We start from the raw sequence: 47,271 nt of genomic DNA, 5'->3' as shown, positions 1-47,271 counted from the left end.
CGGTCGCCCTCACGCAGTTGCGCTTCGCTTCACTCGCCATGACCAGCTTGTGGCGGGACTTGCACCCGCAGGAGTGCGCCCGTGCCGGGCGCACACAATAAAAAAGGCCCGGCAATGCCGGGCCTTTTCCCAACTGCAGCTTGAGGCCAGGTTCAGCGACGGCCGCCGAAGATGCCCAACAGCGCCAGCAGGTTGGCGAACACGTTGTACAGGTCCAGATAAATGGCCAGGGTGGCCGAGATGTAATTCGTCTCGCCACCGTCGAGCACGCGCTTGACGTCAATCAGCATGAAGGCCGAGAAGATGCCGATGGCCGCGACCGAGAACATGATCATCAGCGCCGGCATTTGCAGCCAGATGTTGGCGATGCCTGCAATCAGCAGCATGATCACGCCGACGAACAGGAACTTCGACAGCCCGCTCAGGTCGCGCTTGACCACGGTGGCCAGCGAGGCCATGACCGCGAAGATGATGGCCGTGCCGCCGAAGGCCATGCCGATGAGTTGCACCCCATTGGACATGCCCAGGATGAAGCTGAGCATTTGCGACAGCATCAGCCCCATGAAAAACGTGAAGCCCAGCAGCAGGCCAACGCCGAGATGCGAATTCTTGTTGCGCTCGATGGCGAACATCAAGCCGAAAGCGCCGCCCAGGAACAGCAGCATGCCCATGCCGGGGTTGGTCACCATCCACGTGGCGAGGCCCAGCTTCAGGCCGGCCCAGGCGCCGAACACCGTTGGAATGAGCGAAATGGCCAGCAAGGTGTAGGTGTTGCGCAGCACGCGGTTGCGGTCTACGGCATAGCCGCCAGCGCCTTGGGCGTACAGCGAGGGTTGCGGATTGAAGCGGTCGTTCATTGAAGTTCTCCCAAAAAGCAATGCGGTTTGCCGATGGCAAACAACCGATTAGAGGCTGGTGCTGCGTTCCAGTTCCCCGGTACAACTCGACACAGTCCTGCTGGAAGCAGTGTAGGCGTTATGAACTCTCCCGTCGCTAAACGCATGGCGTTCTCGCGGGGATTTCCCACTTCCCCGACCCGAGCGTGGCGCTGTTTCCAGCGCCGCGACTGACCGTGGTCTCCATGGGCGTGACTTCGGACCGTTCCGGCCCTAGTGATTTCTGGCGCAAGCGCATCGTGCGCTTGCGGTCCTTGTCTTTGTACTGACCAGATAGCACGCGATCAACCCCGCGACTGGCGATGACGCGCCCCGCGTTGTGATCCGCGTTGTCCTTCTTCCCACCGCGTTGGCAGACAAACACGGCTTGTGAAAGCCGGTTGTCTGGGTGAATGTGGCCGCACGTGGCACATTCCTGCGAGGTGTGTTGGGCGGGCACGGACAAGCAGAGCTTGCCCGCACGCAGCGCCTTGTACGTCGAATACTCTTTGACCTTGCCCCATGCGCTGCGCAGGATGGCGGCATTGAGGCCAGACTTGGCTGCTGCGCCGTTGCGCACGTAGCGGCCATCCGCATCCTGCTGTGGCCTGGCGCGGCGCGTCATGTGCTGTACACCCAGGTCCTCGAACACGATGAGCAGCTTGCTCGGGTTGGACACCAGCGCATGGCTGGTCTGATGCGCAAAGTCGCGGCGAACGTTTTTGGCGTACTGGTGCAGCGCCTCGACGCGGCGTGCCGCCTTGCGTCGATTCGCACCGCCCTTGGTTCGCCGCGACAGCTTGCGTTGCCAGCGGCGGCGGGATGTTTCTTTCCTCGCCATGCGTTCTTGCTGCGCCGTCGTGAAGTCGAACGCCTGGCCGGTCGACGCCATCGCGGGAATGGTCACACCACGATCCACGCCGACCGTGCGTTCAAGCAGCTCGTCCTGCGTGAACGTCGCCAGCCAGTTGGCGGTCTCCTGGAACGTTGCTTGCACAACACCATCGTCAAACGATCCTGAGACAAACCAGCGTCCTGCCTCGACGGTGATGTGGATCGACGCTGGTGGTTTGAACGCGCCGCTGGTCTTGAACGCCATCTCACCCACTGGAAACTTCGTCGTGCCGAGGATGAGGCGCTGCGCAACCTCACCCGTGGCGGGGTCGGTCACCGGCTCGAAGCGGAACAATTCGGAGGTGATCCACACCGACTGCGTACCTGTTTTGCGTTGCAGCGTCGGGCGGCCAGCAAGCTGCTTGAAGAATCGTCCATACGCCTGCTTCCAGCGCACCGCGCCGTTGCGCAGGATCGGAGACGGCACCTCGCGCAGCCAGGCCGTCTCTTCGCTGATGAATTGCGCGTATTGCTGATCCTGCGGCGCGTACTGGCCGGTGTGCTGCAGCGACTTGCGTGCGAAGGTGCGAAAGTAACGATCCTCACGCACCTTGGCGTTGACGATGAACCGCTGACAACCGATCCAACGCAGCAGGGTCTGTTCCTGCGCGGCGGTCGGGTAACAACGGAAGCGAAAGCCGGTTTGCATGCTGTGATTTTATCCAGCCTCATGAGGAACGACAAGCGAAAACCGCCCGCTTGACCCCTGCTGGCCAAAGGCCTATAGATTCAGCCCATAAATAGATTGAACTTTGGGGATGAATGCGAGAGCCAGCATTGGCATGGACAAAGACAATGCAAGACGGCTGACGCCAGCCGAACAACATGAGCGGCGCAGGCAGGTCATACGGGCCCACAAGCGCGGGCGCACGCGCACGCAGATTGCCGCCGATGTGGGACAGAGCCACACCGCGGTGAGCAAGACGATTGACCGCTATGAAGCCGGTGGCATGGCTGCGCTGGCTCCCCAGCGCAGAGGCCGTCGCGCAGGGGAGCAGCGGGTGCTCAGTGCGGAGCAGGAAGCGCGCATCCAACAAATCATCTGCGATCACCGCCCTGAGCAACTCAAGATGGACTTTGCCCTGTGGAGCCGAGCTGCTGTGATGCAACTCATCGAGCGCGAATGCGGCATGGCCTTGCAGGTGCGCTCGGTGGGCAAGTACTTGGCGCGCTGGGGGTTCACACCGCAAAAGCCCATTCGCCGCGCCGATGAGCAGTCCCCTGCTGCGGTGCGGGCCTGGCTGGATACGGAGTCCATGTAAGGGCCGACCAAGTAACACGTGCAAGCAAACCGCACTCACACGTCCTGTGGGTACGACGGCTGCGAGAGTCGGTTGAAGGCTGCGGAATTTGAGCGGCCGCTGTCAAGTCCATCACGACCGCCACAACCGGGTCGTGGAAACCGCAAGAATTTTCATGAACTAAAATAAACCAAAGTCTCCGAGAGGGAAGCGCTGATTTATTCGATTCCAGCGCGTCTCACATGCCGCAAGCCATTGATTTACAACGGCCCAAGCCTGACCATGTGATGTGCTTTCCGAATAAATCAGCGGTTCCCTAGAATGATCGATTTTGGCAGGTTTGCGTTATGAGGCAGGAGGTATTATGTTTCTGAGGCGAAAAACGCTCAGGGAATATCCGAGCACATTTACATTGCTGTTGCGGTTGACGGACGCTTTGGTTATTGTCATGGCTGGTACGGCGGCCTATTTTCTGAGGCTCGCGGAATTGAATAATAGCCAAAATGAAGCCGCAACTGTTTTTATTGCCGTCCTTCTCGCCAATTTGATTTTTGCGGAAATAGGCGTTTACAGGTCTTGGCGCGCCGGTAGCATCGCACATGAAGTAGGTCTGCTCTGGCTGGGTTGGGGGCTGACCTTTCTGTTGCTGACGGGTTTGTTATTCGCCTTAAAACTGGGCGCGACATATTCCAGGGTATGGATTGCCCTGTGGTTTACATTGGCAGGTATCGGCTTAGGTGTTACACACATTGCATTGCGCCTGGCTTTGCGTTGGATTCACAAGCGTGGCTACAATGTGGGCACACTTTGCATCATCGGTCACGGGGAAAATGCTACGCGAGCCATTCAAACAGCGTTCACCCAAACCAGTCTAGGTTTCAAGCCTGTTGCCTGGTTCGGCACCAACGAACGTCCTTCGACTGAGAGTGTTCCCACGGTCGGTATATTGCCAGACTTGGAGGCTTTTATGAATGCGAACACTGTTGACGAAGTTTGGGTTGCCATTCCACTTCGTGACGAGGAACATTTGCGTGCGGCATTTCATGCGCTTCGACATACCACTGCCAATATCCGATACATTCCTGATTTGTTCGGCTACGAATTGCTCAATCATTCCGTCACTGAAATTGGCGGTATGCCGATGATGGACCTTTCGGTGTCTCCCATGCAGGGCGTCAATCGCTTGGTTAAACGAGCGGAGGACATGATTCTTGGAAGTATCTTTTTGCTCATCGCCTTTCCCATCATGCTGTTGATTGCGGCCGGGATTAAGCTGACCTCACCGGGGCCGTTGCTCTTCAAACAACGACGTATTGGGTGGTCTGGTAGCGAATTCATCATATACAAATTTAGGACGATGACGGCCATTCAAGAGCCTTGTCAAGGCGAGCTCGTACAAGCGACGAAAGATGACCCACGGGTTACAAAGTTCGGGCGATTTCTCAGACGAACAAGTTTGGACGAGCTACCGCAGCTCATCAATGTGATTCAGGGGAGAATGTCTCTGGTCGGGCCACGCCCACATGCCGTAGAGCATCATCAACAGTATATTGAAATTGTTCCATCTTATGCCGCTAGACATATGGTTAAACCAGGCATCACCGGTTTTGCGCAAATTGCGGGATTTCGCGGTGAAACCGATACCCTCGAAAAAATGGAGAAGCGCATTGAATATGATGTCTTATACATCCAGAAGTGGTCTGTCTGGCTTGACATTAAAATAATTTTCCTCACTTTATTCAAGGGAGTAATTCACTCGAATGCGTATTAAATTTTTTGACAAACTTAACAGGGTTTTTATTTTAAATAATGAGACAAAAAATTAAAGTAGAAAATACCTGTCCATATTAATAATTTTTTTAACTGATGCAGTGCCGCGCCAAATAACTGATGATTGGCAATGAGTGCTAGATAGATGTGGCTTTAAGAAAAATAATTGACAGCTTATGAATCCAGCGCACTGATAAATTTACCTAAATTCATGAATAACGACCAGACAACGAGTGAATGCCCTGTCTTCTTCACAATTGTGTCGGCCAACTATATGGCCTATGCAAAGACTTTGATGATCTCGATCAGAAATTTTTATCCTGATGCAATTCGTTACGTATTTTTGGCTGATGAAACGACACAAGATTTTGAAATCGAAAAAGGATTATTCGAACTCCGTTTTGCGAAGGATTTGAAAATTCCAAATTTTCGCCATCTCGCGTTTCGCTATTCAATATTGGAATTTAACACAGCACTCAAGCCATTCGCAATTAGCCAATTGATGCGTGAACGCGACGCCTCGCCAATTCTTTATATCGACCCCGATATACTTTTTCTTTCTCCATTGTACGAGGTTTTCAGCTTACTGAAGACAGGTGTAACGGCCGTACTTACGCCCCACTTAACGAGCCCTCTTGAAGACGGAAAATATCCAGATGAGTTAGCTATATCACGCGTAGGTAGTTTTAATTTGGGTTTTATTGCCACTGGAGCGAATCACTCAAGGAGAAATTTTATTGACTGGTGGTGCCGTAAGCTAGAGTATGGTGCATATGTAAATCTTGAAGCCGGAATGTTCACTGATCAAAAGTGGATGGATCTTGTGCCGGGAATGTTTCCAAATATTAGTATTCTGAGGCACCCAGGTTATAATTTAGCGTATTGGAACTTACCACATCGATCGGTTTCCATTTCCGACAGCGGTGTGTTGGCGGCGAACGGTGAGAGAGTTTCTTTTATTCATTTTTCTGGGATTGATGTGCAACATCCGGAAATTTTTTCTAAGCATCAGAATCGCTTTGATATAACAAATATTGGGGCGCTACGGCCTGTGTATGAGCAATACATTGATTTTTTGAAAATTAATGGGCATGAAAAATTTAAAGTAATTCCATATTATTATGGGAGACTGACTGATGGTGGTCGCATTACAGACGAGATGCGTGCTATTTTTCGAGTCAAGTATGATATTGGCTGTTCTCATGAGGTCAGTGATCCTTTTGCAATTTCGGCTGAAGCATTCCAAGAGCCCTTGTCACTTTCGACTCGACTTTTTCGTTGGATGCGTAAACAATATCCTCGGATGCAGAAGTTTCGGATTGTACGAATTTTGCTCAATAAATTGAGCCCCAACGCACGCTGGCAACTGCGCAAGTTTATTCTCAGGTCCACTCAATCCCCAGCAATCGCGGTGAAGCGGCAAGCTGATAGCCAAGTGGCAATTGGTTTTGCATCCAATTTAGAGGAGGGTGGAAAAGGGCTGGCGGCTAACTTTATTGGGTATTTGAAGGGTGAATTTGGTGTTGCGGAAAATGCTAGGCTTTTCATAGTTGCTGCCCAGATTGCAGGTGTGGATCTTGCCTTGACTAATATCGACTCTAGTTCAACAGGCCGCCAAAATGATTTTAGATTTGAAGGCGCAATCGTTAATGCCGCTAATTTTCCTATTAATGTAATATTTGCCAATGCCGATCAAACGCCTTATGTCAAGACTGTGCTTGGGCCCAACTATGGAAGCAAATATACGATCGGCTATTGGTTCTGGGAGCTTGGGAGTTTTCCACTTGAATGGTCCAGCAGTTTTAACGAGGTAGATGAGATTTGGGTTGCCACCGATTTCGTTAAAGAGACTGTTCAAAAGCGAACGAACAAACCTGTCTTCAAACTTAGAACACCGATTCAAATCAAAATGGAGCGTACTTACCATAGATCTGAATTTTCGCTGCCTGATGACAAATTTGTCTTTTTATTTAGTTTCGACTTCAACTCTTTTATTGATCGTAAGAATCCATTGGGCGTGATCCAAGCTTTTAAAAACGCCTTCCCAAGTCCTGACGATCGCGTTATACTCCTGATCAAATCAACTAATGGTAATAAGAGACCCGAGGATTATAAACGGATATCTGATGCGATATCTCAGGATGTCAGAATTATTTTGCAGGACGAATTTTTGAGTCGTGAGGCTATGTTTGGGCTTGAATCGGTTGTGGATTCTTATATTTCACTTCATCGCGCCGAGGGCTTGGGGTTGGGTTTGGCTGAATCGATGGCATTAGGCAAGCCTGTCATCGGTACAGCTTATTCGGGGAATATGGAATTCATGGATGCCTCAAATAGCTGTTTAGTAGGATATAATTTAATTGATATTGAGCCGCATCAATACCCTTATGCTCATGGCAATCAATGGGCTGAACCAGATTTGAAGCAAGCCGGATTTCACATGCGTAGGCTTGTTGATGATCAAAAATACGCTAGTGATCTGGGTAAGGCGGCCGCGTCCCATATGCGTAAAGTATTCAGTTTGGAACAATGTGGTGCGTCCGTTGCAAACCGCCTGTCTGAGGTTCAGCAGCGTATTTTTGCTGCCTGACTCGGACCTCCTGTGCGAATTCTTCATTTTTCCAAGTATGCATTCCAGCGGCCGGGTGGTGTAGAGCGTCACGTTGAGGTTCTGACGCGTGGCCTTGCTGATGCTGGGGTCGACATTTCGGTGTTGGCCTACGACCCTTCCGGGCAGGCGCAACCGCGAACGGTAGCGGGTGTCCATGTCGAGCCCGTGAGCACCTTCGGGCATGTCGGCAGCCAAGCCATCGCCCCTGGAATGCTGGCGCGGGTGCGATCTTTGGCGAGAGAGCGGCGTTTCGACATCGTCCATCAGCACTGGCCCGACCCCTTTGCGCATGTCATCGCGAGCCTGGTTCCTGCATCGCCCCTGCACGTGGCAAGTTGGCATACCGACATCGTGCGTCAACGGCTGCTCGGGCCGCTCTATCTCAACTTCGCGTCACGCATGCTGCGCAAGCCTGATGCGATCATTGGTGCGACCGCAGCGCATTTGCGAGCCTCGCAAATCGACCGTTTCGCACCGCCTGAGCGCCGCCACGTCATTCCCTACGGAATCGACACGACTCCACTGCTTCCCACTGCCGCGGTGATGCAGCGTGCCCAGGCACTTCGTCAGGAGTTTGGCCAACGGCCTCTGGTGTTCGCCCTTGGTCGGCATGTGTACTACAAGGGGTTCGACGTGCTCATCGAAGCCATGGCACAGGTACCCGCGCTGTTGGTGTTGGGGGGAGAAGGGCCGTTGACCAGTGATCTGCGCGAATTGGCAACCCGGCACAGTGTCCATGTGCACTTCACCGGCCCCATCGCCGAGGCAGACCTTCCCGCCTACTTTCATGCCTGTCATGTGTTCTGTCTGCCATCGTCGGCACCAACCGAGGCATTTGGCATTGTCCAGGCGGAGGCAATGGCATGCGGGAAACCCGTGGTCAACACCTGGTTGCACAACGGTGTGAACGAGGTGGCACCCAACGGCATTTGTGCACTCACGGTCGAACCCGGGGACGCCAACGCGTTGGCTGCGGCGCTCAACCACCTCCTGACCCATCCTGCACAGGCCAACTACCTCGGTCAAGCCGGCAAAGATCGAGTGCGTCGCGCATTCACCGTTGAGGCGATGGTCAGGCAAACGTTGGATCTTTATGAGACTTTATTGAACGACGCAGCCAATTCAAGCTCTGCACTTCCTAGGTGACGTTGGGTGCTTCTTCCTTGGGCCATGGCGTTGCGCAACTGTGGCTCGTCACTCGGGGCTGCCGCAGCTTGCCATTGATACACTTCACGCCATAGTCTTATCGCTCATCACTCTGGGGGCATTCATATTCGCTGGGCATGCATCCCAACCCCAGTTGTTGCTCCCGAACTTGCGGCATGTTCTTGCGCTGCCACACACCAGATCGCTCATGGCTTGTCGAAGCATCGCTCGGAGCGACCAAAGCCCATGCGAAACCGCTGCGGAGTGTGATCTGCCGGACTCCCTGGCTCAACGTTCAATGTCTCGTTGGCCTGAAAACGCCGAATCTCCAACATCCTCCCATGTCTGCCCTGCAAATTGCCTTCAATGATCTTCTGTCCAGCATCAAGGCCTGGCGCCTGTGGAGCCTGCTTGGATGGCTGGAAATTCGCCAGCGCTATGCGCGCTCCAAGTTGGGGCCGTTTTGGTTGACGATCAGCATGGGCGTGCTAGTGGGTACGCTGGGCGTTGTCTATAGCTCCCTGTTTGGTCAAAAGCTCACCGACTACTTGCCGATGATCGCCATTGGCATCGTCATGTGGAGTCTGTTTTCCAGCATCGTGAACGAAGGCTGCTCGGCCTATATCAACAGTGCCAACTACATCCGCCAGGTCAACACTCCGCGTCTCATCTATGTTCTGCAGGCCACATGGCGCAACACTGTGATCTTTGCGCACAACTTCATCATCGTGCTGGCGGTCTTGCTCATTTTCGGCGTGAAGAGTTGGGCCACGCTGCCCTTGTTTATCCCCGCCTTGGCGCTATTCCTACTGAATGCCATGTGGATTGCTGCCTTGGTCGGCCTCATGGCCGCACGCTTTCGCGACTTGCCACAGATCGTCTCGGCCCTGCTGCAAGTTGCTTTCTACATCACGCCCATTCTGTTTCACGGCACCATGCTCGCGGGCAAGCACCAGTGGATCGTGAGGTATAACCCGCTGGCCTATCTCATTGACGTCGTGCGCGAGCCGTTGGTGGGCTTGGTGCCTTCGGCGTTCACCTGGGAACTCACAATCGCCATGGCGGTGCTGGGCTGGCTGGCAGCTTTGGCCTTGACCGGGCGCTATCACAAGCGCATTCCCTATTGGGTGTAACCGGCACATCCGACTCACCACACACTGACCCATTACCAAGCCATGCCCGCCAGCATCAACTTGCAAAACGTTTGCCTTGACTTGCCGATTTTTGACGTCTCGGCCCAATCCCTCAAAAAGCGAGTGCTGCGCATGGGTCGGCGCAACCGCATAGCCGAAGACAACACCGGCGTGGTGGTGGTGCGCGCCATTGACGGCCTCAGTCTGCAGCTCGAGAGCGGCGACCGCCTCGGCCTCATCGGCCACAACGGGGCGGGCAAAAGTACCCTGCTGCGTGTGATGGCCGGTATCTACCCACCCACCGGCGGTTCAATTGCTATTCGAGGTAAATCGGTGCCCTTGCTCGACATCGCTCTCGGCATGGACGACCAGTCCACCGGGCGGCAAAACATCCGCTTGCGCGGCCTGTTGCTGGGTATGAACGACGCCGAAATCAAGCAAAAAACGGAAGACATTGCCACCTTCACCGAACTGGGCGACTACCTCGACCTGCCCCTGCGCACCTACTCCAGCGGCATGCGCGTGCGCCTGGCCTTCGCCATTTCCACCGCGGTGGAGGCCGACATCCTGCTGCTCGACGAAGTGCTGGGCGTGGGCGACGCCAGCTTCCAGGACAAAGCCAACAAACGCCTGCATGACCTGCACGCCAGAGCAGAAATCGTGGTGCTGGCCATTCACTCCAGTGACGCCATTCGCAAGACCTGCAACAAAGTGCTGTGGATGGAGCGTGGCAAAGTGAAAATGTTTGGCAAGGTTGACGAAGTGGTGAGCGCTTACGACAAGCACATGAACCCGCCCGCGCCCACAGTTTTGCGCAAACGGATAACAAACCAGAAATTTGCCCAACGTAAGCAGACGCTGCGGCAAAGCCGCTGAGAATGGCGAGATGAACTGGCGTCGGAAGAGCCTTTGGCTGCACGGATTGACCTTCAAGATCAGCTCTGGGTTTGACGCAATCTTCTCTCGGAGCCACCGCAATAACCTGCAAATTGAGGTTACACTAAAAAAATGTACCCACAACCAGGAAGTGCAAGCATGATCGAAGTCGGCGTCAGGGAATTCAAGGCGCATTTGTCGACCTATCTGCATCGGGTGTCCACAGGTGTGGCCTTGGTCGTCACGTCGCATGGCAAGCAAATCGCGCGCATTGAGCCCCCTGCCATCACCACGGAGCCAAAAGATGCGCTTTCTATGCTGCGAACGCTGCCATGGCTGCGCATCGGCAAGGGTGGCAAGCCGCAGGGCGCGCGCGAACACCTCAAGCTGCGCGCGGATACGCCGCCGCTTGCACAAACGGTCAGCGAGTTGCGCGATTGATTCTGTATCTCGACACCTCCGCACTGGTCAAGCTCTACGTTGATGAGCCTGGCTCAAGGCAAGTTCAGCGCGCCGTAGCGCAAGCTGAGCGCGTGGTTACCCATGGCATCGCCTATGTGGAGGCGCGCGCTGCGTTCAGGCGGCGTGCCGCCGACGCGCCAGACGCTGAGGCGCTGCAACGCTGGCGGCGTGATTTCGAATCCGACTGGCCGAGGCTGGATGTGGTGGATGCTGCGCCAGCCCTGCTGCATCGCGCGGGCGAACTGGCTGACCTCCTTGCTCTGCGCGCCTATGACGGTGTGCATCTGGCCGCGGCCGAGTCTCTCCACGAGCACCTCGCCGCGTCGCACCAACTGGTTTTTGCCGTGTACGACAAGCGCTTGGCTCTTGCGGCACAGTCCCTCGGTTTGCAGGTTTTTCCGTCCGAATCATGAGTGCATCACACAAACTTCTCCCCGTCATCCTCTCCGGCGGCGCCGGCACCCGGCTATGGCCGGTCTCCCGCGAGCAGCATCCCAAGCCTTTCATGCAACTGGCCGACGGGCAAAGCCTGCTGCAGAAAACCTTCCTGCGCGCTGCTGCCTTGCCAGGCGTGGCCCAGGTGCTGACCGTGACCAACCGCGACCTGGTGTTCAAGACCAAGGATGAATACGCGCAGGTCAACGGGGCTGCCCTCCCCACCGCCTTCATCCTCGAACCCTTCGGCCGCAACACCGCCCCGGCGCTGGCCGCGGCCGCGCTGTGGGCCGAACAGAACATCGGCACGGACGTCCAGTTGCTGGTTCTCGCGTCAGACCACCTGATCACCGACAAAACCGCCTTCGAGCAAGCCTTGCGAACAGCCATGGAACTGGCCGAAAAAGGCCAGTTGGTGACCTTTGGCATTCAGCCCACGGGGCCTGAAACCGGGTTCGGCTACATCGAGGTGGACGGCACCCAGGCACGCCGCTTCGTCGAAAAGCCCACGCTGGACAAGGCGCGCGAATTCATCGCCAGCGGCAACTACCTTTGGAACAGCGGCATGTTCTGCTTCCGCGTGGATGCCGTTCTGCAGGAACTCGCCGAACACGCGCCCAGCGTTCTTGAAAGCGTGCAGTCCTGCCTGGGCGCGTCGCGCCAGTTGCGTGGCGAGAGCGATGTGCAGATCGAGCTTGACGCCACGACATTCCAATACGCGCCCGACATTTCCATCGACTACGCGCTGATGGAAAACTCCAAGCATGTCGCCGTGGTGGCCTGCGACATCGGCTGGACGGACATCGGCTCGTGGAATGCACTGAGCGAACTGCAAGAGCCAGATGCACATGGCAACCGCATTCTCGGCGAAGCCTTGCTGCATGGCACCGACAACTGCTACGTGCAAAGCTCGCAGCGCATTGTCGGCCTCGTGGGTGTGAGCGACCTCATCGTGGTGGACACGCCCGACGCCGTGCTGGTGGCACACCGCAACTGCGCGCAGGACGTGAAACAGATCGTCACCCAGCTCAAGGCCAATGGCCACGAGGCCTATCGCCTGCACCGCGAGGTGCACAGGCCGTGGGGAACCTACACCGTGCTGGAAGAGGGGCCACGCTTCAAGATCAAGCGCATCGTCGTCAAGCCCGGCGCCGCACTCTCGCTGCAGATGCATCACCATCGCAGCGAGCATTGGATCGTCGTGTCCGGCATCGCGCGCGTCATCAACGGAGACCAGAACATCCTGATCAACACCAACGAGTCGACCTTCATCCCAGCGGGACACAAACATCGCGTCGACAACCCCGGAAAACTTGATCTGGTGATGATCGAGGTCCAGAGCGGCGAATATCTGGAGGAGGACGACATCGTGCGCTTCCAGGACGTCTATGGCCGCGTCGCGGACACCAATGCCTGAGCGCGCGCCAGTCTTCACGTCCTACGCGCAGAACTTCGAGGACGTCATCCTTTGGCGTGCATTGCGGCAAGTCGAACAGGGTTTTTATATCGATGTCGGTGCCTGGTCGCCCGATACGGATTCGGTCACCAGGGCGTTCTACGAACACGGATGGCGCGGCATCAATGTCGAACCCAATCCCCACTGGTATCGACAACTGGCCGCGAAAAGAGCCCGCGACACCAATTTGGAATCGGCGCTTGGCGACGTGTGCGGCACCCAGACGCTCTATCTCGTTCATGAATCAGGGCTGTCCACGCTCGATCCGGCTGCGGCCCGCCGCCACCGCCAAAACGGTTTGCAATCAACCGAATGTCGGGTCGAAGTCATGACGCTGGCCCAAGTGTGCACTGCACATGTGCCGCAGGGACAGCCGATCCACTTTCTCAAGATCGACGTCGAGGGCTACGAGGCCAACGTCCTGCACGGCCATGACTGGCACCGGTGGCGTCCATGGATCGTTGTCGTCGAATCCACCCTGCCGATGTCCCAAGTGGAAACACATGCCGGTTGGGAGCCACTCCTGCTGGACGCCGGCTATCGGTTCGTCTATGCCGATGGACTCAACCGCTTTTATTTGGCGAACGAACACGCCGATCTGTCCGAGGCCTTCCGTTATCCGCCCAATGTGTTTGACAAATTCGTGCTTGGTTCGCAGCAACGGGCCGAACGCAATCTGCAAGCAACTTATCGCAGCCTGTCCTGGCGCATCACCAAACCACTGCGCGCCGGGGCAAAACTATGGCGGGTCTCACCCCCACAGTTCCACCACATGTTCCACCGCGCACTGACCATGACCGCCGCTGCGTGGCATGCCATCAAAAGAGCCTCCAAGGCCACCGCGAGGCGTGCTTTGCTGCGGGTCGGGCACTTTGTCCTTGCCCACCCAAGGCTCCGATTACGCATCCTGGCCCTATTGCACGCCCAACCCGCCGTGGGGGCGCTGGTGCGCCGTGCGCTGGGGCAGGGGTGGGCAAACCCCGCCGGCAACACGAGTGCTATCCGGCATCAGGCCCCCGATTTGCCCGGAGCCGAATGCCTTTCGCCTCATGCGCGGGCAATCTACCGCCAACTTCTTTTGCAGCGCAACTTCACGCGCGGAAATCGCACCGGCAAGCCCTAGTTGTTGCCAACCGTGGCGAGCAGTGGATCATGGCCGATGACGACCGCCTCCCCCTGCAAACCGGAGAAGTGCGGCAAATGCGCCAGGGTGCGGAACCGCACCCTGGGATGTTGTTCGTTGACTGGCGCCGTCGAAAGCGACGCAAACAGTCTGGAGGCCGTAATGAAGGAAGACAGCTTTTACCGTGCCTTTGAAGACCGCCATCGCGGTTCGCGTGAATTGATCAAGGGGCGATTGCGTGTTTATCTCCCCTTTATCAACCCACTCAAGGATCTTGATGGCGAGTGCTCCGTACTTGACCTGGGTTGTGGCCGTGGGGAATGGCTTGAGCTGACGGGAGAGGCGGGGTTCAAGGCGCATGGCGTCGATCTCGATGAAGGCATGCTGGCCGCCTGTCGCGAGCGAGGGCTCTCCGTCGAAACCCAGGACGCGATCGCTGCACTACATCAGATTCCCGATGAAAGCCTGATGATCGTTTCTGGATTCCATATCGCAGAACATATTTCTTTTGATGCCTTGCAAGAAATCGTCAAAGAAGCTCTGCGGGTACTCAAGCCGGCTGGTCTTCTGATTCTGGAGACCCCCAATCCAGAAAATCTCATCGTCGGAACATCGAATTTCTACCTCGACCCGACTCATCAGCGCCCATTGCCTCCCCTGCTTCTTTCGTTTTTGCCGGAGCATGCAGGATTTTCGCGCACCAAGATCCTTCGTCTCCAGGAATCCCCCGATCTTTCCGGCGCAAGCGATGTTCACTTGCTACAGGTTCTTGGCGGAGTCAGCCCCGACTATGCGGTCGTCGCGCAGAAGAGCGCCCCACAGGAACACCTCGAGCTCTTCGATAGCACCTTCGATGTGCAATATGGCTTGACGCTGGAGATGCTCTCAACCCGGTACGAGACTGGCATGCAGAAGCGGCTGTCCATTCTTCAAGATCGCATTGAGCAGGCCCAGACCCAAGCCCAGCAGGCTGAAACCCACGCCGCACTCCAATCCAAAGCGGATCAACACGAACTGGCTGAATTGAGGGCACATTTCTTGCATGCCCAACAATCCAGTGCAGCCTTGGGAGTTCAACTGACGCAAGCCCTTGCACAACACAGCCAAACCCAACAGCAACTCCAACAATTCATGGCGCAGAACCATCAATTGCGCAACCAGTTGGATGGACGTCAGACTGAACTTGATGAACTGAAAAAAGAACTCGTTAGACTCCAAGCAGAAATCCACGCGGAGCTGGCTGCCCGTACCCACGAGTTGCAGGCCGTGTATGCCAGCCGATCATGGCGCGTCACCCGTCCGCTGCGCCTGGGCGTGTCCGGCTTGCGCCGGCTGCTGGGTCGTTCAGCGCAGCAGCCACAAATCCAGCCAACGCCCGCCCATCCGGCGGCACTTGCGCAGCCCGCGCAGGTTGCAGGCCCGGCTGCGGTTCAGCCTCCAGCGCCGGCCGAACAACAACTGCAGCCCCAGGCAGAGCCTTCCGCACACTCCATGCAAGACGCACAGACTTCGCCAGACGCAGCGCACGCGCCCACTGCTCCCACATCCGCGCTCGATACTGAAACCTCACGCCGTATCTATCAACAGTTGCAAAGGGCGCGCGGCGCCTCCAAAGGAGAGCGCTCGTGAGAATCGTGCTCGATCTGCAGGGCGCGCAAACCGCCAGTCGTTTGCGTGGCATCGGCCGCTATTCGCTGGCCCTGGCGCAGGCCATCGTGCGCAACCGCGGCGAGCACGAGGTGCTGATCGCGCTCAATGGCATGTTGGCCGACACCATCGAGCCCATCCGCGCCGCGTTCGACGATTTGCTGCCGCAGGCCAATATCCGCGTGTGGCAGGCCCCCGGGCCGGTTCGCGAGTTGGATGCCGGCAACACCTGGCGGCGCCAGGCCGCGGAATTGCTGCGCGAGGCTTTTCTCGCCAGCCTGAAACCCGATGTGGTACACGTGTCGAGCCTGTTTGAAGGCTACCAGGACGATGCCGTCACCAGCATCGGCCGTTTCACTGAAAGCCACCCCACCGCAGTCACTCTGTACGACCTCATCCCACTCCTCAACCCGGACGAACAGCTCAAAGCCAACGCGTCCTACATGGACTACTACTGGCGCAAGATCGGGCATCTCAAGCGCGCGCAACTGCTGCTGTCTGTTTCGGGGGCATTGCGGCGCGACGCCATAGACGCGCTCCAGCTCTCCGGGAACTCGGTGGTCAATATCTCGGGCGCAGCGGGCCCAGGTTTCCAGCCAACCGAATACACCGCCGGGCAACAAGCGGCTCTTTTCTCCAAATTTGGCATCAGGCATCCATTCGTGCTCTGTGCCGGCGCTACCGGCGAGACCAATAACCTCAGACATCTCGTCGAGGCATTTGCCGCCTTGCCTCACTCGCTGCGCGGGCAGTACCAATTGGTCATTGCAGGCGTCTCGGACGAATCTCAATGCCAGGATTTGCAGCGTCGAGTGGAAACCCCCGAGCTGGGCGCTGGCACACTTTGCCTCACGGACATCAACGATGCTGAATTTGTAGCGCTCTACAACCTGTGCCAACTCGTCATTATTTCGTCCATGGACGGCGGTATAGAGTCGACGGCCTTGGACGCCATGGCCTGCGGGGCAGCGGTCATTGCAGCCAACACGCCCACCCTGGCAGAGGTGGTAGGCCGTGAGGAAGCCCTGTTCGACCCGCTGGACATACTGGCCATCTCCGCCAAGGTGGCGCAGGTACTGGCAGACGGAACATTTCGTCAAACCCTGCGGCAACATGGCCTGCAACAGGCGAGCCAGTTTTCCTGGGATGCGAGCGCTCGCCGCGCCATCGCCGCCCTTGAACAACTCCATCTGCAAGCGAAAGCTGCCGAGCCGACATCCAGCCGGCCGCTGCGCCGGCCCAGGCTGGCCTACGTCTCACCGCTGCCTCCCGAGCGCACCGGCATTGCCGACTACAGTGCCGAACTGTTGCCTGAATTGGCGCGGTATTACGACATTGACGTCATCACCCCGCAGACCGAGGTCACCCACCCCTGGGTACGGGCCAACTGCCCGGTGCGCAGCGTGGAATGGTTCCGCGCCAACGCCCCGCGTTATGAGCGGGTGATGTACCACGTCGGCAATTCGCCTTTCCACAGCCACATGTTCGACCTTCTGCCCGAAATTCCGGGAGTGGTCGTTTTGCATGATTTTTTCCTTAGCGGTGTGCAGTGCCACGACGAGTGGCGCGGGGCGCGTCCTGGCATGTGGACACGCGAACTCCAGCATTCACACGGCTATAGCGCCGTTCAGGAGCGTTTCCGTACCTCGGATCTCAGCAACATCTTCGGGAAGTGGCCTGCGAATTTAAGCGTATTACAACAAGCCCAAGCCATCATCGTGCATTCGGAGGCAACGCGCGACTTGGCACGGCATTGGTACGGAGACAACTTTGGGAAAGATTGGTTTGTTGTTCCTCTACTGCGCGCGCTCGCGATGTCAAACGACAACGCCGAGAAGCGGTTTGCAGCCAGGCGAGATCTTGGAGTTGCGGATAACACCTTTCTAGTTTGTAGTTTCGGCCTATTGGGCCCTTCCAAGAAAAACCATCATCTGCTCACCGCTTGGCTGGCGTCACCGCTGGCGCGAAACCCACGGTGCCAGTTGGTATTCGTCGGAGAGAATCACGGCGGAGACTATGGTGACGAGTTGTTGGCGACGATGCGCGAGAGCGGGCTGGGCACCCGCATCGCAGTCACCGGGTGGGTGAGCATGGCGGAGTACCGCAAATATCTGGTTGCGGCCGACGTTGCAGTGCAATTACGTACGCTCAGCTATGGTGAAACTTCAGCAGCCGTGCTGGATTGCATGAGCCACGGGCTGCCCACGATTGTCAACGCACATGGGAGCATGACTGAGTTACCGAGCGATGCGGTATGGATGCTGCCTGATGCATTCAGCGACGAAGAACTCGTCGATGCCCTGACTACGCTGCATGGGAATAGCGAGCGTCGCGACGTTCTTGGCAGGCAGGCGAGGCGGGCCGTGCGCGCACGGCATGCACCGGCAGCCTGTGCCGCGCAATATGCGGCAGTCATTGAGGATTGCCACGCCAATGGCCGATCGAGAGCGCTGATTAGAGCCCTTGCAGAGCTTGACGATCCTCCACAAGAGGAACAGTCCTGGTTCGGATTGTCGCGGTGTGTGGCGCAGAATGCCCCAAGGTCCGATCCACGTCGGCAGCTGCTGGTGGATATCTCTTCGGTGGTACGCGAAGATCTTAAAACCGGCATTCAACGTGTCGCACGGTCCATCATGCTCGAGGTGATCCAGAGCCCCCCTTCAGGTTTTACCGTCGAACCCGTTTACACGAGCGACGACGGCGGGTGCTGGAAATTTCGCTATGCGCGCCAATACGCTGCGCGGTTGTTGGGTTTCCCAGATGGTTTGCTAGAGGATGCCGTGGTTCAGTTCGGCGTCGACGATGTTCTCCTGTGCCCAGATCTGACCGGCGGCTACTTGATCGAGGCGGAACGGACAGGCCTTTTGCAACAGATTCGCGATGCGGGCAGCCGCCTTCATTATGTGATTTTTGACCTCCTCCCCGTGATACACACTGAGTTCTTCCCGCTTGGAACGGATCAGGAATTCTCTCGCTGGTTGCGCGCCGTAGCGCGCGTAGCTGACGGCGTGATCGGCATTTCGAAGGCGGTCAGCGACGACTTTGCAAACTGGCTGAAAGAGCAAGGCTCGCAAAGAAACCGTCCGGTGAACATCGGCTGGTTTCATCTGGGAGCCGATATCGCCGCTTCGGCGCCAACGCGTGGCCATAGCGCCGAGGCTGAACAAACGCTGATCGGACTGCGCGCCAAACCGAGTTTCCTCATGGTAGGTACCGTTGAACCGCGCAAAGGGCATCTGCAGACGATTGCAGCATTCGAGACGCTTTGGGCACAGGGAGTCGAAGTCAACCTCGTCATCGTCGGCAAAGAGGGCTGGAAGGGCCTGTCCGACGGGCATCGAAGCAGCATTCCGACCGTTATCGCCAAGTTGCGCAAGCACCCAGAGTTGGGCAAGCGGCTGTTCTGGCTCGAAGGCATCAGCGACGAATACCTCGAGGCGGTGTATGCGGCTTCCACATGCCTGATTGCAGCGAGCGAAGCTGAGGGGTTCGGCCTGCCCCTCATCGAAGCGGCGCAGCACAAACTACCCATCATCGCCCGTGATATCCCTGTGTTTCATGAAGTGGCGGGTACCCACGCGTTTTATTTCTCCGGGCAGGACGCCTTCAGCCTGGCAGATGCCGTGCAAAACTGGTTGCAACTCCACGCCAGCAAGCTTAGTCCCTGCTCAGACGCCATGCCCTGGCTAACCTGGAAGCAAAGCGCAGAGCGACTGATGCACATCATCCTGCAAAACGATTGGGAGATGAGTGTTATGCCCTGCTTCACAACAGGTCGGAGATTTATAAAGGGTGCGTAAAAGGCTATCAACAGGCGTTATATTGCGACCTTGATGCACTGGTCGTTAGCTCCAACACACTCGTATTCACCCTGCCAGCAGCCCACCAGCCAAACGATGGCGATAACCGTTGTTTGGCACTAGCTACACGGCAATTGGAAATTAATTTCGGAGAAGCGGCATACGGTGCAAACTGAAGGCGAAGACACTTAAATTCGATTGTCATGTATTATACGGCTCCAATACACGAACAATTGCACCGCAACGAAATCCATCAATTTAATGTCCAGCATAAATATATAAGCAATAGACCCCACCAAAGATAAAGGCCAATTCCAGTCCTCGCGCCACCCCAATATCAAGATCACCCCAATTCCATTTTATTTTCCCAACCAAAGAAATGCCGCCTCGAAAAATTTTAATTGCTGCCTTCTTTGCCACAGTTATCATTGGTGGCCTTTGTATAAGCTATCTCGCAACATTTGCAGTTGTTCGAGCCGACTCGGATTCCAGCCATTCGGCAATGCTGTGGTATGGCACACAAATTTATGGGTTAGATTTTATTAAAAATTGGATTTTTACACCCGATAATTGGCTGTTAACGTTAGTCCCGATCGACTCGCTCCTATTTTCTATATTTGGACCACATCCATATATAGTTTTATTTCGCGGATGGCTATTTTTTCCTCTCAGCACTGCATTATGTGGCCTATTAGCCCTTCAACTTGATACTAAATGGTCTCCATTGATAATACCATCCGTATTATTATACTCCGGCTCTTATGGAATATCCTCAGGATTTTTGACCTACACCGTTTCACATAATAGCTCGATGTTCTTTGGGCTTTTGATGTTTGTAGGTAGCGTAGCCTATATCAAGAGTGCCAACAAGGCATGGCTCCCCTTGATATTTGTATTGTCTGCGGCTTGCTGTATTTCAGACCCATGGTTTCTTGCCGCCTTCACACTTCCAGGCGAAATTTCAAGTTTTATTCTTCTTTTATTGACAATAAGAGAGCGGCGCAATCGGCATCTTTTATATTTATTCGCCGCATTAACCGCCTCCATCGTGGTAGCCAAAACGATGGCGTTTGGGCTTCTTAATTTCATCCCGACATTCCCATTTTCATTTGGGTCGCGGGAACTGGTCAACAGAAATGCAGAATATTTTATTAAAGACCTGGGCGGAATTCTAAATATAATACCATTCAACAGCCAAAACTTCTTTTTAACCTCACTCGCCTCTATTTTTATGGCAGGACTATTAATTGCCGCGTCATCATACCTTTTCTCCTTGACAAGGAACAAGGAAAACCGAATTCCAAGAACATTTTCTTTTATTTTTACGGCACTCTCCGTTGCGGGCATATCTTTCGCATTTATTTTCTCGAACATTCAGCAAGCAGGTTACTCCGCCAGATTTATTATTAACATATTATTTTTTGATATCGCGTTCACCATTATATTAACAGAACTGGCTTGGTCAAAAATTGGTGTGGCATATAAGATATTAGTGGTGGGATGCGGCATTATATTTATTTCGGCCGGCTTAATTTCTAACTTTAAATTTATAATACGTCCGCATATAAAAACGCAAGATAAAGGCGCGCAAGATATAATAAAATATTTAAAAGCGCATAACTTAAATTACGGTTATGGGCCCTATTGGTACGGCAATGGACCCTACTGGGGAATTGGCTCCAATGCGGTGACTTGGCTATCAGATAATAAAATTATCATAAGGCCCGTTATGTTTAACCCCACATCTGGGTTCATGATTATTGGGAATAGGCCAGAAACTGATAAGCTGTGGTATCGCCCGCACGATTTACCGCAAAAACAACATGACTACTTTGTTTTTGTCACAAATGATGGCGATAATTGCGCAAATGTCGATATTTGCATTAATGGCCTAATTCATCAGTATGGGCAACCGAAAAATATCCTCCATCATGGAAGTGCTTATATTATGGTTTGGCCACATCAATTATTGTGGGCACCCGTTGATATTAATAGCAGAATTTCATTAAACCGGAGCTACGGCTGGTCAGGTTGGTCATATCCCGAATCATGGGGAACATGGACAGACGCCAATGAAGCGACAATCATGCTCCCTCTTAGCACACCGCCTAAGTCAAACCTATACTTCGTTATTGATAGCTCTGCCTTTTTGGCAAAAACGCACCAGTCGCAGATTGTTTACGTATCCGCAAATGGAACGCCTATCGGCGAACTTCAATATACATCCGCTAAAAATTCTGGGTTACGCCGACTGGAAATACCATTAAAAACCATCCTTAAGAACGATCAATTGCTGTCCATTGATTTGAAAATAAAGAAGCCAATGTCCCCAGCATCTTTGGGCATCTCCGCCGACCCCCGGGAACTTGGTATTGGGGTCCGCTATATTGAATTGACCAACTCCACACAATAAGAAAACCCCCGAAAGACCAAATGAAACGAGCAAATCGCCCAACAAGAGAAAAGCTATGATTTCGATCGTCGTGCCATGCCATAACGAAACAGAAAATCTTTCAACGCTGTATACGCGCGTGAAAGGCGTCATGGAAAAAATAAATGAGAGATGGGAATTAATCTGCGTCAATGACGGAAGCACCGATAATACCCTAATGCAATTAGTGGCCCTCCATCAGAGGGACCCACGTGTTGTTGTTATTGATCTTTCTCGGAACTTTGGCAAGGAAGCTGCGCTGACTGCGGGGCTTCATCAAGCGAAAGGTGACGCCGTCGTCCCATTGGATGCTGACCTACAAGATCCACCAGATCTCATCCCGGAATTAATCTTAAAATGGCGGGAAGGCTATGATGTTGTCAATGCGGTTCGAATCAGCCGCGATGGTGAATCGTGGATAAAAAAGATAACAGCCCATGCTTTTTACCGCATCATCAATCGCATGAGTTCCGTGGATATTCCTGCGGATACCGGGGATTTCCGGCTTATCTCCCGCCCGGCATTAGAAGCGATCAAACTACTCCCGGAGCGTCGACGTTTCATGAAGGGGCTTTTCGCCTGGGTTGGATTTAAAACTTGCTCCGTCAATTACCACCGTGAACCGCGCAACGCGGGAAAAACAAAATGGAATTACTGGCGCTTATGGAAGTTTGCCATCGAGGGCATTACATCCTTTAGTCAAGTACCGCTTCAGATTGCATCCTACCTTGGGTTTCTCATTTCCTTTTTAGCATTTTTTTATGCTGTTTTTTTAGTATTTGAAACCTTGTTTTATGGAAATTCCGTCAAGGGATACCCATCGATAATGGTTGCACTTCTTTTTCTTGGTGGTGTTCAGCTTATGGCGCTGGGGGTCATAGGTGAGTACATTGGCCGCCTCTATGACGAAAGCAAGCAACGCCCCATTTACCTTATTCGCGAAATATGGCAGAACAAACCTTGAATCGCCTTTTTTGAAAATCATCTTTGACCAATGAAAATGAAAGAGATATTATTCTTTGGAATGGCGGGTAGCGCTGGTTTTGTCACTGACGTTGCAATTGTTTGGTTTCTTACGCTTCGCCAGATCAATCCACTCGCCGCACAGGCAGCTGCGTTTTCTGTCGCCGTGATCATCACTTGGTATATCAACCGTCGCTTTACGTTTAACCAGCACGCGAGCAAAAATCGCTTACATGAATTCGGAAAATATCTCGCTGCGAATATTTTCGGTGCAATTATAACAAATGGCATATATGCATTTCTCGTTATTAAAATCGCATTATTTTCCCGCAACCCTGTTTTGGCTGTTTTTGTAGGCGCGACTGCTGGTCTTCTATTTAATTTCATTTCCTTGAAATGGTTTGTTTTTCGCACATAATGAAATTTCCGAAAGGTATCAATTGGGCACTGCAGCTTTGCAATAGCACGACTTCAAAGCACTTCCGTCGCTAGATAAATTACTAGGGAACTTTATGAGTCCAGAAGCTTATCTCTCCATGGCTGATACTGAAGCCCAACATTGGTGGTTTACGGGTCGCCGTAAAATATTAGAATTCGTCATCAGAAAATTAGATTTGCCAAAAAATGCGAACATACTTGAGATAGGCTGCGGAACAGGCGGGAATCTGGAGATGCTTGCACATTTTGGAGTTGTAAGCGCATTGGAAATGGACGCAACAGCGCTCAAAATTGCAACAGAAAAATCAAAGGGGCGCTACGATATAAAACAAGGCGTCTGCCCCGATCTTTCTCAGCTTTCTTTGCAAAAATTTGATCTGATCTGTTTATTTGATGTTCTTGAACATATCGATCAGGATATTGAAACTATAGCAGAGGCCAAGAAGCTTCTAGCGGATGGCGGGAGAATTCTGATTACTGTCCCTGCCTATGCATGGCTCTGGAGTATGCACGATGAATTCTTGCATCATAAAAGGCGATATACCGCCGCAAAGCTGCGCAAAGTAGCGGATTCAACAACCCTTAGGGTTTCTTTATTAACTTACTTTAACGCCCTTTTATTTCCATTGATTGCAGTAGTTAGACTCAAAGAAAAACTATTGCACAACAATGAACCTGGTGGAACTGGCATGCCACCAAAGCCAATTAACTTTATATTAAGAATTATATTTGGCTTTGAAAGGCATTTCATTGGCAAGATCCCCATCCCATTTGGCGTGTCTTTACTTGCCATCTTTAAGAAATAAATTTATTCACTAAACATAATGGATTAGAGTTTCCCATGAACATGACAAAAACCGCCATCATCACCGGCATCACCGGCCAGGACGGGGCTTACCTCGCCGAGCTGCTGCTGGCCAAGGGCTACACCGTCTACGGCACCTACCGCCGCACCAGTTCCGTCAACTTCTGGCGCATCGAGGAGCTGGGCATCGCCCAGCATCCCCACTTGCACCTGGTCGAGTTCGACCTCACCGACCTGGGCTCGGCCATCCGCCTGCTGCAGATGAGTCAAGCCACCGAGGTCTACAACCTTGCCGCCCAGAGCTTCGTCGGCGTGAGCTTCGACCAGCCGCACACCACGGCGCAGATCACCGGCATCGGCCCCTTGAACCTGCTGGAGGCCATTCGCACCGTCAACCCCAAGATCCGCTTCTATCAGGCCAGCACCTCGGAGATGTTTGGCAAGGTGCAGGCCATTCCGCAGGCGGAAGACACTCCCTTCTATCCCCGCAGCCCTTACGGCGTGGCCAAGCTCTATGCCCACTGGATGACGGTGAACTATCGCGAGAGCTACGGCATCTTCGGCGCCAGCGGCATTCTGTTCAACCATGAGAGCCCGCTGCGCGGGCGCGAGTTCGTCACCCGCAAGATCACCGACAGCCTGGCCAAGATCAAGCTGGGCAAGCTGGAGGTGCTGGAGCTGGGCAATCTGGACGCCAAGCGCGACTGGGGCTATGCCAAGGACTATGTCGACGGCATGTGGCGCATGCTGCAAGCCGATGAGCCTGACACCTATGTGCTGGCCACCAACAGGACGCAGACGGTGCGCGACTTCGTCAGCCTGGCGGCCAAGGCTGCGGGCATCGCACTGCAGTGGCATGGCCAGGCCGAGCAGGAGCGCGGCCTTGACACCGCCACGGGCAAAGCCATCGTCACCATCAACCCCAAGTTCTACCGCCCGGCGGAGGTGGAACTGCTCATCGGCAACCCGGCCAAGGCCAAGGCCAAGCTGGGCTGGGAGCCGAGCACCACGCTGGAGCAGCTTTGCGCCATGATGGTGGAGGCGGACTTGCGCAGGAATGCGGCGGGGGCGTCGTTTTGAACCAGGCCTGGATGCCTAGAACGGGTGGCGTATTCTTGACTGGAAGATGATTGCGAGGGTTGACCATGCTACAAACGATCGAGGTTGAAATCGACATGCAGGGGCGCATGCGCCGTGTGGGCGGCGGGCCTCTGCCTGCAGGCCGCGCCTTGTTCACCCTGCTGACGCCTCCGGCCAATGAGGCCGCCTTGTTTTCAGAAGCAGTCTTGGCCGAAGACTGGCTCAAACCCGAAGAGGATGCAGCATGGGCTCACTTGCAGCCGGTCGGGTCGTAGTGTTACCGGGCGGCCGACGCGGATACCCCCAGCATGACCCCAAGCGCGCCTTACCGCCGGTCGGCAGTCCTGTAAATGGTGCTGTTTTCCAGCTTACCGATTGCAACCACGACGACGACCAGCTCGGCATCGCGCACTTCATAGACCAGCCGATACCCAATGCCGCGCAGTTTGATCTTGTAGCGGTCGGGGTGTCCCGCCAATTTTGCCGACGGCACGCGGGGCGATTCAAGCCTTTCAGCCAGCTTGCGCTTGAACTGGTCGCGCACGCTGGCGTCGAGCTTGCGCCACTCTTTCAGCGCGGCATCAATAAACCCAAGCTCAAAGCGCATCAAGCGCTACCCGGATAACGGGCTGATTCTTGCGTTCGTCGGCCAACTGGTTCAGTTCCAAGTCCTCAAGCCGCTCCATCAAATCAACATAGGCGGCGGCAGGGATGCAATAAAAGGCGGGTTCATTGCGGTTCAGGATGGCAACAGGGCCGCCGTCACCAGCGGCAACGGTGCCCATCGGATTCTTTCTCAATTCGGACACGCTGGCCGTGGTCTGCGCAAGGATGCTGGATGTCATGTCAAGACCTATTAAAAGTATGATTAAAAGTACCCATTATAGCACCCTGAACAGGGCCTCGAGAGCTGCGGCAAGTGTTCTCAGGGTCAGCCATGATGCATCGCATCGGCCAGTGCCGCCACCACGCAGGTATTGAGTGGCACGCCCTCTTGCCGAGCGCGTGCCACCAGGCGTGCATGCCGGCTGCGCGGCAACCGCGCCAGCACGCGCCCCGATTCGCCGCCAGACTCCGGGGCCGGGATGATGTCACCGGCTTCTCTCAGCGTCTGCCGAGTGCTCCAGCAACCTGGCCAGCTTGCGGTATAGTCTGGCCAGATTGGAGTTGCGATTGGAGTGACCCATGCAAGTCAATATCCTGGAATGCAAGAATCATCTGTCGCAACTCGTCCGACGCGCGCAGCAGGGCGAGGAAGTCATCATTGCGCATCGCGGAGTGCCGGCGGTCAAGTTGGTACCTGTGGGGGCTATACCCGAAACGGCACAACGTGATGTGCTGTCTTGGCTCCGGCGCAACCCGCTGCCGGTGCCATTGCGCCGCTCAGCTCAAGAGATCGACGACGCCATTGGGCAGGAGCGCCAAGGGTGGGATTGATTTACCTCGACGCCTGCCTGCTGATCTATGCCTTCGAGGATCACCCGCTCTGGGGCGCTCGCGTACGGGAGGCACTGGCTCGGGAATCTGCCGACCGGTATGCCATTTCCCCACTGGTGAAGTTTGAATGCCTGGTTGCACCCATGCGTACGGGTAATGTGGCGCTGCAGCGCTACTACGAGGAAGGTTTTGCCCAGTTTGCGTTGCTACCCATGCCGGACGAAGTGTTCGTGCAGGGTGCCATGCTTCGTGCCCGTTTTGGGCTGAAAACCCCGGATGCCCTGCATCTGGCGACTGCGCTCACGCACCGCTGTGATGCCTTGTGGACAGCGGATATGCGCTTGCAGCAGGCTGCCCACGGCCTGGCGGTGAATATTCTGGCCGGGTGAGCGAGCGGTGGCCCTTCGCATTGCGGCCACGCCTGGGCTTGCATGTCATGCGGGATCAAGCGGAGAAAAAATTGATTCAAACTGTTCTCATCACCGGACTGCGCAGCTTCACCGGCCATTACCTGGGTGCGGCCCTGCGCGCACGCGGCGCCCGCGTGGTGGGCCTGGTGCAAGGCATACCCCAGGGCGCGGATGAAATAGCCTGCGACCTGACCGACGCCCAAGCTGTGCGTGCGGCCGTCGCCCAGGTGCGGCCCACGCATGTGGTGCATCTGGCGGCGCTTTCCTTCGTGGGGCATGCCGATGCGCGGGCGTTCTACGACGTCAACCTGTTTGGCACCCTCAACCTGTTGGAAGCCTTGGCGGGGCTGGGTGCGCCGCCGAACAAGGTGCTGATTGCCAGCTCGGCCAATGTGTACGGCACGCCGGGGGTGGAAGTCATCAGCGAGGCGGTGTGCCCCGCCCCGGTGAACCACTATGCCTGCAGCAAGCTGGCCATGGAGCACATGGTGCGGACCTGGATGGACCGCCTGCCCATCGTCATGACGCGGCCGTTCAACTACACGGGGGTGGGACAGGACGAGAAGTTCCTGATTCCGAAGATCGTCAGCCACTTCAAGCGGCGTGCGCCCGTCGTCGAACTGGGCAACCTGGACGTAGCGCGGGACTTTTCCGATGTGCGCGATGTGGTGGACGCTTATACGGCCCTGCTCGACGGCCCGGTGCAGGGCGAGGTGTTCAACATTTGCAGCGGCAAGGCCGTGGCGCTGCGCGAGGTCATTGCCGCGATGAATGCGCTCGCGGGCTATGCCATCGAGGTGCGTGTGAATCCGGCTTTTGTGCGCGCCAATGAAATTCCAGTTTTGCGCGGCTCTCACGAAAAACTGACGCAAGCCACAGGTTTTGCTCCGCGTTTTGCGCTGAACGACACGCTGTACTGGATGCTGAACAGCGACCCCGTGTAGCCGTCAGGCGTACACATTGTTTGACTTCATGGCTGGGTTTGATGCGACCAAGGTCTATGCCCCGCATGCCCCACCAAGTTTGACGTCACTCGGTTTTTGGCATATCTTTTTGCCATGTATTGCATGGGGGCCCTATGGAAACGGCAAAAGTGTTCTGGTCTGGTCGGTCGCAAGCGGTGCGTTTGCCCAAGGCCTTTCGGTTCGAAGGTGACGTGGTGCGTATACGGCGGCATGGCGCGGCGGTGATTCTTGAGCCCGTCCCGACTGACTGGGCTTGGCTTGATGCGCTTGCTGGTACCTTGGATGCCGACTTCGTGCAGGCGGTTGCGGCACAACCTGCACCGCAGGAGCGGCAAGAGTTGACTCCACTCTTCCCCTGATGCGCTTCCTGCTCGACTCCAACGCCGTCATTGCGTTGCTGAACCATCCGACTGGCCCGGTCTCGCAACGTGTTCGGCAGTATCGGCCAGTGGACATCGGTTTGCCGTCCATCGTGATGCACGAGTTGTATTTCGGTGCCTTCAAGAGCCAGCGGACCGAGAGGAATTTAGCCATCGTCGATGGCTTGCGTTTTGAGGTGGTTCCGTTCGATCAGGACGATGCACGTCGGGCCGGAGAGATTCGGGCGGCACTGGCGGCGCAAGGAACACCCATCGGCGGGTATGACGTCCTGATCGCAGGCCAGGCCAGTGCCCGCGGCTTGACTCTGGTATCTCGCAATTTGCGTGAGTTTGCACGCGTGGAAAGTCTCCAGGTCGAGAACTGGGAAGCCACCCCACGCGGTGTGCCCCCGCAGTTGGCAGCACACCCAGTATGAACTCTCCCGCCGCTAAACGCATGGCGTTGTAACGGGGTTTCGCGGGTCAATGACTTCGACTTATTCCGTTGCCTTGGCAATTATATAGATTCTATGTGTCATATTTACTTTTTGAGTGAACATGTGACATATCTAGTCGCTAGCCGCCTCATTTACGTCTACAACATAGTCGACGGTATCGATTCTACGGCCGGAGAAGATAAATCGGCTCTTCGTGAGGTGGCGCCACATCTTTTGCCAGCGACGGTCTATAACCATGCAGTTTTATGATGAGGTGGCGCTTGGATATGAGTCGGGTTGGGTTGGCGCTGCTGCATCGTCGAATAGCCACGCACAGTGCGTCCGGACCCAAATCTCGATGGATTTCATTTCAGGCGCTGAAAGCGTCTTGCAAATAGCCTTGGCCAAATGCCGTCCATCCATCGATTTTTTGACCCGTCGAAGAGCCTGGCTCGCATCGTCTTGATTTTGAGTCGACAAAACCTTGAACAGCGCGGCCGCTTGGTGTAAATCCTTTTTACGCTTGGCGGCAAAAGCTGCCGGACGCATCGCGGCTACTGCCAGCTTGTGCCACATGAAGCGCGCCGGCTCTGGCACGTTCACAAGCGCACCATAGGGTGCCAAGGCAGCAGCTTGTTGGGTGGCATTGACGAGATAGTCAAGAAATGGCAGCGGCTGGGCATGAATGCCGGAGGGCAGCTTGATCGGCGTGTCCTCGTCGATGCGGCCTGGTGTCAGAAAGTCGATATGAAAATCCTGGCCTCTGACCTTGAGTGACACCTCGGCATGGCGTCGGTTGAGTTGCGGTACGGCAAAAAGCTTGGGTTCCCACGCAAACAGATCCTGCTCGATGTCCATTTGCGTGACAGCAAGGCTGTACCGCGAAAAGGAAAGATCCAAGTCATTCGTTAGCACAGCCGGGTGCTCGCGATAACCGAGCATGTTGAGGATGACACCATAAGCCGGGGTTCCGATCATCACGCATCCGGATCGAAAGACGCCGATACGCTCCAGCACTTGCAGAGCGCCAGCGGCTGCTCTGGTGGGTGCAATGTAGCCTGACTGAACAAGTGCCTTGACCAAAGCCATCCGCTGAACGGCCTCAGCCCGTGCGTCTTCGTCTTCGAGCCGGGCGAGAGTCCGTTGCACGGTGGTGTCAGCCGCTGCCCCGATGTAATGCTGGACCTGGATGCCCCTGGGGTCGGTGTACTGTGCATACCAGTAGGTCGCACCATGAATGATTTTTGAGACGGCGCGGACGTCTCCGGTTGCAGCAAATCCGTCGCCAGGATAGGGGGACGACTGGCAGATTTGCAGCAACTGGGCGTAGAGCGTCTGGATCGCAAGGGGATGTTCGCGCATGGCTGATCTTTATACTTGAAAACCGTATAGTTAAGTATAAATGAGGACCGCCAGCGCATCGGTCAACATTGACTCGGCGCGAACAAACAGGATAAGGCTGCAGTATGGGACAACTCATGCGTAGCACCGTAAGAATCCCCCGTCTTCGCGCCAGTGAGGATGTCAAAGCCATGCAGGTTGTGGCGGCCGCAGCCATAGCGATGGGCGAGGTCTTCGGGGTAGGTGTCTTGAACATGTGCTTTCACGTTGTTGGGGTCAGCTTGCGTGGCATGCTGCTTCGGTTCAGGCACCCGTCGAGTTCGGGCAATGCCCGTTCAGCCCAAGGTAAAGAGCTCCTTGAGTTCTGCGTTCCCAAGCTGGCCGATCCAGCGCTCACCCGTGCCGACCGTCAGATCCGCCAGTTCGCGCTTGCTCTGGATCATGGCATTGATACGCTCTTCGAACGTCGCCCGGGTGATCAGGCGGTGCACCTGCACATTGCGCTGCTGCCCGATGCGATAAGCCCGATCCGTGGCCTGGGTTTCTACCGCAGGGTTCCACCACAGATCAAAATGAATCACGTTCGAGGCCGCTGTCAGGTTCAGGCCCGTGCCGCCGGCCTTGAGCGAGAGCAGGAAGACACGCTCGGTGCAATCGTTCTGAAACCGCTCCACCAGGGTGTCGCGCCTGGCGCGGGCCACGCCTCCATGCAGGTACAGCGGCTCGCGGCCATGGCGGTCCTTGAGCCACCGGCGCAGGATGGCGCCCATCTCCCGGAACTGGGTGAACACCAAGACCTTCTCGTGGCTGGCGTGGATGGCGTCGACGAGTTCCAGGAAGCGCTCGGCCTTGCCTGAGAGGCTCGAGTCCGTAGAGCCCTGCTTGAGGTATTGGGCCGGATGGTTGCAGATTTGCTTCAAGGCCAGAATCATCTGCAGCACCAGTCCCTGGCGCTTGAAGGTGTCGGACTCGCCGGCAATCACCCGCAGTCCTTCCTTGACCACCGATGCATACAAGGCGGCCTGGGTTTTGGACAAGGCGCAGTACTGATCCTGTTCGATCTTGGCCGGCAGGTCCTGGATGATGCGTGAATCGGACTTCAGGCGCCGCAGCAGAAAAGGGGCCGTGACCCGTTTGAAACGCCCCAGAACAAGCTGATCGCGATGCGTCTGGATCGGCACTCCGTACTCTTTCGTGAAATGCGCCAGCGTTCCCAGATAGCCACGACAGGCAAAGTCCATGATGCTCCAGTACTCCGACAGTCGGTTCTCCACCGGGGTGCCGCTCATGGCGATGAAGGTCCGCGCTGCAATGGCCTTCACCGCCTTGGTCTGGGCAGCCGCCGGGTTCTTGATGTTCTGCGCCTCGTCCACCACCAACAGATGCCAGGCCATGGCCTTGAGCGTGGCCGTCTCGGCGCGCACGACGCCATAGGTTGTGAGCAAGACATCTGGACGGTCTGCTTTGAGTTCCCGCTTGGCCCCATGGAACACAGCCACCGTCAGCTCAGGCGCAAACCGGGAGATTTCCTTCTGCCAGTTGGTGAGCAGGCTGGTGGGCATCACCACCAGTACCTTGGCGGCCTCCAGGGCTCCTTCATCCTTGAGACGCTGCAGCGTGGTGATGACTTGCAGAGTCTTACCCAGGCCCATATCGTCGGCTAGCACACTGCCCAGACCAGCCCGGGCGTTGCGGTACAGCCAAGCATAGCCTCGTTCTTGATACGGACGCAGGGTGGCGTGGATGGAAGCGGGCAAGGCGACATCGCCAGCGTCGAGCAAGGTCCGGATGATCCCTTGCGCCTCGGCATCCAGTCCCAGGGTGGCGCCGGCGTACTCACCCGCGAGTGCTGCGCGCAGCAATTCCGCGCCGGTGGGCCTGGGCGGTTTGGCGAGTTGTGCGCGCAGACGCTCCATGGCGTCGGGGTCAAGCACAACATACTGCCCCTTGAAGCGGATCATGCCCGCGGCGCTGCCGACCAACCTGTCGAACTCGTGGTGGGTGAGTTGATGCTCCCCCACCGCAACGGTCCAGTCGAACTTGAAGAGATCGTCCATGCCGAAGAAGCTGTTGCCCGCCTGGGTTTTGCCGCTCACGCGCATCGACAAACGCGGCCGCAGCACTTGGTCCAGCGCCTTGGGGAGCAGAGCACGCATGCCCAGCAGCCGAATGATGGGCAGGGTGTCGAACAAGAAGGACGGCAGATCCGATGCCGCCAGTTCGAGTGGAGTCTTGGCGCCGCTGCGGACATAGGTATTGAGCGGCGGAAAGAACTCCGCCAGCATCGCCACCGTTTGCAGCACGGCGTAACGCTCCTGGGTCCAGTCCGGATGCTGGAGCACCGTGGCCAGTGGCACCGGCTCCTGCATCACAGCCGATACAGACTCAATGGCCACCGACAGGGTCAGATCGGCTGCTTTGCGCGAGGCTTCCTGCAGAACGAGCAGGGGAGCGTGGCGCCTTTGAGCCAGATGCAAACGCGAGAGCCAGGACTGGATGCTGCCGGGGATGGCGCTTTCGCCAGGGCCGTCGAGGTGCGCGCGTCCCGTGGCGAAGAACAAGGACCGGATCGCATCCATCGATTGGGGCGGCTCGACCCAGGCCTTCACGTACAGGTCGAGCATGAGGCTGCACAAGGTGATCGCCTGGGTCAGAGGGGTGAGCGTGAGCTTGCGCCGCCCTTGACGAAACGCCAGCAGACCCTCGGGCAGTCTGGTGGCGATCTGCTGCAGCAGTTGACGCACCAACGGGTCGAGTTGCGCGGGGACCCAGCGTAAGCACGTGGAGCCGTCACTCCGTGTGAAGACCTCCGGGATCACCGCCCCGCGTGCCAGCAGATGCAAGGCGAACAGGCGCAATTCGAACAAGGCTGCGACCTCCGCTTGCAGGTCAGGAAGTCGCTCCGGGTTCAGACTTCCCAGAGCTTGCAATAAACCATCCCAACCGGAGACGGCATCCAGCCCCTTGAGTGTCGGGGTGTAGGAGGCATCCAGTTCGAGGCGAGGCCGGTCCGGTGGCAGCAACGGGCTTGCCGATGCGGCGTCGGCATCGGGCATCGCGGTCAAGGCACGCTGTGCCGTTTTGGCCACCTGGCGCATGGCGCGCTGCATCTCTTCCCGAAAATCCCCAGGCGCCGAAAAAGCAGGCTGCGCGGGCAGCACCCGAAGCAGCGAATCGGTCAGATCGGGCAGGGCCGAGAAGTCCAGGGGGGCGAGCGGGTCGATCGTGTCAGCCTCGTCCACCAGCCTGGAGTGCGCGTCGGGTGGATCCTGCAGCAGCAGGAGATCGGCAACCGAAGGCAGAGTGACGGCCGCTTGCGCATCGATGTGGATGCCGCGGGCTTTGAGGGCGCCCACCAGATCCACGCCGCGCAGCGCAAACACCCGAAACGGGTCGCCATCGATGTCCCGGCTCAGAATGTAGATCACCGCCGCCAGATGTTTGCAGGGTACGGCCCAGTCGGGGCAGGAGCAGTGCATGTCCAGGTCTTGCCAGCGTGTGGGAAACACGGCGATTCCCAAACTGTGTGCCAGTTCAAGCACGGCGGGGTCGAGCTCCCGGTTCAGCAAGCGGGCGATCAAAGCCGGATTGTCTGCGACGCCGTCCAGCAGTCGTGCGGCGTCGGCTTGGGCAAGAGGTGGGACACTCAGACTGATGGCGTAAGGTCGCGGGCGACTTCCTTGAACCTGGGCGTGGATCTCACCACCATTGACCACGAGATGCTTGACGGCTCCTTTGTTGGCGTAGGTGCGCCCACGTGGCAGTCGGTTGTCATAGTCAATGTGGGTCAGTGCCTGCAGCCATTGCCGCCCCCACCAGGTCAAGCCATAGGTTGGTCGCGCCATCGGTGAGCTTGAACGTGATTGATCGGAAAAACGTGGAAAGAGTGGCCTGGCGGGTCAAACAGCAATTCCTTCAGCTTGTTTCCGCACCTGATGCGCCACCGCCGCGAGCAGCAAGCCCAGCATCACCACGAAAAACCGCCCTTCGTTCACATCCAGCAGCAGGGAGTTGAACAGGCTGCCCACGGCGATGGTGACGATCACGCCTTGCAGGGCGTCGCGCTCGATGACGGGCAGCTTCAGGCCGTCGCGCCATGCGGCAATGCCCATGCCAAGCAGGAGCGCGAGGCCAATGACGCCGAGCTGCACCGTGGTGCTGAGGTATTCGTTGTGGGGGTTGACGGCGTCCAGCGTGTTGGTTCCAGCCACGAGCTTGGCGTACTCCTCGTGCAGGCTGCCGGTGCCGGTGCCGAGGATGGGGTGCTGCGCGATGAGTCGCAGGCTGTTGCGCCAGAACTGCAGGCGCAAACCGAGTGAATTGGCGTCCAGATTGCCCTCTCGGGTGCGCTCGAACTGCTTGTACTGCTGGATGTTGCTCACGGCCTGCTCCAGCCGCAGCTTGGCCACCGGAAAGGCCGTGAACGCCACCCCAGCCAGCACGACGGCGGCCACGCTGCCGATCACGAGCCCGCGCAACCTGAAGCGCTGCCAGGCCAGCAGCACGATGAGGGCGAACACGACGACATAGCCGGTGCGGGCGATGTTGATGTAGAGCAGGTCGAATGCCATCCACGCCGCCACGAGCACCCACAGCCAGCGCCAGCGGCCAGGCTCGAACGCCTTGCGGGCGAAGAAGTAGGCGGCGAAGGCCATGATGGTGCCGAAGTGGATATGGCCTTGCACCACGGACTCATGCAAGCGCGTGGGCACCCAGTTGAAGAACCGGGCATACGACAGGGCCGTGGCGATGACCGCGCCCAGCAGAAAAGCGTTGATGGCGCGGCGGCGCCAGCGTGGGTCCATCAGCGCCATGATCAGCACCGGCACGAGCAGCAGCTTGGCGTACTTGCCCATGAAGTTGCTCACCCCATGCCCGGTGCCGGCGCTGTAGGTGGTGCCGATGACGAACATCAGCAGCAGGGCCGTGGCCCACATGGCCGTGGGCACGGCACGCCAGCGTTGAAACTGCACGCCCCAGCGCCCGCTGAGCAGCCAGGCGAGCAGCAGCAGGACGGTGGCGACGGACCCCAGCGCGGTGGGCAGGGGCAGCGTGAAGGCCATGAGCACGGCCGCAAGATCGACCAGGCGCCAATTGCTGGTGGCGAGTGTGGGTTGTGCGGGTGGTTGTTGGGTCATGGGGTGATCGCGGTGGGCTCAGGCCATTGTTTGCCGGCTCTGGCGATGGTCAGCGTTGGCAGCAGGCCCGAAGCGGGGTGCGAAGCTCCCCCTCCCAGCCTCCCCCACGAGTGGGGGAGGAGAGAACGGCGCTGCGCGAACTGGAGAGATGCCCCACCCAGCCTCCCCCACCCGTGGGGGAGGAGAGAACGGCGCTGCGCGAACTGGAGAGATGCCCCTCCCAGCCTCCCCCACCCGTGGGGGAGGAGAGAACGGCGCTGCGCGGGCTTGAGGGATGCCCCTCCCGGCCTCCCCTGTCCCCTCCATGGCCGAGGAGGGGCCTGCTCCCTCCCCATGCATGGGGAGGGGTGGGGAAGGGTTCGAACCGTCACACATTGGGGAAGCATCACCCATGTGCAAGAGTTCAAGGCCCGCAGCACTTCGGCCCCACGCACGGCAACGGCACATCACCCCTGCTGAATCTCGATTTTCACTTCCAGCACTTCCAGCGAATCCTGGCGTTCGAGCTTGACCTGGATGTCGTTCTGGTTGATTTTGACGTACTTGGAAATGACGGCGACGAGGTCGCGCTGCAGCGCCGGCAGGTAGTCGGCCGGCGCGCCCGAGACGCGCTCGTGGGCGAGGATGATCTGCAGCCGCTCCTTGGCGATGGACGCCGTTTTCTTCTTTTCGCCGAGCAGGAAAGACAGGATGGACATGGCGCTGTCTCCCATCAACGGCCGAACAGGCGCTTGATGAACCCGGGCTTCTGGTAGTCGGTGAAGCGCATGGGGCGCTCTTCGCCGAGGAATCGGGCGATCACGTCCTGGTAGGCGCTGGCCACGTCGCTGTTGTCCAGATGGATGGCCGGCAGGCCCTGGTTGGAGGCCTGCAGCACGCTTTCGCTTTCGGGCACGACGCCGATGAGTTTGAGCCGCAGGATGTCCTGGATGTCTTCAATCGACAGCATCTCGCCTTCGGCCACGCGCTTGGCGTTGTAGCGGGTGATGAGCAGGTGCTCGCGGATGGGTTCGGCGCCGTCGATGGCGCGCTTGGTCTTGGAGCCGAGGATGCCGAGGATGCGGTCCGAGTCGCGCACCGACGAGACTTCCGGGTTGGTGACGATCAGCGCCTCGTCGGCGAAGTGCATGGCCAGCAGCGCGCCGCTCTCGATGCCCGCCGGGCTGTCGCACACGATGTAGGTGAAGCCCATCGCGTCCAGATCCTTGAGCACCTTCTCCACGCCTTCCTTCGTCAGCGCGTCCTTGTCGCGGGTTTGCGAGGCGGGCAGCACGAACAGGTTGTCGCACTGCTTGTCCTTGATCAGCGCCTGGTTGAGGTTGGCCTCGCCCTGGATGACGTTGATGAAGTCGTACACCACGCGGCGCTCGCAGCCCATGATGAGGTCGAGGTTGCGCAGGCCGACGTCGAAGTCGATCACGGCGGTCTTGTGGCCGCGCAGGGCCAGGCCGGTGGCGAAGGAGGCGCTGGTGGTGGTCTTGCCGACCCCGCCTTTGCCGGATGTGACGACGATGATTCTGGCCATGGTTGCTGGGTGTTGGTGGTTGAAGATTGGGGGGCGGGGGCGGCGGGATTACTTCAGTTTCAGCGCTTCGATGCGCAAGGCGTTGCCGTCCAGCAGCACATGCGCCGGCTTGCCCTTGATGCTGTCGGGCAGCGTCTGGTCGGCGGTGCGGTAAACCCCGGCGATGGCCACCAGCTCGGGCTCGAAGCAGGTGCTGAAAATGCGGGCGCCCTCGGCGCCGTGGGCGCCCGCCAGGGCGCGGCCGCGCAGCGGGGCATACACATGAATATTGCCGCCGGCAATGATCTCGGCGCCGTGGCTCACCACGTCGAGCACGATCAAGTCGCCCGGGGTGTACACGCGCTGGCCCGAGCGCAATGGCTTGTCGATCAGCAGGGTGGCGTGGGCGGGCTCGGCATGGGCCTGCGGCTGTGCTGCGCCCGCTGTGGCGGCAGGCTGCGCGGACGGTGGCGCGGTGCCGGGGGCGGCCGAGCCTGGCTGGGGGGCAGCCCGCGAGCTGTCGGCAGCTTCTGTGGTATCGGCAGCGGGCGGCTTGCGTGGCGCGGCGTGGGTGTCCAGCCGGGGCAGGGCGGCAACGGCCCAGTCGGCCTGCGCGTCGTTGGCCACCACGCCAATCGGGCGCAGGCGCAACCCGGTGAGCCAGGTGGCCAGGGCGTTCACGTCCAGGCGGGCGTCGTCGTCCAGCCGGCGCAGGTCCAGCACCACGGCATCGCCGGCGAAAAACTCGGGCGCGGCGTCGAAGCGCTGCTGCAGTGCGGCCTGCAGCGCCGCCATGTCGGCGGTTTTCAGCGCCAGGTGCAGCGCGTCCACCGCTCCGGCGCGCAAGTCGAACAGGCTGGATTTGCGCGTGCTCATGGCTGGCCGCGCCGGGCGCGGGGCAAAGGGCGGAACGGGTGGGCGCAGTGCGACATCGCGGGCATCGAGACGGGCGTCCTTGAAGACAGATGGGCAAAGGCTGCATGGTACTTGCACGAGCCGACGCAATTCGCCTATAACGCAGGGAGAAACTGCATGCTGACCCACGAACGACGAGACTGGAGACACGATGAACTGGACTACTCACGAAGTCGGCAATATGGTGGAGCCGCTGGCCGACTACAACCGCTACGCCACCGACCCCGCGCTGCGCGAGGGCGCACAGCGCGAAGGCGCGGCCTGGGCCGATGCCGCGCTGCTCGCCGTGGGCGCGGAGCTGGGCCGTGCCACGTTGCAGGAGCAGGCGCGCCTGGCCAACGTCTACGGTCCGGTGCTGCGCGACTTCGACCCGCAAGGCCGGCGCATCGACGCGGTGGACTTTCACCCCGCCTGGCACAGCCTCATGGGCGGCATTTTCCAGCGCGGCTTCCACAGCGCCGCCTGGGCCGAGCCGCGCCCCGGGGCGCATGTGGCGCGCGCGGCGGGCTATCTCATGCAGGGCCAGGTGGAGGCCGGCACGCTGTGCCCGACGACGATGACCTTTGCGTCCATTCCCATCCTGCGGCGCGAGCCGGCCCTCTGGGCGCAGCTCGAGCCCCACCTGTTCAGCCGCGAGTACGACCCCGCCGATGCGCCGCTGGCCGCCAAGCGCGGCATGTTGGTCGGCATGGGTCTGACCGAGAAGCAGGGCGGCTCCGACCTGCGCACCAACACCACGCTGGCGCGGCCGCTGGGCGCGGGCGGGCGTGGCGCGGAGTACGCCCTGGTCGGCCACAAATGGTTTTTCTCGGCGCCGCAGTCGGATGCCCATCTGGTGCTGGCGCGCGATGCCAGCGACGCCCTGAGTTGTTTCTACGTGCCGCGCTGGCGGCTCGATGCCACGCGCAATGCGGTGCGCGCGCAGCGCCTGAAAGACAAGCTGGGCAACCGCTCCAATGCCAGCGCCGAAGTCGAGTTCCAGGACGCCTGGGGCCTGCTGGTGGGCGAGCCCGGGCGCGGCATTCCCATCCTCCTGGAAATGGCCACCTACACCCGGCTCGACAACGTGCTGGGCAGCACGGCGCTGCTGCGCGCCGCCCTGGTGCAGGCCATGCACCACGCGCGCCAGCGCAGCGCCTTCGGCAAACACCTGGCCGAGCAGCCCTTGATGCAGGCCGTGCTGGCCGACCTGGCGCTGGAAACCGAAGCCGCCACCACACTGGCCCTGCGCCTCGCCGCGGCGTTTGACCGCGAGGAAAATGCCCCTCGGGAGGCGCTGGCTGCAGAGCCGCAGCCTGGGGGCCAACATGAGGAAGCGCACGGCCGCCCGAAACTTCCTCATCCCCCTCGGGGGGCGGCTGCTGCGGAGCAGCGGCCTGGGGGCCAACATGAGGAAGCGCACGGCCGCCCGAAACTTCCTCATCCCCCTCGGGGGTCGGCTGCTGCGGAGCAGCGGCCTGGGGGCCCTGTCCAACTGGAAGCCGCCATGCGCCGCATCCTCACCCCTGCGGCCAAGCTCTGGGTGTGCAAGCGCGCCATCGAGGCCGTGGGCGAGTGCATGGAGGTGCTGGGTGGCAGCGGCTATGTGGAAGAGCAGCCGCTGGCGCGCATGCTGCGCGAGGCGCCGGTCAATTCCATCTGGGAAGGCTCGGGCAATGTCATGGCGCTGGACCTGCTGCGCGCCCTGCAGCGCGAGCCGCAGGCGGCGCAGGCGCTGCAGGATTGGCTGGCCGACGCCTGCCAGGGCGACGCCGCGCTGACCCGCGCCCTGGCGGCGTTGGATGCGCTGCGCATCGAGGCGCAGCGCAACCCGGCGCAGGCCCGCGCCCTGGCGCAAGACCTGGTGCTGCTGGTGCAGGCCGTGCTGCTGTGCCAGCACGCGCCCACGTTCGTGGCCGACGCGTTCATCGCCAGCCGCCTGGGCTGCGCACGCGGCGGCCGCATCTTCGGCGTGCTGCCGCAGGGGGTGGACATGCTGGCGATCGTCAAGCGCGCGTGGGCAGGGGAGTAAGCAGGGCTTGACCCGCAGCATCGACGGGAAGCCGCTGAGCGGCCAGACCCGGGGCGCCTGCGGCTCACCCCGCTTGCAAGGACTCGATCAGCGGGCAGGTGATGCTGCCGCCGTGGTTGGCGCAGCGTGCCACCAGCGTGCCGAGTGCCGACTCGATGCGCCGCAGATCGGCGAGTTTTTCGCGCACGTCGGCAAGCTTGGCTTCGGCCAGGTGGCGGGCGTCGTCGCAATGCGTGCCGTCTTGCAGGCGCAGCAAATCGGCCACCTGGTCGAGCGAAAATCCCAGGCGCTGCGCGCTTTTGATGAAGCGCAGGCGCACCAGGTCCTTGGTGCCGTAGCGGCGGATGCTGCCGTAGCTTTTGTCCGGCGTGCCGAGCAGTCCACGGCGCTGGTAAAAGCGCACGGTTTCCACGTTCACCGCACCGGCGGCGGCCAGTTGTCCAATGCTCAAGCCTGCCTCAGATGTAAAAATTTGTGTCATTGCTTGTGTCCGTACTTAAGTACGGCGCCACACTACCACCCTTGACGCATTCATACAAGGAGACCGATGGTGAACACGGACGTGAACCCCGCCCCGCAAGCCCCCCAGGGCAAGGTGGCGCTGCTCGCCGGCGGCCTGGCGGCCATTCTGGCGTCGAGCTGCTGCCTCGGACCGTTGATTCTGGTGTCGCTCGGCGTCAGCGGTGCCTGGATCGGCAACCTCACGCTGCTCGAACCGTATCGGCCGTACTTCCTGGGCGCCGCGCTCGTCGCGCTGGCGTTGGCGTACCGGCGCATGTTCCGGCCCGCCACCGCGTGCAAGCCTGGCGATGTTTGCGCCCTGCCGGGTGTGCGCGTGACCTACAAGGTCGTGTTCTGGGTGGTGGTGGTGTTGATCGCCATCGCCTTCGCTTTCCCGTATGTCGCCCCATTCTTTTACTGAACCCAAGGAGTCTCCCATGCGCAAAATCCTGTTCGCTCTCGCCTTGTGTGTTTTCGCGCTGCCGGCGTGGGCCGCCACAGAAACCGCCCAGCTCTCGGTGCCCGGCATGACCTGTGCGGTATGCCCGATCACGGTGAAAAAAGCGCTGGACGACGTGCCCGGCGTGAGCCATGTGAGCGTCGATTTCCCCGCCAAGACGGCTCAGGTGCAGTTCGACGACAGCAAGACCCAGGTCGCCGCTCTGCTCAAGGCGGTGGCCGACGCCGGCTATCCGAGCAAGGTGGTCAAGGTCGTGCGCTGATGAACGCGCCCGAGAAGCTTTCCCCCGCGCTGCGCGACTGCTGCGCCACCGATACCAGCAAAACACCGGCCGTCGCGACACCGGGCCACGGGCTGCCCGCGAGCGCTGAAAGCGGCTTGCACGTGGCCGTGATCGGCAGCGGCTCGGCCGCCATGGCCGCGGCCACCCGCCTGGCCGAGGCGGGCGCGCGCGTCACCATGATCGAGCGCGGCACGCTGGGCGGCACCTGCGTCAACGTGGGTTGCGTGCCGTCCAAGATTTTCATCCGCGCCGCGCACGTCGCGCACACCCGCAAGACGAGCCCGTTCGACGCCGGCATCGCACCCTGCGCGCCGGTCATCGAGCGCGCCGCGCTGCTGGCGCAACAGCAGGCGCGGGTGGATGCGCTGCGGGCCGCCAAATACGACAACGTGGTCGCGCGCCACGCCGCGATACGCCGCGTGCAGGGGCAGGCGAGCTTCGCCGGGCCCGCGGCGCTGCGCGTGCGCCTGGCCGCGGGCGGGGAGGAGACGGTGACGTTCGACCGCTGCCTGATCGCCACTGGGGCGAGACCCGCCAGACCCGATCTCCCCGGGCTTGCCGGCACGCCGTACTGGACCTCCACCGAGGCGCTGCAGGCCGATGCCGTGCCGCCGCGCCTGCTGGTGCTCGGCGCCTCGGTCGTCGCGCTCGAACTGGCGCAGGCCTACGCCCGCCTGGGCAGCCGGGTGACGGTTGTTGCGCGCAGCAGCTTGCTCTCGCGCGAAGACCCGCTGATCGGCACGATGCTTGCCGACATCCTGCGCGGCGAGGGCATGCAGGTGCTGTTGCAAACCGCCAGCCACGCCGTGGACTACGCGGGGGGCCGCTTCACCCTGCGCACCAGCGCCGGCCCGCACGAAGCCGAGGCGCTGCTCGTCGCCACGGGGCGCGCGGCCAACACCGACGCGCTGAGCCTGCAAGCCGCAGGCGTGCAGGCGGACGCGGCTGGGCAGATCGTCGTCGGCGCCGACCTGCGCACCAGCGCCGCGGGCATTTACGCCGCGGGCGACTGCACCGCGCTGCCGCAATACGTCTACGTGGCCGCGGCGAGCGGCTCGCGCGCCGCGGCCAACATGCTCGGCGGCCAGGCGCGCCTGGACCTCGCGGCCATGCCCGCGGTGGTGTTCACCGACCCGCAGGTCGCCACCGTCGGCATGACCGAAACGCAGGCGCGCGCCGCCGGGCTGGCCGTGGACACCCGCGTGCTCGCGCTCGAACAGGTGCCGCGCGCGCTGGCGAATTTCGACACCCGAGGCTTCGTCAAGCTGGTGGCCGAGGTCGGCAGCGGCAGGCTGCTCGGCGCCCAGATCGTTGCCGATGGGGCGGGAGAGATGATCCAGGCTGCGGCGCTGGCCCTGCGCGCAGGCATGTCCGTGCACGACCTGGCCGACGCCCTGTTCCCCTATCTCACGATGGTCGAGGGCCTCAAGCTCGCCGCCCAGACCTTCACCCGCGACGTCACGCAGCTTTCCTGCTGCGCGGCCTGAGCGCGTCGCTCAACGCTTTGCTCAACGCTTCGCCCGCGCATACCCCAGCAGTCGCAGCGCCTGCGCCGCCAGCCACGCCGAGAGCAGGCCGATGAGGGCGCCGCCCAGCACGTCGGCCGGGAAATGCGCGCCCACCGCCATGCGCGACCACCCCACCCAGAGCGCGAACAGCACCAGCAAGGCCTTGAGCACCCAGTGCGCGCCGGGCAATAGGCTGGCCATCAGCACGAAGGCAAAGGCCGTGTGGCCGGAGGGAAAGCTGTGCACGTACTCGGCACGGCCGAGGATGTGCACCGCCGCCGCGCCCAGCGCCTTGGGCGGGCGGGGAAAGTCGAGCCAGGGCTTGATGCCGGAGACGATGGCCCAGTCGATCAGATAGGCCACCAGGAACACCAGCACCGCCTGCACGGCGATCCAGTTCGGCCGCTTCAGCGCCAGCGCCAGCAGCACGGCGGCGTAGACGGGGTAGAGCATGTGGTCCCCGGCGGCCGTGCCCCATAGCGCGAGGTGGTCCCACAGCCAGCCGCCGGCGGCGTGGTTGATGGCGAGGAACAGCGCGTGGTTGAGCCCGCCCCAGGCATACCACCAGGGGCCGCTCATCGCTCGGCCTTCCGCGCCAGCGGGCCATGCCAACGCGCCGTCATGCCGCCACCCAGCCCAGCGCCGTCACCCACAAGCCAACGCCGATCAGGGCGCTGAGCATGGCGACGCCGAACAGCCAGCGGCGCCCGGTGAGCGCGGTGATCGAGGCCAGCGAAATGGCGATCTGCAGAAAGATCAGACTGCGCGCCATGCCGGTGTGCGGGCGGTTGAGGCGATCGGATTCCTCGTTGGCTTTGTTCGACGCCGCTTCCAGCGCGTCGGCCCGGGCCTTGATCTCGGTTTTCTGGCCCTGGTATTTGGTGATCTTGGCCGCAATCCCGGCCTGCTTGTCGGCCGGCGCCAGGTCGTGCGCCAGTTCCATCAAGTGCTGCTTGGTGCTCACGGCCTGGTAGTAATTCCATTCATCGGTGGCGTGGGTTTTTTTCAGCACCGCCTCGTTTTTGTACAGCAGCACCTCGTTCATCAGGTGGCTGCCCTGGTAGCTGACGATGGCCCCGAGCGCGGCCAGCAGCGCGGTGAAGATGGCGACCCATTGGTTCAGCGTGTGATTTTTGCCTTCGCTCGCGTGATGCACCGCCTCTTCATGCGGGGCGTGGGCGTGGACTCCGGATTCGCTCATGGGGCTTTCTCGCTGGATGGTGCGGAACGGCGCAGGGCCGCGATGCGCCGAAGTTTAAGGCGACGCTGAATCAGTTCTCGTGATGCGATGCGCACGAGGGACTTGTTCCGTGTTGCCCAGGCCCGCCCCCGCATGTCCGGGGATTTGCAAGCCTGTGCGGGCACGCTCTAATCGTCGGCATCGTTCAGCCATCTCACCCCCTCGAGCGAGTCATCGATTCAGCCACAGACCTCCATGCCGCCGCACGCATGGGCTCACACTTGCACAGCCGCCTCAGGCGGCTTTGGCTGGGCGTTGCCGTGTGCGCGGCGCTGTTCATGGCGTGGAACGCCTGGCGCGCCTGGCAAGACATCCGCAACCAGAGCCAGGAGCGCCTGCGCGCCTTCGCCGCCGAATACGCCATCGAATGGCGCTCCACGCTGCGTGCGCGCGAAGACGCCATGCAGCGCCTCGGCCGGCGCCTGCTGGTGCGGCCCGAGTCGGCGCAGCAGCTCGACACCTACCTCCTTGAACGGCCCGGCGTCGAAGGCGTCGCCCTGGCGGATGCCCAAGGCCGCTACGTCGCCCGCAGTGGCGCACTGCCACCGCCACCACTGCAAGACGCCCAACTGACGCCACCCACCCGCGCGGCCTACGCCGCCTGCCTGCGCGACAAGACCTTCTGCCTCGGCCCGCCCATTCCCGACAAGCGTGCCGCCGGCAGCTGGATGGCGCTGGAATACCTGCCGCTTTCGGCCGTGCCCGGCGGCACGCAGGTGCCGTCTCCCGGGGGTGCCGGGCGAACGTTGGCCGGCAGGGCGTTCCCTCAGGAATGGCTGGTGCTGGCGCAGGCCTCGGTGTTTCCGCGCGCGCTCGGTTTGCTGCAGGCGCCGGGCGAGGGCATGGCCTTCGTCGTGCTGCGCAACGACGGCCTGCTGCAACTGCGCTTTCCGCCGCCTCCGCACCTGCCTTACGGGCAACCGCAACGCGGCATCATGCTCGAAGCCATCCGAGGCCAACCGCAAGCCACTTCCGGCATGTTCTCGGGTGTGGCCAGCAGCGTGAACCGGCATCTCGTCGGCGCCTATGTTCGCGTGCCCGACTACCCCTTTGTCATCGGCGCCGACCTGCCCACGCGCAGCCTGCTGCAGCGCTGGGCCGGGCAGTTGAGCGGCACCCTGCTGCTGTTTCTCGGGCTGTTTGCAGCCGGTTCCTGGTTGTTCGCCAGCGCCCTGCGCCAGCTCGGCCGCACCGAGCGCGGCCGCGAGCAGGCCCTGGACGGGCTGCGGCGCCAGCGCGACGAGCTGGACGTGACGCTCTCCTCCATTGGCGACGCCGTCATCGCCACCGACGCGCGGGGCCGCATCAGCCGCATGAACCCGGAGGCGGTGCGCCTCACCGGCTGGCCGGCATCCGAGGCCCTGGGCCAGCCCATCGAACAGGTGTTTCGCATCGCGGTGGAAGGCGAGGATCCGCCCGCGCCCTGCCCGGTGGCGCGCGCCCTGGCGACCGGCCGCGTGGTGGCGCTGGCCAACCATACCGAGTTGCGCACCCGCGACGGCCGGGTGCTGGCGATCGAAGACTCGGCCGCGCCGATCACCCAGCATGATGGCGAAGCACGCGGCGCCGTGCTGGTGTTCCACGACGTGAGCGACCGGCGCGAGCGCCAGCGGCGCAACGAGCGCCTGAAAAGCCTGTACGCGGCGCTGGCGGAGTTGGGCGAAATCGTGCAGCAGCACGCGCGCCAGGGCGACGAGCTGGCGTTGTTTCGCGCCGCCTGCGAGGCGCTGGCCGCATCCAGTCTGTTCAACGCCGCGTGGATCGGCCGCCCGGATGCCGCCGGGGTGTTCCAGGTGCTGGCCAGTGCCGGCAACGGCTCGCACGGTCTGGGGCAAATCGAGATGCGCCTCGACGACCCGCAACCCGCGCTCGCGGTGCGCGCCTGGCTGGCCGGCGAGCTGCAGGTGCACAACGATTTTCCGGCCGACCCCATCAACCTGCCGCGGCGCGACTTCGTCGTTGCCCACCGCTGGCACAGCATCGCCGCCGTGCCGCTGCTGCGCGCCGGGCGGCCCGAAGTCATTCTGGTCGTGACCTCGCCCGCGCGCGGCCTGTTCCAGGACGATGTGCGCGAACTCATCGCCCGCATCGCCCGCCTGCTCGACCACGCGCTCGACGAAATGGCCAGCCACCGCGCGCTGCAGCAGGTGCGCCAGCGCGAGCAGTGGCTGGCGCTGCACGACACGCTCACCCACCTGCCCAACCGCAACATGCTGGAGAGCGCCCTGCAGCAGGCCATCGCACGCGCCGATGCCAACGGCACCCTGCTGGCCCTGGCCTATCTCGACCTCGACGGCTTCAAGTCCATCAACGACGTGTACGGCCATCTGGTCGGCGACCAGGTGCTGCGCGGCGTGGCGGAGCGCCTCAAGACCCAGCTTCCCGCCGGCGCCCTGGCCCTGCGCATGGGCGGCGACGAGTTCGTCATCATCCTCGAAGGCAGCAAGGAGCTGGCCGAGCTCGAACCCGTCTGTCTGAGCTTTCTCGAACACCTGCGCGGACCCATGCAGGTCGGCAATCCGCCGCTCAGCCTGCAGGTGGATACCAGTTGCGGCATCACCATCTACCCCTACGACCGCGAAACCCCGGACACCCTGCTGCGCCACGCCGACATGGCGCTGTACGCCCACAAGAGCCGGCGCGGGCCGCAGCGCAGTGCCTACCGGCTGTACGACCCGGCCATGGCCAGCGCCTCGTTCAGCACGCCCGACCGCCGTGCCGAGCTGCGCCGCAAGATCGACACCGGCGACCTGGTGCTGCACTACCAGCCCGTGCTCGACCGCGCCAGCGGCCGCATCCACCATGTCGAAGCGCTCGCCCGCCTGCGCCAGGACAGCGACCTGCTGCAGCCCGACGCCTTCCTGCGCGAACTCGGGCCCATGGAACTCACCCTGCTGGGCACACGCGTGTTGCAGCAAGCCCTGGCCGACCTTGCCGCCTGGGTGCGCCAGGGGCTGCACATCGGGGTTTCCGTCAACGTCGCGCCGCAGGAACTGCTGGCCGCGGATTTTTCAGCGCAGGTGCTGGCTGAAATCGCGCGCCACCCCGAGCTCGAGCCCGGCATGCTCAGCCTGGAAATTCTGGAAACCGAAGAGGTGCTGGGCGAGAACGTCGTGCTGGCGCAGCTCAGCGCCCTGCGCGCCGAGGGCGTGCGCATCGGCATGGACGACGTGGGCTCCGCCTACGCCTCGCTCTTGCGCCTGAAAACCCTGCCGGTGGACTTGCTCAAGATCGACCAGGCCTTCGTGCGCGACCTGCCCGTTCACCCGCGCGACCGGCTGTTTCTCGACGCCATCCTCGCCCTCGGCCATGCCCTGGGCATGCGCACGGTGATCGAAGGCGTGGAAACCCAGGCCCATCTCGACCTGCTGTGGCAAAGCTCGGCCGACGGCCTGCAGGGCTTCGCCATCTCGCCCCCCATGCGGCCCGAGGACATCCCCGCCTTCGTCACCAGCTTCCGCATGCCGCCGCGCATCGCCCGGGACGGCCCTGCGTTTCAACAACGGCTCTGCTGAGCTTCATTCGTAGCGCAAAGCCTCGGCCGGCTGCACTTTCGAGGCGCGCCAGCTCGGGTAG

At 59.7% G+C, this 47,271-nt stretch carries 39 protein-coding genes and 2 pseudogenes; 27 read left to right on the top strand and 14 right to left on the bottom strand.

What is annotated here, in order from left to right:
• Positions 1–152: 152 nt before the first annotated feature.
• On the bottom strand, positions 153–857 hold the full coding sequence (locus ACYCUK_RS10595; RefSeq protein WP_461594732.1) for a Bax inhibitor-1/YccA family protein: 705 nt from the start codon (positions 855–857) through the stop codon (positions 153–155).
• A 136-nt stretch (positions 858–993) separates the two neighbouring features.
• Complete coding sequence (locus tag ACYCUK_RS10590) at positions 994–2,418, bottom strand: RNA-guided endonuclease InsQ/TnpB family protein (RefSeq protein ID WP_461594731.1); 1,425 nt, start codon at positions 2,416–2,418, stop codon at positions 994–996.
• A 133-nt stretch (positions 2,419–2,551) separates the two neighbouring features.
• Here ACYCUK_RS10590 and ACYCUK_RS10585 point away from each other — a divergent pair.
• From ACYCUK_RS10585 to ACYCUK_RS10500, 18 genes and pseudogenes are all read left to right on the top strand, one after another.
• Positions 2,552–3,022 (top strand): annotated as a pseudogene (locus ACYCUK_RS10585) (winged helix-turn-helix domain-containing protein); the annotation flags it as partial.
• A 352-nt stretch (positions 3,023–3,374) separates the two neighbouring features.
• Positions 3,375–4,781, top strand: coding sequence for an undecaprenyl-phosphate glucose phosphotransferase (locus ACYCUK_RS10580; RefSeq protein WP_461594730.1), 1,407 nt, complete (start codon positions 3,375–3,377; stop codon positions 4,779–4,781).
• Between the two features lie 165 nt (positions 4,782–4,946).
• Positions 4,947–7,370: a glycosyltransferase gene (locus ACYCUK_RS10575; RefSeq protein ID WP_461594729.1), complete on the top strand. Its 2,424-nt coding sequence runs from the start codon at positions 4,947–4,949 to the stop codon at positions 7,368–7,370.
• Positions 7,371–7,382: 12 nt separating this feature from the next.
• Positions 7,383–8,537: a glycosyltransferase gene (locus ACYCUK_RS10570; RefSeq protein WP_461594728.1), complete on the top strand. Its 1,155-nt coding sequence runs from the start codon at positions 7,383–7,385 to the stop codon at positions 8,535–8,537.
• A 341-nt stretch (positions 8,538–8,878) separates the two neighbouring features.
• Positions 8,879–9,670 (top strand): ABC transporter permease, encoded by a 792-nt coding sequence (locus ACYCUK_RS10565; RefSeq protein ID WP_461594727.1) that lies wholly within the window; start codon positions 8,879–8,881, stop codon positions 9,668–9,670.
• 42 nt (positions 9,671–9,712) lie between these two features.
• Positions 9,713–10,546, top strand: a complete 834-nt coding sequence (locus ACYCUK_RS10560; protein ID WP_461594726.1) for an ABC transporter ATP-binding protein — start codon at positions 9,713–9,715, stop codon at positions 10,544–10,546.
• A 159-nt stretch (positions 10,547–10,705) separates the two neighbouring features.
• The gene (locus ACYCUK_RS10555) at positions 10,706–10,987 is read left to right on the top strand and encodes a type II toxin-antitoxin system Phd/YefM family antitoxin (protein ID WP_461594725.1); all 282 of its coding nucleotides are present in this window, start codon (positions 10,706–10,708) and stop codon (positions 10,985–10,987) included.
• Positions 10,984–11,421 carry a type II toxin-antitoxin system VapC family toxin gene (locus ACYCUK_RS10550; protein ID WP_461594724.1) on the top strand — a complete coding sequence of 146 codons (438 nt, stop codon included), beginning with the start codon at positions 10,984–10,986 and terminating at the stop codon, positions 11,419–11,421. The genes ACYCUK_RS10555 and ACYCUK_RS10550 overlap by 4 nt, the downstream gene beginning before the upstream one ends.
• Positions 11,418–12,860 carry a mannose-1-phosphate guanylyltransferase/mannose-6-phosphate isomerase gene (locus ACYCUK_RS10545; protein ID WP_461594723.1) on the top strand — a complete coding sequence of 481 codons (1,443 nt, stop codon included), beginning with the start codon at positions 11,418–11,420 and terminating at the stop codon, positions 12,858–12,860. Before ACYCUK_RS10550 ends, ACYCUK_RS10545 begins: the two co-directional genes overlap by 4 nt.
• Positions 12,853–14,022 (top strand): FkbM family methyltransferase, encoded by a 1,170-nt coding sequence (locus ACYCUK_RS10540; protein WP_461594722.1) that lies wholly within the window; start codon positions 12,853–12,855, stop codon positions 14,020–14,022. Before ACYCUK_RS10545 ends, ACYCUK_RS10540 begins: the two co-directional genes overlap by 8 nt.
• 162 nt (positions 14,023–14,184) lie before the next feature.
• Complete coding sequence (locus tag ACYCUK_RS10535) at positions 14,185–15,651, top strand: class I SAM-dependent methyltransferase (RefSeq protein WP_461594721.1); 1,467 nt, start codon at positions 14,185–14,187, stop codon at positions 15,649–15,651.
• A complete protein-coding gene (locus tag ACYCUK_RS10530; protein WP_461594720.1) occupies positions 15,648–19,469 on the top strand; it encodes a glycosyltransferase in 3,822 nt (1,273 codons plus the stop codon). The genes ACYCUK_RS10535 and ACYCUK_RS10530 overlap by 4 nt, the downstream gene beginning before the upstream one ends.
• 379 nt (positions 19,470–19,848) lie before the next feature.
• Complete coding sequence (locus ACYCUK_RS10525) at positions 19,849–21,882, top strand: DUF7024 domain-containing protein (protein ID WP_461594719.1); 2,034 nt, start codon at positions 19,849–19,851, stop codon at positions 21,880–21,882.
• Positions 21,883–21,937: 55 nt separating this feature from the next.
• Positions 21,938–22,864, top strand: a complete 927-nt coding sequence (locus ACYCUK_RS10520) for a glycosyltransferase family 2 protein (protein ID WP_461594718.1) — start codon at positions 21,938–21,940, stop codon at positions 22,862–22,864.
• Positions 22,865–22,894: 30 nt separating this feature from the next.
• Complete coding sequence (locus ACYCUK_RS10515; RefSeq protein WP_461594717.1) at positions 22,895–23,281, top strand: GtrA family protein; 387 nt, start codon at positions 22,895–22,897, stop codon at positions 23,279–23,281.
• Between the two features lie 94 nt (positions 23,282–23,375).
• A complete protein-coding gene (locus ACYCUK_RS10510) occupies positions 23,376–24,107 on the top strand; it encodes a class I SAM-dependent methyltransferase (protein ID WP_461594716.1) in 732 nt (243 codons plus the stop codon).
• Between the two features lie 35 nt (positions 24,108–24,142).
• Entirely contained in the window at positions 24,143–25,186 is a 1,044-nt protein-coding gene (gmd, locus tag ACYCUK_RS10505) for a GDP-mannose 4,6-dehydratase (protein WP_461594715.1), read from the top strand.
• Positions 25,187–25,251: 65 nt separating this feature from the next.
• Positions 25,252–25,461: a hypothetical protein gene (locus ACYCUK_RS10500; RefSeq protein WP_461594714.1), complete on the top strand. Its 210-nt coding sequence runs from the start codon at positions 25,252–25,254 to the stop codon at positions 25,459–25,461.
• Between the two features lie 50 nt (positions 25,462–25,511).
• Here the strand turns inward: ACYCUK_RS10500 and ACYCUK_RS10495 are convergent, their stop codons facing one another.
• The 3 genes from ACYCUK_RS10495 to ACYCUK_RS10485 all read right to left on the bottom strand — a co-directional run bounded on the left by ACYCUK_RS10495 (position 25,512) and on the right by ACYCUK_RS10485 (position 26,237).
• Positions 25,512–25,793: a type II toxin-antitoxin system RelE family toxin gene (locus ACYCUK_RS10495; protein WP_461594713.1), complete on the bottom strand. Its 282-nt coding sequence runs from the start codon at positions 25,791–25,793 to the stop codon at positions 25,512–25,514.
• Positions 25,783–26,031 (bottom strand): type II toxin-antitoxin system Phd/YefM family antitoxin, encoded by a 249-nt coding sequence (locus ACYCUK_RS10490; RefSeq protein WP_461594712.1) that lies wholly within the window; start codon positions 26,029–26,031, stop codon positions 25,783–25,785. Before ACYCUK_RS10490 ends, ACYCUK_RS10495 begins: the two co-directional genes overlap by 11 nt.
• Before the next feature lie 86 nt (positions 26,032–26,117).
• A complete protein-coding gene (locus ACYCUK_RS10485) occupies positions 26,118–26,237 on the bottom strand; it encodes a toxin-antitoxin system HicB family antitoxin (protein WP_461594711.1) in 120 nt (39 codons plus the stop codon).
• A gap of 134 nt (positions 26,238–26,371) precedes the next feature.
• On the opposite strand from ACYCUK_RS10485, the gene ACYCUK_RS10480 reads away from it, so the two are divergent.
• The 5 genes from ACYCUK_RS10480 (at position 26,372) to ACYCUK_RS10460 (ending at position 28,794) form a co-directional block, all read left to right on the top strand.
• Positions 26,372–26,623, top strand: a complete 252-nt coding sequence (locus ACYCUK_RS10480; RefSeq protein WP_461594710.1) for a type II toxin-antitoxin system Phd/YefM family antitoxin — start codon at positions 26,372–26,374, stop codon at positions 26,621–26,623.
• Positions 26,614–27,012 (top strand): type II toxin-antitoxin system VapC family toxin, encoded by a 399-nt coding sequence (locus tag ACYCUK_RS10475; protein ID WP_461594709.1) that lies wholly within the window; start codon positions 26,614–26,616, stop codon positions 27,010–27,012. Before ACYCUK_RS10480 ends, ACYCUK_RS10475 begins: the two co-directional genes overlap by 10 nt.
• 74 nt (positions 27,013–27,086) lie before the next feature.
• The gene (locus tag ACYCUK_RS10470) at positions 27,087–27,977 is read left to right on the top strand and encodes a GDP-mannose 4,6-dehydratase (protein ID WP_461594733.1); all 891 of its coding nucleotides are present in this window, start codon (positions 27,087–27,089) and stop codon (positions 27,975–27,977) included.
• 134 nt (positions 27,978–28,111) lie between these two features.
• Positions 28,112–28,357: an antitoxin gene (locus ACYCUK_RS10465; RefSeq protein ID WP_461594708.1), complete on the top strand. Its 246-nt coding sequence runs from the start codon at positions 28,112–28,114 to the stop codon at positions 28,355–28,357.
• Positions 28,357–28,794 (top strand): PIN domain-containing protein, encoded by a 438-nt coding sequence (locus tag ACYCUK_RS10460; protein ID WP_461594707.1) that lies wholly within the window; start codon positions 28,357–28,359, stop codon positions 28,792–28,794. Before ACYCUK_RS10465 ends, ACYCUK_RS10460 begins: the two co-directional genes overlap by 1 nt.
• 264 nt (positions 28,795–29,058) lie before the next feature.
• Here the strand turns inward: ACYCUK_RS10460 and ACYCUK_RS10455 are convergent, their stop codons facing one another.
• The 6 genes from ACYCUK_RS10455 to minC form a co-directional block, all read right to left on the bottom strand.
• Positions 29,059–30,156 (bottom strand): GSU2403 family nucleotidyltransferase fold protein, encoded by a 1,098-nt coding sequence (locus ACYCUK_RS10455; protein ID WP_461594706.1) that lies wholly within the window; start codon positions 30,154–30,156, stop codon positions 29,059–29,061.
• Positions 30,157–30,470: 314 nt separating this feature from the next.
• Entirely contained in the window at positions 30,471–33,980 is a 3,510-nt protein-coding gene (locus ACYCUK_RS10450) for an SNF2-related protein (protein ID WP_461594705.1), read from the bottom strand.
• 54 nt (positions 33,981–34,034) lie between these two features.
• Positions 34,035–35,273, bottom strand: a complete 1,239-nt coding sequence (locus tag ACYCUK_RS10445; RefSeq protein ID WP_461594704.1) for an O-antigen ligase family protein — start codon at positions 35,271–35,273, stop codon at positions 34,035–34,037.
• A gap of 446 nt (positions 35,274–35,719) precedes the next feature.
• Positions 35,720–35,971 carry a cell division topological specificity factor MinE gene (gene minE / locus ACYCUK_RS10440; RefSeq protein WP_112488270.1) on the bottom strand — a complete coding sequence of 84 codons (252 nt, stop codon included), beginning with the start codon at positions 35,969–35,971 and terminating at the stop codon, positions 35,720–35,722.
• A gap of 14 nt (positions 35,972–35,985) precedes the next feature.
• Positions 35,986–36,798 (bottom strand): septum site-determining protein MinD, encoded by an 813-nt coding sequence (minD, locus tag ACYCUK_RS10435; protein ID WP_461594703.1) that lies wholly within the window; start codon positions 36,796–36,798, stop codon positions 35,986–35,988.
• 48 nt (positions 36,799–36,846) lie between these two features.
• On the bottom strand, positions 36,847–37,653 hold the full coding sequence (minC, locus tag ACYCUK_RS10430; RefSeq protein WP_461594702.1) for a septum site-determining protein MinC: 807 nt from the start codon (positions 37,651–37,653) through the stop codon (positions 36,847–36,849).
• Between the two features lie 190 nt (positions 37,654–37,843).
• Here minC and ACYCUK_RS10425 point away from each other — a divergent pair, with 190 nt between their 5' ends.
• Positions 37,844–39,703: an acyl-CoA dehydrogenase family protein gene (locus ACYCUK_RS10425; RefSeq protein ID WP_461594701.1), complete on the top strand. Its 1,860-nt coding sequence runs from the start codon at positions 37,844–37,846 to the stop codon at positions 39,701–39,703.
• Positions 39,704–39,767: 64 nt separating this feature from the next.
• On the opposite strand, the gene merR is transcribed toward ACYCUK_RS10425, so the two are convergent.
• Positions 39,768–40,184 carry an Hg(II)-responsive transcriptional regulator gene (gene merR, locus ACYCUK_RS10420; protein ID WP_461594700.1) on the bottom strand — a complete coding sequence of 139 codons (417 nt, stop codon included), beginning with the start codon at positions 40,182–40,184 and terminating at the stop codon, positions 39,768–39,770.
• A 69-nt stretch (positions 40,185–40,253) separates the two neighbouring features.
• On the opposite strand from merR, the gene merT reads away from it, so the two are divergent.
• Positions 40,254–40,625, top strand: coding sequence for a mercuric ion transporter MerT (gene merT, locus ACYCUK_RS10415; RefSeq protein ID WP_461594699.1), 372 nt, complete (start codon positions 40,254–40,256; stop codon positions 40,623–40,625).
• Positions 40,626–40,641: 16 nt separating this feature from the next.
• Positions 40,642–42,434, top strand: a pseudogene (gene merA, locus ACYCUK_RS10410) (mercury(II) reductase).
• Between the two features lie 21 nt (positions 42,435–42,455).
• Here the strand turns inward: merA and ACYCUK_RS10405 are convergent.
• Positions 42,456–43,034, bottom strand: coding sequence for a phosphatase PAP2 family protein (locus tag ACYCUK_RS10405; RefSeq protein ID WP_461594698.1), 579 nt, complete (start codon positions 43,032–43,034; stop codon positions 42,456–42,458).
• Positions 43,035–43,074: 40 nt separating this feature from the next.
• Positions 43,075–43,656: a DUF4337 domain-containing protein gene (locus ACYCUK_RS10400; RefSeq protein WP_461594697.1), complete on the bottom strand. Its 582-nt coding sequence runs from the start codon at positions 43,654–43,656 to the stop codon at positions 43,075–43,077.
• 248 nt (positions 43,657–43,904) lie between these two features.
• Here ACYCUK_RS10400 and ACYCUK_RS10395 point away from each other — a divergent pair, with 248 nt between their 5' ends.
• Positions 43,905–47,210: a bifunctional diguanylate cyclase/phosphodiesterase gene (locus ACYCUK_RS10395; RefSeq protein ID WP_461594696.1), complete on the top strand. Its 3,306-nt coding sequence runs from the start codon at positions 43,905–43,907 to the stop codon at positions 47,208–47,210.
• The last annotated feature ends 61 nt before the right edge of the window (positions 47,211–47,271 follow it).

This window comes from Thiomonas sp., assembly GCF_054608695.1.
Note: the sequence above shows the minus strand (reverse complement) of the source record. Positions and strands in the feature narration are given on the sequence as shown.

Coding starts and splice junctions, on each gene's coding strand:
- ACYCUK_RS10595 (WP_461594732.1), bottom strand. CDS start 857: ATGAACGACCGCTTCAATCCGCAACCCTCGCTGTACGCCCAAGGCGCT.
- ACYCUK_RS10590 (WP_461594731.1), bottom strand. CDS start 2,418: ATGCAAACCGGCTTTCGCTTCCGTTGTTACCCGACCGCCGCGCAGGAA.
- ACYCUK_RS10580 (WP_461594730.1), top strand. CDS start 3,375: ATGTTTCTGAGGCGAAAAACGCTCAGGGAATATCCGAGCACATTTACA.
- ACYCUK_RS10565 (WP_461594727.1), top strand. CDS start 8,879: ATGTCTGCCCTGCAAATTGCCTTCAATGATCTTCTGTCCAGCATCAAG.
- ACYCUK_RS10560 (WP_461594726.1), top strand. CDS start 9,713: ATGCCCGCCAGCATCAACTTGCAAAACGTTTGCCTTGACTTGCCGATT.
- ACYCUK_RS10555 (WP_461594725.1), top strand. CDS start 10,706: ATGATCGAAGTCGGCGTCAGGGAATTCAAGGCGCATTTGTCGACCTAT.
- ACYCUK_RS10545 (WP_461594723.1), top strand. CDS start 11,418: ATGAGTGCATCACACAAACTTCTCCCCGTCATCCTCTCCGGCGGCGCC.
- ACYCUK_RS10540 (WP_461594722.1), top strand. CDS start 12,853: ATGCCTGAGCGCGCGCCAGTCTTCACGTCCTACGCGCAGAACTTCGAG.
- ACYCUK_RS10535 (WP_461594721.1), top strand. CDS start 14,185: ATGAAGGAAGACAGCTTTTACCGTGCCTTTGAAGACCGCCATCGCGGT.
- ACYCUK_RS10525 (WP_461594719.1), top strand. CDS start 19,849: ATGCCGCCTCGAAAAATTTTAATTGCTGCCTTCTTTGCCACAGTTATC.
- ACYCUK_RS10520 (WP_461594718.1), top strand. CDS start 21,938: ATGATTTCGATCGTCGTGCCATGCCATAACGAAACAGAAAATCTTTCA.
- ACYCUK_RS10515 (WP_461594717.1), top strand. CDS start 22,895: ATGAAAATGAAAGAGATATTATTCTTTGGAATGGCGGGTAGCGCTGGT.
- ACYCUK_RS10510 (WP_461594716.1), top strand. CDS start 23,376: ATGAGTCCAGAAGCTTATCTCTCCATGGCTGATACTGAAGCCCAACAT.
- gmd (WP_461594715.1), top strand. CDS start 24,143: ATGAACATGACAAAAACCGCCATCATCACCGGCATCACCGGCCAGGAC.
- ACYCUK_RS10500 (WP_461594714.1), top strand. CDS start 25,252: ATGCTACAAACGATCGAGGTTGAAATCGACATGCAGGGGCGCATGCGC.
- ACYCUK_RS10495 (WP_461594713.1), bottom strand. CDS start 25,793: ATGCGCTTTGAGCTTGGGTTTATTGATGCCGCGCTGAAAGAGTGGCGC.
- ACYCUK_RS10490 (WP_461594712.1), bottom strand. CDS start 26,031: ATGACATCCAGCATCCTTGCGCAGACCACGGCCAGCGTGTCCGAATTG.
- ACYCUK_RS10480 (WP_461594710.1), top strand. CDS start 26,372: ATGCAAGTCAATATCCTGGAATGCAAGAATCATCTGTCGCAACTCGTC.
- ACYCUK_RS10465 (WP_461594708.1), top strand. CDS start 28,112: ATGGAAACGGCAAAAGTGTTCTGGTCTGGTCGGTCGCAAGCGGTGCGT.
- ACYCUK_RS10460 (WP_461594707.1), top strand. CDS start 28,357: ATGCGCTTCCTGCTCGACTCCAACGCCGTCATTGCGTTGCTGAACCAT.
- ACYCUK_RS10455 (WP_461594706.1), bottom strand. CDS start 30,156: ATGCGCGAACATCCCCTTGCGATCCAGACGCTCTACGCCCAGTTGCTG.
- ACYCUK_RS10450 (WP_461594705.1), bottom strand. CDS start 33,980: ATGGCGCGACCAACCTATGGCTTGACCTGGTGGGGGCGGCAATGGCTG.
- ACYCUK_RS10445 (WP_461594704.1), bottom strand. CDS start 35,273: ATGACCCAACAACCACCCGCACAACCCACACTCGCCACCAGCAATTGG.
- minE (WP_112488270.1), bottom strand. CDS start 35,971: ATGTCCATCCTGTCTTTCCTGCTCGGCGAAAAGAAGAAAACGGCGTCC.
- minD (WP_461594703.1), bottom strand. CDS start 36,798: ATGGCCAGAATCATCGTCGTCACATCCGGCAAAGGCGGGGTCGGCAAG.
- minC (WP_461594702.1), bottom strand. CDS start 37,653: ATGAGCACGCGCAAATCCAGCCTGTTCGACTTGCGCGCCGGAGCGGTG.
- ACYCUK_RS10425 (WP_461594701.1), top strand. CDS start 37,844: ATGAACTGGACTACTCACGAAGTCGGCAATATGGTGGAGCCGCTGGCC.
- merR (WP_461594700.1), bottom strand. CDS start 40,184: ATGACACAAATTTTTACATCTGAGGCAGGCTTGAGCATTGGACAACTG.
- ACYCUK_RS10405 (WP_461594698.1), bottom strand. CDS start 43,034: ATGAGCGGCCCCTGGTGGTATGCCTGGGGCGGGCTCAACCACGCGCTG.
- ACYCUK_RS10400 (WP_461594697.1), bottom strand. CDS start 43,656: ATGAGCGAATCCGGAGTCCACGCCCACGCCCCGCATGAAGAGGCGGTG.
- ACYCUK_RS10395 (WP_461594696.1), top strand. CDS start 43,905: ATGGGCTCACACTTGCACAGCCGCCTCAGGCGGCTTTGGCTGGGCGTT.